The 57671-nt window shown below is 56.7% G+C and carries 54 protein-coding genes and 3 tRNA genes (2 of these 57 cut by a window edge); 17 read left to right on the forward strand and 40 right to left on the reverse strand.

All coding sequences use genetic code 11. From position 1 onward, the window contains the following. A protein-coding gene (locus tag D5067_RS20755; RefSeq protein ID WP_119935826.1) for a methyl-accepting chemotaxis protein crosses the window boundary here: on the forward strand, positions 1-1530 show its 3' portion. 402 nt of this gene lie to the left of the window's left edge; 1530 of the gene's 1932 nt are visible here — the last part of the coding sequence; its start codon lies off the left edge, out of view; it ends in the stop codon at positions 1528-1530. Here D5067_RS20755 and D5067_RS20760 read toward each other — a convergent pair. Beyond that, positions 1527-3149, reverse strand: a complete 1623-nt coding sequence (locus D5067_RS20760) for an isovaleryl-CoA dehydrogenase (RefSeq protein WP_119935827.1) — start codon at positions 3147-3149, stop codon at positions 1527-1529. The two genes, D5067_RS20755 and D5067_RS20760, sit on opposite strands and share 4 nt — an antisense overlap. A 195-nt stretch (positions 3150-3344) precedes the next feature. On the opposite strand from D5067_RS20760, the gene D5067_RS20765 reads away from it, so the two are divergent. Next, a complete protein-coding gene (locus D5067_RS20765) occupies positions 3345-4619 on the forward strand; it encodes an MFS transporter (protein WP_119935828.1) in 1275 nt (424 codons plus the stop codon). A 90-nt stretch (positions 4620-4709) separates the two neighbouring features. Here D5067_RS20765 and rlmB read toward each other — a convergent pair whose 3' ends face one another. From rlmB to nnr, 25 genes are all read right to left on the reverse strand, one after another. Beyond that, complete coding sequence (rlmB, locus tag D5067_RS20770) at positions 4710-5444, reverse strand: 23S rRNA (guanosine(2251)-2'-O)-methyltransferase RlmB (protein WP_119935829.1); 735 nt, start codon at positions 5442-5444, stop codon at positions 4710-4712. A 107-nt stretch (positions 5445-5551) separates the two neighbouring features. Then, entirely contained in the window at positions 5552-6352 is an 801-nt protein-coding gene (locus D5067_RS20775) for an ABC transporter ATP-binding protein (protein WP_119935830.1), read from the reverse strand. Then, the gene (locus tag D5067_RS20780) at positions 6349-7338 is read right to left on the reverse strand and encodes an ABC transporter ATP-binding protein (RefSeq protein ID WP_162844782.1); all 990 of its coding nucleotides are present in this window, start codon (positions 7336-7338) and stop codon (positions 6349-6351) included. The genes D5067_RS20775 and D5067_RS20780 overlap by 4 nt, the downstream gene beginning before the upstream one ends. Beyond that, positions 7331-8191, reverse strand: coding sequence for an ABC transporter permease (locus D5067_RS20785; protein WP_119935831.1), 861 nt, complete (start codon positions 8189-8191; stop codon positions 7331-7333). The genes D5067_RS20780 and D5067_RS20785 overlap by 8 nt, the downstream gene beginning before the upstream one ends. Further along, a complete protein-coding gene (locus tag D5067_RS20790; RefSeq protein WP_119935832.1) occupies positions 8188-9144 on the reverse strand; it encodes an ABC transporter permease in 957 nt (318 codons plus the stop codon). The genes D5067_RS20785 and D5067_RS20790 overlap by 4 nt, the downstream gene beginning before the upstream one ends. 12 nt (positions 9145-9156) lie before the next feature. Continuing rightward, positions 9157-10719 (reverse strand): ABC transporter substrate-binding protein, encoded by a 1563-nt coding sequence (locus D5067_RS20795; protein WP_119935833.1) that lies wholly within the window; start codon positions 10717-10719, stop codon positions 9157-9159. 22 nt (positions 10720-10741) lie between these two features. After that, positions 10742-11959, reverse strand: coding sequence for a M20 family metallopeptidase (locus tag D5067_RS20800; RefSeq protein ID WP_119935834.1), 1218 nt, complete (start codon positions 11957-11959; stop codon positions 10742-10744). 53 nt (positions 11960-12012) lie between these two features. After that, on the reverse strand, positions 12013-12789 hold the full coding sequence (locus tag D5067_RS20805) for an ABC transporter ATP-binding protein (RefSeq protein ID WP_119935835.1): 777 nt from the start codon (positions 12787-12789) through the stop codon (positions 12013-12015). Continuing rightward, complete coding sequence (locus D5067_RS20810; RefSeq protein WP_119935836.1) at positions 12789-13559, reverse strand: ABC transporter permease; 771 nt, start codon at positions 13557-13559, stop codon at positions 12789-12791. Before D5067_RS20810 ends, D5067_RS20805 begins: the two co-directional genes overlap by 1 nt. Continuing rightward, on the reverse strand, positions 13556-14563 hold the full coding sequence (locus D5067_RS20815) for a taurine ABC transporter substrate-binding protein (RefSeq protein ID WP_119935837.1): 1008 nt from the start codon (positions 14561-14563) through the stop codon (positions 13556-13558). Before D5067_RS20815 ends, D5067_RS20810 begins: the two co-directional genes overlap by 4 nt. A 57-nt stretch (positions 14564-14620) precedes the next feature. Continuing rightward, positions 14621-15340 (reverse strand): cysteate racemase, encoded by a 720-nt coding sequence (gene cuyB / locus D5067_RS20820; RefSeq protein ID WP_119935838.1) that lies wholly within the window; start codon positions 15338-15340, stop codon positions 14621-14623. After that, entirely contained in the window at positions 15333-16337 is a 1005-nt protein-coding gene (gene cuyA, locus D5067_RS20825; RefSeq protein ID WP_119935839.1) for a D-cysteate sulfo-lyase, read from the reverse strand. The genes cuyB and cuyA overlap by 8 nt, the downstream gene beginning before the upstream one ends. Positions 16338-16549: 212 nt before the next feature. Further along, on the reverse strand, positions 16550-18994 hold the full coding sequence (rnr, locus tag D5067_RS20830) for a ribonuclease R (RefSeq protein ID WP_119935840.1): 2445 nt from the start codon (positions 18992-18994) through the stop codon (positions 16550-16552). 38 nt (positions 18995-19032) lie between these two features. Next, entirely contained in the window at positions 19033-19458 is a 426-nt protein-coding gene (gene nsrR, locus D5067_RS20835) for a nitric oxide-sensing transcriptional repressor NsrR (RefSeq protein ID WP_119935841.1), read from the reverse strand. 199 nt (positions 19459-19657) lie between these two features. Next, positions 19658-20956, reverse strand: coding sequence for an adenylosuccinate synthase (locus D5067_RS20840; protein ID WP_040077496.1), 1299 nt, complete (start codon positions 20954-20956; stop codon positions 19658-19660). Positions 20957-21058: 102 nt separating this feature from the next. Then, the gene (locus D5067_RS20845; RefSeq protein ID WP_119935842.1) at positions 21059-21256 is read right to left on the reverse strand and encodes a DUF2065 domain-containing protein; all 198 of its coding nucleotides are present in this window, start codon (positions 21254-21256) and stop codon (positions 21059-21061) included. A 71-nt stretch (positions 21257-21327) separates the two neighbouring features. Further along, complete coding sequence (gene hflC, locus D5067_RS20850; RefSeq protein WP_119935843.1) at positions 21328-22332, reverse strand: protease modulator HflC; 1005 nt, start codon at positions 22330-22332, stop codon at positions 21328-21330. 2 nt (positions 22333-22334) lie between these two features. Beyond that, a complete protein-coding gene (gene hflK / locus D5067_RS20855; protein WP_119935844.1) occupies positions 22335-23594 on the reverse strand; it encodes an FtsH protease activity modulator HflK in 1260 nt (419 codons plus the stop codon). Between the two features lie 56 nt (positions 23595-23650). Next, positions 23651-24931, reverse strand: a complete 1281-nt coding sequence (gene hflX, locus D5067_RS20860) for a ribosome rescue GTPase HflX (protein ID WP_119935845.1) — start codon at positions 24929-24931, stop codon at positions 23651-23653. A 74-nt stretch (positions 24932-25005) separates the two neighbouring features. Continuing rightward, positions 25006-25317, reverse strand: a complete 312-nt coding sequence (gene hfq / locus D5067_RS20865) for an RNA chaperone Hfq (RefSeq protein ID WP_119935846.1) — start codon at positions 25315-25317, stop codon at positions 25006-25008. 85 nt (positions 25318-25402) lie between these two features. Further along, positions 25403-26353, reverse strand: a complete 951-nt coding sequence (gene miaA / locus D5067_RS20870) for a tRNA (adenosine(37)-N6)-dimethylallyltransferase MiaA (protein ID WP_119935847.1) — start codon at positions 26351-26353, stop codon at positions 25403-25405. Next, the gene (mutL, locus tag D5067_RS20875; RefSeq protein ID WP_119935848.1) at positions 26346-28190 is read right to left on the reverse strand and encodes a DNA mismatch repair endonuclease MutL; all 1845 of its coding nucleotides are present in this window, start codon (positions 28188-28190) and stop codon (positions 26346-26348) included. Before mutL ends, miaA begins: the two co-directional genes overlap by 8 nt. Before the next feature lie 9 nt (positions 28191-28199). Beyond that, positions 28200-29546: an N-acetylmuramoyl-L-alanine amidase AmiB gene (gene amiB / locus D5067_RS20880; protein ID WP_119935849.1), complete on the reverse strand. Its 1347-nt coding sequence runs from the start codon at positions 29544-29546 to the stop codon at positions 28200-28202. 16 nt (positions 29547-29562) lie between these two features. Beyond that, complete coding sequence (tsaE, locus tag D5067_RS20885; protein WP_119935850.1) at positions 29563-30024, reverse strand: tRNA (adenosine(37)-N6)-threonylcarbamoyltransferase complex ATPase subunit type 1 TsaE; 462 nt, start codon at positions 30022-30024, stop codon at positions 29563-29565. Beyond that, positions 30017-31540 (reverse strand): bifunctional ADP-dependent NAD(P)H-hydrate dehydratase/NAD(P)H-hydrate epimerase, encoded by a 1524-nt coding sequence (gene nnr / locus D5067_RS20890; protein WP_119935851.1) that lies wholly within the window; start codon positions 31538-31540, stop codon positions 30017-30019. The genes tsaE and nnr overlap by 8 nt, the downstream gene beginning before the upstream one ends. Here nnr and queG point away from each other — a divergent pair. Continuing rightward, positions 31539-32678, forward strand: a complete 1140-nt coding sequence (gene queG, locus D5067_RS20895; protein ID WP_119935852.1) for a tRNA epoxyqueuosine(34) reductase QueG — start codon at positions 31539-31541, stop codon at positions 32676-32678. The genes nnr and queG overlap by 2 nt on opposite strands. Positions 32679-32948: 270 nt before the next feature. Here queG and D5067_RS20900 read toward each other — a convergent pair. The 4 genes from D5067_RS20900 to orn all read right to left on the reverse strand — a co-directional run bounded on the left by D5067_RS20900 (position 32949) and on the right by orn (position 34012). Next, positions 32949-33024: transfer RNA gene (locus D5067_RS20900), tRNA-Gly, on the reverse strand. Positions 33025-33061: 37 nt separating this feature from the next. Continuing rightward, positions 33062-33137, reverse strand: a tRNA-Gly gene (locus D5067_RS20905). Between the two features lie 36 nt (positions 33138-33173). Further along, positions 33174-33249 (reverse strand) — tRNA-Gly (locus D5067_RS20910). Positions 33250-33466: 217 nt separating this feature from the next. After that, a complete protein-coding gene (gene orn / locus D5067_RS20915; protein WP_119935853.1) occupies positions 33467-34012 on the reverse strand; it encodes an oligoribonuclease in 546 nt (181 codons plus the stop codon). 107 nt (positions 34013-34119) lie between these two features. Here orn and rsgA point away from each other — a divergent pair, with 107 nt between their 5' ends. The 3 genes from rsgA to mscM all read left to right on the forward strand — a co-directional run bounded on the left by rsgA (position 34120) and on the right by mscM (position 39581). Further along, positions 34120-35172, forward strand: a complete 1053-nt coding sequence (gene rsgA, locus D5067_RS20920; RefSeq protein WP_168192642.1) for a small ribosomal subunit biogenesis GTPase RsgA — start codon at positions 34120-34122, stop codon at positions 35170-35172. Between the two features lie 97 nt (positions 35173-35269). Further along, the gene (gene asd, locus D5067_RS20925) at positions 35270-36238 is read left to right on the forward strand and encodes an archaetidylserine decarboxylase (protein WP_119935855.1); all 969 of its coding nucleotides are present in this window, start codon (positions 35270-35272) and stop codon (positions 36236-36238) included. A 19-nt stretch (positions 36239-36257) separates the two neighbouring features. After that, positions 36258-39581: a miniconductance mechanosensitive channel MscM gene (mscM, locus tag D5067_RS20930; RefSeq protein WP_119935856.1), complete on the forward strand. Its 3324-nt coding sequence runs from the start codon at positions 36258-36260 to the stop codon at positions 39579-39581. Positions 39582-39803: 222 nt separating this feature from the next. Here mscM and epmA read toward each other — a convergent pair whose 3' ends face one another. Continuing rightward, entirely contained in the window at positions 39804-40781 is a 978-nt protein-coding gene (gene epmA / locus D5067_RS20935) for an elongation factor P--(R)-beta-lysine ligase (protein WP_119935857.1), read from the reverse strand. A gap of 310 nt (positions 40782-41091) precedes the next feature. Between epmA and frdA the strand changes: the two genes are divergently transcribed. From frdA to frdD, 4 genes are read left to right on the forward strand one after another with little or no spacing between them, the layout of a single operon-like run. Beyond that, positions 41092-42882, forward strand: a complete 1791-nt coding sequence (gene frdA / locus D5067_RS20940) for a fumarate reductase (quinol) flavoprotein subunit (RefSeq protein ID WP_119935858.1) — start codon at positions 41092-41094, stop codon at positions 42880-42882. After that, on the forward strand, positions 42875-43609 hold the full coding sequence (locus tag D5067_RS20945; RefSeq protein WP_014068601.1) for a succinate dehydrogenase/fumarate reductase iron-sulfur subunit: 735 nt from the start codon (positions 42875-42877) through the stop codon (positions 43607-43609). The genes frdA and D5067_RS20945 overlap by 8 nt, the downstream gene beginning before the upstream one ends. 10 nt (positions 43610-43619) lie before the next feature. After that, entirely contained in the window at positions 43620-44015 is a 396-nt protein-coding gene (gene frdC / locus D5067_RS20950) for a fumarate reductase subunit FrdC (RefSeq protein ID WP_119935859.1), read from the forward strand. 10 nt (positions 44016-44025) lie between these two features. Continuing rightward, positions 44026-44385 (forward strand): fumarate reductase subunit FrdD, encoded by a 360-nt coding sequence (gene frdD / locus D5067_RS20955; RefSeq protein WP_119935860.1) that lies wholly within the window; start codon positions 44026-44028, stop codon positions 44383-44385. 29 nt (positions 44386-44414) lie between these two features. On the opposite strand, the gene ampR is transcribed toward frdD, so the two are convergent. Then, a complete protein-coding gene (gene ampR / locus D5067_RS20960) occupies positions 44415-45290 on the reverse strand; it encodes a LysR family transcriptional regulator AmpR (RefSeq protein WP_119935861.1) in 876 nt (291 codons plus the stop codon). A gap of 132 nt (positions 45291-45422) precedes the next feature. Between ampR and blaACT the strand changes: the two genes are divergently transcribed. Together blaACT and D5067_RS20970 are read left to right on the forward strand one after the other, a co-directional pair. Beyond that, positions 45423-46568 carry an ACT family cephalosporin-hydrolyzing class C beta-lactamase gene (gene blaACT, locus D5067_RS20965; protein WP_119935862.1) on the forward strand — a complete coding sequence of 382 codons (1146 nt, stop codon included), beginning with the start codon at positions 45423-45425 and terminating at the stop codon, positions 46566-46568. 159 nt (positions 46569-46727) lie between these two features. Continuing rightward, a complete protein-coding gene (locus tag D5067_RS20970) occupies positions 46728-47258 on the forward strand; it encodes a lipocalin family protein (RefSeq protein WP_119935863.1) in 531 nt (176 codons plus the stop codon). Here D5067_RS20970 and sugE read toward each other — a convergent pair. Further along, positions 47255-47572 (reverse strand): quaternary ammonium compound efflux SMR transporter SugE, encoded by a 318-nt coding sequence (gene sugE / locus D5067_RS20975; protein ID WP_112011979.1) that lies wholly within the window; start codon positions 47570-47572, stop codon positions 47255-47257. The genes D5067_RS20970 and sugE overlap by 4 nt on opposite strands. 262 nt (positions 47573-47834) lie before the next feature. Here sugE and D5067_RS20980 point away from each other — a divergent pair, with 262 nt between their 5' ends. Continuing rightward, a complete protein-coding gene (locus tag D5067_RS20980; RefSeq protein WP_119935864.1) occupies positions 47835-48434 on the forward strand; it encodes a helix-turn-helix transcriptional regulator in 600 nt (199 codons plus the stop codon). A gap of 39 nt (positions 48435-48473) precedes the next feature. On the opposite strand, the gene ecnB is transcribed toward D5067_RS20980, so the two are convergent. The 3 genes from ecnB to efp all read right to left on the reverse strand — a co-directional run bounded on the left by ecnB (position 48474) and on the right by efp (position 49485). Further along, positions 48474-48620 carry a lipoprotein toxin entericidin B gene (gene ecnB / locus D5067_RS20985; protein ID WP_006178941.1) on the reverse strand — a complete coding sequence of 49 codons (147 nt, stop codon included), beginning with the start codon at positions 48618-48620 and terminating at the stop codon, positions 48474-48476. A gap of 108 nt (positions 48621-48728) precedes the next feature. Beyond that, positions 48729-48860: an entericidin A/B family lipoprotein gene (locus D5067_RS20990; RefSeq protein WP_003855941.1), complete on the reverse strand. Its 132-nt coding sequence runs from the start codon at positions 48858-48860 to the stop codon at positions 48729-48731. A gap of 58 nt (positions 48861-48918) precedes the next feature. Continuing rightward, the gene (gene efp / locus D5067_RS20995; protein ID WP_010427766.1) at positions 48919-49485 is read right to left on the reverse strand and encodes an elongation factor P; all 567 of its coding nucleotides are present in this window, start codon (positions 49483-49485) and stop codon (positions 48919-48921) included. Between the two features lie 40 nt (positions 49486-49525). Between efp and epmB the strand changes: the two genes are divergently transcribed. Further along, positions 49526-50554: an EF-P beta-lysylation protein EpmB gene (gene epmB, locus D5067_RS21000; protein ID WP_119935865.1), complete on the forward strand. Its 1029-nt coding sequence runs from the start codon at positions 49526-49528 to the stop codon at positions 50552-50554. Between the two features lie 46 nt (positions 50555-50600). On the opposite strand, the gene D5067_RS21005 is transcribed toward epmB, so the two are convergent. From D5067_RS21005 to D5067_RS21015, 3 genes are all read right to left on the reverse strand, one after another. Continuing rightward, positions 50601-50954: a DUF4156 domain-containing protein gene (locus tag D5067_RS21005; protein WP_047346101.1), complete on the reverse strand. Its 354-nt coding sequence runs from the start codon at positions 50952-50954 to the stop codon at positions 50601-50603. Between the two features lie 134 nt (positions 50955-51088). Beyond that, a complete protein-coding gene (gene groL / locus D5067_RS21010) occupies positions 51089-52732 on the reverse strand; it encodes a chaperonin GroEL (protein WP_119935866.1) in 1644 nt (547 codons plus the stop codon). Between the two features lie 31 nt (positions 52733-52763). Continuing rightward, entirely contained in the window at positions 52764-53057 is a 294-nt protein-coding gene (locus D5067_RS21015) for a co-chaperone GroES (protein ID WP_003855929.1), read from the reverse strand. A 177-nt stretch (positions 53058-53234) separates the two neighbouring features. Between D5067_RS21015 and yjeH the strand changes: the two genes are divergently transcribed. After that, positions 53235-54482: an L-methionine/branched-chain amino acid transporter gene (gene yjeH, locus D5067_RS21020; protein WP_119935867.1), complete on the forward strand. Its 1248-nt coding sequence runs from the start codon at positions 53235-53237 to the stop codon at positions 54480-54482. Positions 54483-54505: 23 nt separating this feature from the next. On the opposite strand, the gene D5067_RS21025 is transcribed toward yjeH, so the two are convergent. Beyond that, positions 54506-54970, reverse strand: coding sequence for an FxsA family protein (locus D5067_RS21025; protein WP_168192643.1), 465 nt, complete (start codon positions 54968-54970; stop codon positions 54506-54508). Positions 54971-55305: 335 nt separating this feature from the next. On the opposite strand from D5067_RS21025, the gene aspA reads away from it, so the two are divergent. Both aspA and D5067_RS21035 read left to right on the forward strand, forming a co-directional pair. After that, entirely contained in the window at positions 55306-56742 is a 1437-nt protein-coding gene (gene aspA / locus D5067_RS21030; RefSeq protein ID WP_119935869.1) for an aspartate ammonia-lyase, read from the forward strand. A 117-nt stretch (positions 56743-56859) separates the two neighbouring features. After that, on the forward strand, positions 56860-57671 hold the 5' portion of the coding sequence (locus tag D5067_RS21035) for an anaerobic C4-dicarboxylate transporter (RefSeq protein WP_119935870.1). It continues 490 nt past the right edge of the window; 812 of the gene's 1302 nt are visible here — the first part of the coding sequence; the start codon lies at positions 56860-56862; the stop codon falls past the right edge of the window.

The raw sequence follows: 57671 nt of genomic DNA on the forward strand, positions 1-57671 counted from the left end.
AGCGGAAACGACTTTGTCCGCGTAGCAACCTCCCTGCGCAAAGAGAACGGCGACCGCGCGATGGGTACCGTTCTGGATACCACCAGCGCCGCCTTTGCGGCTGTGACCAAAGGTGAAGTGTACCGTGGCCTGGCGCTGCTGTTCGGCAAGCGCTACATCACCCAGTATCAGCCGGTAAAAAACAGCGAAGGTCAGGTCATCGGGATCATCTTCGTCGGGGTGGATATCACTCACTCCTGGAACGTCATGCGCGAGAAAATCCTTAACCGCCGCCTGGGCGAGAGCGGGCACTTCTTTGTCCTGGATCGCAGCAAGGGTAAAACGCGCGGACAGTACCTGTTCCATACCGGCGAAGAAGGACAGTTGCCGAAGTGGGATGCCGCAACGCAGCAGCAGCTTCTGAGCGATAAAGCCGGCACGCTGGAGCGCGTAAGCGATGATGGGCGGACGTTGAAAATGGCCTATACGCCGCTTCCGGGGTGGAACTGGACCATCGTGGGTGAAGTGGATAAATCGGTGCTGCTCTCAAGCGTTAACACGATGCGCGACCGTTTCCTGCTGGCCGGCGTGGCGCTGTCCGCACTCTTTGCGGGCCTGTTTGTGATTATCATTCGCCGGATGCTCACCCGCCCGTTGCGGAACGTGATCGCGCTGGCCCGCCAGTATGCGGCAGGCGACCTGCGCTCCAGCCTGCCCGTCACCCGTCAGGATGAGGTCGGCCAGCTGATCGACGCCATCAACGGCATCGGCGGCGGGCTGCAAAAGATTGTCCTCCAGGTGCGCGAGGCCGCAGGCGAGATCCACATGGGCACTAACGCCCTGGCTTCCGATGCCGGAGAAATCTCCGAGCAGATCAACAAGCAGGCCAGCAGCGTTGAAGAGACGTCCGCCAGCATGGAACAGCTGGCCGCTACCGTGCAGCAAAACGCGGCCAACATGGAGCAGACGCAGCAGCTGGTAGGCGAAACGTCGCGCGCGGTGCATCAGGGCGGCGAGACGGTGACCAACGCTGTCACCACCATGGATGATATTCGCGACGCATCGAAACGTATCGAGGATATCACCCGCGTGATTGAGTCCATTGCCTTCCAGACCAATATTCTGGCGCTTAACGCGGCGGTCGAAGCGGCCCGCGCGGGCGAGCACGGCAAAGGCTTTGCCGTGGTGGCACAGGAAGTTCGCGCCCTGGCGGCGCGCAGCGCCAACGCGGTGAAGGAAATTGAGCAGCTGATTGGCGACACGCTCAACAAGGTGAGCGAAGGCCACGCGCTGTCAGAGCAGACGCGTCTGGCGATGGATTCAATCATTGTTCATATCGATAACATCAGCCAGCTGGTCACCGAGATCAACCACGCCTCCCGCGAGCAATCCGCTGGGATCGGTCAGGTGAATCTCGCCATGACGCACATCGGCGAAGCGTCGCACATCAACGCCGACCGCGTTTCACGCAGCGAGCAGACCGCACAAACGCTGCGCGAGAAAGGTTCACACCTCACCCATCTGGTAAGCCTGTTCCAGCTAAAAGGCTAGCCGACTCTGCCCGTGGCGCGCAGCAGCAGGTCGTTCTGCACCTGCGCGCTCATCAGCGTTCCGCCACGCCCGTCCAGCATCATTTGGCACCATGCCTGCGCTACGGGCGGCGATGCGTGCCGCAGCATCTGGCTGCCGGCCCCCAGTAAGAAGAGCTGCTGGGTTATCTCCCTTCCCTGTGCCTCCTGCGGTTTACGCAGTTTTTGCTGGAGCTGTCGCCAGCTGCGATCGAAGTGTCTGTCCTGCCCTTTTACCTGAGCAAAATCATCGGCAAGCAGGTCGAGCATACCGGGCTGCTTCGCCAGCACGCGCAGCACGTCCAGGCACATGATGTTGCCTGACCCCTCCCAGATACTGTTGACCGGCATCTCACGGTAAAGCCGCGGAAGCTCGCTCTCCTCGCAGTAGCCAATCCCGCCCAGCGCTTCCATCGCCTCTGCGACAAAGGGGATACCTGCTTTGCACACGCTAAATTTTGCCGCAGGGGTGAACAGCCGCGCCCATGCCGCCTCTTGCGGATCGGCGCGCTTGTCCCACGCGCGGGCCAGGCGGAACAGCATCGCCGTTTGCCCTTCCAGCACCAGGGCCATTCGGCTTAAGACTTCGCGCATTAACGGCTGTTCGATAAGGTTTTTGCCAAACGTCTGTCGCTGATGCGCATGGTACAGCGCCACGGACAGCGCACGACGCATCAGCCCGTGGCTCCCCAGCGCGCAGTCAAAGCGCGTCAGGCCGCCCATTTTGAGGATCTGCCGCACCCCTTCGCCCTCTTCCCCCAGCAGCCAGCCGGAGGCATCGAGAAACTCCGCTTCGCTGCTGGCGTTGGAGCGGTTGCCCATCTTGTCTTTCAGACGCTCCAGCCGCACGGCGTTGCGTTGCCCGTCGGGTAAAAATCGCGGGACAAAAAAGCAGGATAAACCGCCTTTTGCCTGTGCCAGCACCAGATGCGCATCGCTTTGGGGGACGGAGAAAAACCATTTATGCCCCACCAGCCGGTAGCTGCCGTCACTGCATTTTTCCGCTTTAGTAGTATTGCTGAGCACGTCCGAGCCGCCCTGCTTTTCCGTCATTCCCATGCCAATCAGCAGGCCGCGCTTTTGCGCGCCCGGTGCGAGATGAGGATCGTAGCGATCGCTCAACAACGGTGTAAGCCAGTCATGGAAAGCGTTGGGGAGCGCCTGCAGCAGCAGAGGCGTGGCGGCAAAGGTCATGGTGACGGGGCAAAGCGTGCCCGCTTCCACCTGCGCATGCAGCACAAAGCGAGCAGCCCTGGCGACAAACGCGCCTTTCCGCGCCTCCTCTTCCCAGGCCAGGTTATGAACGCGGTTGGCGCAAAGCCCCTGCATCAGCAGGTGCCACGCGGGGTGAAAACGAACGTCGTCCAGCCGTTCGCCCATGGCGTCGTAGCGCAACAATTCCGGCGGGTTCACGTTTGCCAGCCTGCCCAGCTCCAGCGATTCCGCCGTGCCCAGCTGCTGGCCAATGCTGGCAAGAAGTTCGATATCCCATCCGGCGCCTTCACGGCTTACGGCGTCACGAAGCGCACAGTCCGAGAGGAAAAGGTTGCTGTTAGAAAGTGGAGCGGGTTGGTTGAAAACGGTATGCGTCTGCCAGTGCATGCTGTGTCCCTCCTTCAGTGGCAATTGAAGGTAAGTATGGACAGACCGCGCGCCCGCCGCATGGGAGGGGGGTCACAACGTGGCGATCCCGCTGATATCGTTCGTGAAACAGCTCACAGAACATAAGAATAAAGTATTTTCAGGCTTCGATTTTGTTGAATAATTTATTCTTACCCCCTTTCAGTGAGGATTGTCATGCAACAGGACGCGCACAAGCGTGCATTAATTGCAGGCTCCATTGGTAATTTCATCGAGTGGTACGAGTTCGCGGTTTACGGTTTTCTGGCAACCGTCATTGCGAAAAACTTCTTCCAGCTTGAAGGGGAAACGGGGCTCACCAGCCTGATCCTCACCTACGCCTCGTTTGCCATCGCCTTTTTCTTCCGCCCGCTGGGAGCCGTAGTCTTTGGCCACATTGGCGACAGGATTGGCCGTAAGCCCACGCTCATTATCGTACTGGTGCTGATGACGCTGGCGACCGCCGCCATCGGTCTTGTGCCGGTCTACGCCAGCATTGGCATTGCAGCCCCCCTGATCGTCACGCTGCTTCGCATCCTGCAGGGGCTATTTGCGGGTGGCGAATACGGCGGCGCAGTCTCGCTGATGACGGAGTTCGCCCCGCGCGGCAAGCGTGGGCTCTATGGCGCGTGGCAGTCTTTTACCGTGGCACTGGGGTTACTGGCGGGTGCAGGCATCGTGGCGCTGCTCTCCGCGATCCTCACGCCAGAAGCACTGCACGACTGGGGCTGGCGCATTCCCTTCTTCCTGGCGCTGCCCATGGGGGTGGTTGCCCTGTGGCTGCGGGTGAGCATGGAAGAGACGCCAAGCTTTGTGCAGCAGCAGGAGAAACCGGTCGCGGCACGGGCGGATACCGTCGCCACGTTCAAGGCTATCGTGATGGGGATAGGCCGCGTGATGGTCTGGTCTGCGGCGGGGTATACCTATCTGGTGATTATGCCGACCTATCTGCAGTCGGCGCTGCATACCGGGTTTAACCAGGCGCTGCTGATTGCAGTAATTTCCAATATCGGGTTTGCGCTCACCATCATTCCGTCGGGGATCCTGAGCGACAGGATCGGGCGCCGCACGGTGATGATTATCGCCACCGCGCTATTGCTGATCCTTGCCCTGCCGCTGCTGAAAATTCTGCAGGCGGAGTCCAGCACGCTGGCGGTAAAAGCCGTTGTGGTATTGATTGCGGGTGGGCTGGTAGGGATGCTGGCCGGACCGGGTCCGGCAATGCTCTCGGAGATGTTCCCGACGCGCGTACGCTATACCGGGCTTGGGCTGGCGTATTCCCTGTCGAACGCGATTTTCTCGGGATGTGCGGGATTAATCATTACCGGGCTGATTAAGCAGACGGGCAACCTGGATATTCCGGCCTATTACGTGATGGCGACGGCGGTGGTAAGTATCTTTGCGCTGATGACGCTGAGAAAGGATGACCATTTGCGGTCGCTGGAGGAGTGAGGTTGTCACCGTCTGGTGCCCTCACCCCGGCCCTCTCCCACCGGGAGAGGGAGAAAACATAAAAGGCCGCCCTGCGGACGGCCTTGCTGTTTATTCTCCCCGCTGACGCACCGCTTCAAACAGGCAGATGCCCGTCGCAACGGAAACGTTCAGGGACGACACGCTGCCCGCCATCGGGATGCCGATCAGCTCATCGCAGTGCTCGCGGGTCAGGCGACGCATACCTTCGCCTTCCGCACCCATCACCAGCGCCAGGCGGCCGGTCATTTTGCTCTGATAAAGAGTATGGTCCGCTTCACCGGCGGTACCGACAATCCAGACGTTCTCTTCCTGCAGCAGGCGCATGGTGCGCGCCAGATTGGTCACGCGGATCAGCGGGACGTTTTCCGCCGCGCCGCAGGCCACTTTCTTCGCCGTTGCGTTCAGCTGAGCGGAGCGATCTTTCGGCACAATCACCGCGTGCACGCCCGCCGCATCCGCGCTGCGCAGACACGCGCCGAGGTTATGCGGATCGGTAACCCCATCGAGGATCAGGAAGAACGGGTTTTCCAGCTCGGCAATCAGATCCGGCAGATCGTTCTCCTGATACTGACGGCCCGGCTTCACGCGCGCAATAATGCCCTGGTGAACCGCGCCTTCGCTTTTCTCATCCAGGAACTGGCGGTTCGCCAGCTGGATCACCACGCCCTGCGCCTCCAGCGCGTGGATCAGCGGCATCAGACGCTTATCTTCACGCCCTTTCAGAATAAAGACTTCCTGAAAACGCTCCGGTGCGCGCTCGAGAAGGGCCTGCACCGCGTGGATGCCGTAAATCATTTCACTCATTGAACTTACTCGTTTTAGGCGGTGTGCGCCGGGTTAAATTGGGTCGTGACAGAGATCGCTTGCGCCTATTATAACCGACCCGGCGTTCAAATCGACCCTGACAGTTTTTACCCGTTGGCAACCACGCGCGTTTCCGCCTCCTTTACGGGATGGGCGGGCAAAATGGCATCCAGCAGATAGCGCGTATACGCATGCTGAGGTGCATTAAAGAGTTGCGCCGTCTCGCCCTGTTCAACCAGCGATCCCCGGTACATCACCCCGACCCTGTCCGCTATATGCCTGACAACGTTGAGATCGTGGGAAATAAAGAGATAGGCCAGCCCATGCTCCTTCTGTAGCCGCATAAGAAGATTCAGGATCTGCGACTGAATGGAGACATCAAGCGCTGAAACCGGCTCATCGCAAACAATCAGTTTCGGCTTGAGTATCAGCGCCCGGGCAATACCGATCCGTTGGCGCTGGCCGCCAGAAAACTCATGCGGATAACGGGCGGCATCCTGGGGGCGCAGGCCAACCTGCTCGAGTATATGAGCAACCTGCGCTTTTCGATTGCCTATGCCGTGAATCGTCAGCGGCTCTTCAAGGCTATAGCCCACGGTGCGTTTAGGGTCGAGCGACGAGAGGGGATCCTGAAAAATCATCTGCATGTCGCGGCGCACGCTGCGCCATCCTGCGCTATTCAGTCCTGTCAGCGAGCGGCCTTCAAACGCGACGTCGCCGGCATTGGCCGAGGTTAGCCCCAGCACAAGACGGCCGATAGTGCTCTTACCGCTGCCAGACTCACCGACCAGCGCCCAGGTTTCACCCGCGTTCAGGGTAAAACTGACGTTATCCACCGCATGCACCGATTGCCCACGGCGATGGAATATTTTCGACAAATTATTCACGCTTAATAGTGGTATCGTCATCCCGCCACTCCTGTCTCCTCGGCCCGCCAGCAGCGAACCTGCTGTGCCATGTATCCCACCGTCTGCAGCTCGGGGGCCTGCGCGCGGCAGCGGGGTTGCGCCAGCGGGCAGCGATCGGCGTAGGTACATCCTGAAGGAAATGCATGCAACGACGGTACCTGACCGCTGATTTCGGCCAGCGGTGTTTTGGGAGGATGGTCCGCCGAAGGACGAGCACCCAGCAGCGCGCGGGTATAAGGATGGCGCGGTTGTGCAAAGAGCGTATGAACATCAGTCTCTTCAACAACCTGTCCGGCATACAGTACGACTACGCGCTGGCAAAGCCGCGCCACGACGCTTAAATCGTGGGTGATGATGACAATCCCCATGCCCGTCTGCTGCTTAAGTTCGTCGAGTAAATCGAGGATCTGCGCCTGAATGGTGGCATCCAGCGCGGTAGTCGGTTCGTCAGCAATCAGCAGCGAAGGAGAGGTCGCAATCGCCATGGCGATCATTACGCGCTGGCGCATTCCGCCTGAAAGCTCATGCGGCCAGGCATTAGCGCAGCGGGCAGGATCGGCAATACCGACCTGGGTCAACAGGCCGATCGTTTTCTGCTGACGCAGAGAGCGGTTCAGAGATGTATGCAGCCGCAGGCTTTCATCAATTTGAGCACCGATGGTCATCACCGGATTAAGGCTGGCGAGCGGATCCTGGAAAATCATCGCCATCTCTCGCCCACTCCGTTGACGGCGTACTTTTGCCGACAGCGAGTGCTGCGCCGTTCCCCCCAGAATGACCTCTCCCTCAACCCGGCTGGTGCGGGATGAAAGCAGCCCCATTAACGCCTGAGCAGTCACGCTCTTGCCGCAGCCTGATTCCCCGATGATGCCGAGAGTTTCATGGGTATTTACGCGGAAAGAAACGCCGCGCACCGGAGAGACAACGCCCATTCTCGTCGCGAATGTGACCTCAAGGTTCTTCACCTCAAGTAAGGCTTCAGCCATGGCGTCCTCCCTGTTTAAGCAGACGCAACACGCGGCGAGGCAAAGGGTTAAGGCCCGGGTCAGCGCTGTCTCGCAGGTCGTCGCCAATAATATTTAAACCGAGGATCAGCAGCACAATGGCGATCCCCGGAAAGAAGGTCATCCACCAGGCGGTGAAGATCACGGCCTTTCCTTCGAGTAATAAGTTGCCCAGGCTTGGCATCGGGGCTGGCACGCCGGAACCGAGAAAGCTCAAGGCTGCTTCGGTAAGAATGGCCACCGAAAACACCCAGCTGACCTGCACGATAAACGGCGAGATGACGTTAGGCAAAAGGTGCAGCCAGATAATGCGCGAGGCACCTGCCCCCTGCGCGCGCAGGGCTTCAATAAAGTTCTTCTCTTTGATCACCATGGCCGCCCCTCGGATCACCCGCGCAACCGACGGCACGTATACTAACGATAGCGCCAGCACCACGTTGGCGATATTTGGTCCGAGCACGCCGACAATGGCGATCGCCAGCAGCAAAGACGGAAAGGCAAAAAGACCATCACAGACGCGCATCAGGATCCTGTCTACCGGGCGATACCAGGCGCAGAGTAGCCCGACGATCGTCCCCGTCACGCCTGCTATCACCGCTACCGCTGCGCCCACCGAGAGCGACACGCGCACCGCCAGCGCCACACGGACAAAAAGATCCCGCCCGAAGTTATCGGTGCCGAACCAGTGTTCCGCAGAGGGAGGGGTCAACCGGCTTAACGGATCGAGGCTGTAGGGATCGTAAGGGCTTACCAGGCTTGCAAAAAATGACAGCAGCACAATGGCGGCCAGCACGGCGGGCCAAATTAAAAGCCCCGGATTTCTGAAGGTAATCATTTTTCTCCTCCGTCGACGGACAGGCGCGGATCGGCAAGATAGTTCAGAAGATCCACCGCCAGGTTGATCAACACGTAGCAAACGGTGATCAGCAGTACCACGCCCTGGATCACCGTCACGTCGCGCCGCTCGATCGAATCGACAATGAGCGATCCCACGCCGGGAATACCGAATACGCTTTCGATCACGATCGTGCCGGTTATCAGCGACGCGAAGGATTCACCGCAGATGGTCAGTATGGGGATCAGGCTGTTTTTGAGCGTGTGCCGTAAAAGCACAAGCCACTCCGGGACCCCCTTTGCCCGTGCCGTGTTGATAAAAGGCTCTTGCAATACATCCAGCATCACGGCACGGGTCATGCGGGCAATCAGTGCGGCGATGCGGAGTCCCAGCGCGATAGCAGGTAAGGTCAGGTACCAGACGTTAAGCCAGAAATCATCGTTGGTAGAGCGATACCCCACCACCGGAAACCAGCGCAGCTGAACGGCAAAGAAGAAGATGAGGACAAGGCCAAGCAAAAAACCCGGAACCGACATGCCAAACGTCGCCAGCATACGAATAATGCGATCCGTGATGCCGCCATGTTGCCAGGCGCTTATCACGCCCCCCGCCAGCCCCAGAATGAGCGCAATGAGTTGAGCATACAATGCCAGCGCCAGCGTCGGCGTCAGGTGCTGTAAAAAGAGCGACATAACGCTGGTATTTAAAAACAGGGAATGGCCCAAATCCCCGGTCAGGATCTCGCCAAACCAGCTGAAGAACTGCACCAGCAGGGGCCGATCCAGCCCCATCTGCTGGCGCAGCGCGGCAATATCCTGAGGACTGGCATCATTCCCCAGGATCACCAGCGCCGGATCGCCCGGCGCGAGATGAATCAAGCAAAACACCACTACCGACACCACCAGCAGCACCGGCAGGAGTGCCAGCAGGCGGTGAAAAAGGTATCTTCTCATCGCCTTCTCCCGTCAGGGTTTCGTCACGCTCACGTTCCATAAAATAGGGCCAATCAGGTCCTGATAGCCTTTCACATTGGCTTTTAGCGCCACCGCATCCGGCGTAGTGCGGCCCAGCACAATGACCGGCAGATATTGCCAGCTCAGGGTATTCAGCCGATCCACCAGCGGTTTCGCCTCTTTCAGTGACGGTGCCTGCTTAATTTCATCCAGCACGTTATCGATCTCCGGGTTGTTGCTCAGCCCGGGAAACTTCGCGCGCGAATCGAGGAAGGGATATTGATGCAGCACCTGACGCATGGAGAACTCCAGCGCACAGAGGTCGAAGTTTTTCGGATCCTGGCGGCGCTGCAGAACGGTCGGCCAGTCGTAGACGTCGAGGCGTGACTTCACGCCAATCTGCTTCAACACCTGCTGAGCCACTATCGCCAGGTTATACAACTCGGCATATTCTTTCGTGGCGATGATCACCACTTCTTCGCCATTGTAGCCCGAGTCTTTCACCAGCGCGCGCGCCTCGTCGAGCCGATGTTGGTTCCAGAAAGGCTTACCGGCCTCGCTGTACCAGTCCACCTGTTCCGGGAAGCCCAGGGACGGATCTTCCTTAAAGAAACGCGGATCGCTGTAGCCCGCCAGCAGCGTTTGATGGACATTAAGCGCGAGGTTGAATGCCTGGCGCAGCTTCACATTGGCAAACGGCCCCTGGTTTTTATTGAACAGGTAGGTAATGAGCGAGCCGCCGCTTTTGGGCTGGAAGAGCGACAGATCCGGCACGCTGCTGAGCGTGTCGATATTGTCCTTCGGCAGCTGGAATACCAGATCGTATTCCCCGGTCATCGCCCCGGCCAGGCGAGTGGATTCATCGGTAATGTAGCGGAACCAGATCTCCTTCACATCCGCTTTCTTCTCACCTGATAGACCGCTTGCAGGCTCCTTGCGGGACTGATACTGGTCATAACGGGTTAAGTGCAGAAAATCACCGGGTTTGAACTCGGCCAGTTTGTAAGGGCCGGTGCCAATTAGCTCGGTCACGGGCTTCTTGCTGCTGTTGGCCTCATCAATAATGCGTTTCGGCATAATAGCGGCGATGTTCTTCACGTCTGCCAGCACGTTGAGCGTAATCAGTGACGGGGAAGGAAGCGTAAAGGTGACGGTTTTATCATCCACCTTACTGAACTGCACGCCGGGCAAATTCGCTTTCCCCTGTGTGGAAACTGCCAGCCAGCGATTCATTGAAGCCACAACGTCATCCGCAGTCAGCGGTTGTCCGTCATGAAAATGGATCCCGTCACGCAATACAAAGGTGTAGGTTTTGCGATCGTCACTCAGGGTGTAGCTTTCCACCAGCTCTGGTACAGGCTCAAATTTGGCGTTGATGGTGAACAACGTTTCGAAAATATGCCTGTCCACGTCTGAGGTGGCGTTATTGGTCGTCAGATAAGGATCCAGCGTTCCAGGCCGGTTTCCGTAGGCAATATTCAGCACGGCGTTACGATCGATACTCTCGGCCTGTGCGCTTCCCAGGGGTAAAGCCACCGCCAGCATGAGTGCGGCGGCAGAAAACAGCATTTTCATTGTTATGGTGCTCCGGTTAAGGTCATGCAGCTTGCGTGGCGGCGGTTTGCCCGACAAATTCGTCTTTCACTTCCTGCAGCAGCGCTGCATCGGTTAACAGTCGCAGACCGGTTCGGGCCAGCACCTGCGCGCCTGTCACCAGCGCGTCATAGCCCTGAACCGAGTTAGCCGCCTCGCGGAACGCCACGGTGTGACCAATCAGTTCATCGGGGCCAATCTTGATGTAAGGGTGCGCTGTTGGTACCGCATGGCTGATATCGCCGGCATCGGTTGAACCCAGCCCCTCTTTTTCCTTCAGCTCGACCGTCTCCCCTGCGGCGGTGAATTCTTCCAGCAGTACAGCGTTCAGCGTGTGGTTGATGTTGAAATCACGCGGCCCAACCTGATGCTCAATCTTGACCGTGGTACCGGTTGCCAGCGCAACGCCATCCGCAATGGCACGAATGCGTGGCTCAAGCGCGACCACCTCTTCACGGGTATGGGCACGAATGTAATAGTGCGCCGACGCATACTCAGGGATCACATTCGGAGCCTGACCGCCGTTGGTGATAATGCCGTGAACGCGGATGCCATCCGGCAGCTGCTGGCGCAGAACGCTGATGCCGTTATAGAGCAACACCAGCGCATCCAGCGCGTTCACCCCTTTATGCGGTGAGCTACCCGCGTGGGAAGGTTTGCCATAGAAATGGAAGTAGAGGTGGTTATTCGCCAGCGACGGGCCGGACAATCGCGTTTTCCCCGCGGGGTGGACCATCAGTGCCACATCGACATCGTTAAGGAAGCCATGCTCCACGAAGCGGGCTTTCACGTTACCGTTTGGACCGCCTTTACCACGCAGCCCGCCCTCTTCTGCAGGCGTACCGAGTACCACGACCTTGCCCCCCGTTGCGTCCAGCGTTTCGCTAAGCGCAATCGCGGCAGCAATACTGGTAACCCCAATGATGTTGTGACCACAGGCGTGCCCGATATCAATAAGCGCATCGTATTCCGCCAGGAACGCGATAGTCGGGCCGGGCCTGCCGCTCTCCTTCACCGCATAAAAAGCCGTTTCATGACCGGCGACGTTAAGCGTGACGGCAAAACCCTGTTTTTCCAGCAGCTTTGTCAGCTGGCCGCTGGCGTAATACTCGTTATTGCCGGTTTCAGGGTGGGCGTGAATATCTTTGGCTATCGCCACATACTCGTCCCGGTGCTGTTGAATACTTGTTTCAAGACGGTCTCGTAACTCGCTATTGCTCATTGCTTCCACCTTAGTCATGACGGTTGATTCATTCCCGACACCGGGAACTGTGGTTAACGTAAGTGCCGCTTCGCCTCCTGGCGTACCCGATGCAGGACGTGATGCTTGATCTCGCTATAGGAAGGGTGTTCCGCCAGCGTTTCGATATCTCGCTCCCGCCCAAAGGGCAGAACGATCTCATCAACGATTTTTCCCGGTTTTGCCGACATGATCAGAATGCGGTCAGCCAAAAAAAGCGCCTCTTCCACATCGTGCGTGACGAAGAGCAGCGTGGTGCCGGTGGAGAGCCACGCCTCGCGCAGCAACTCCTGCATCATCAGTCGGGTTTGCGCATCCAGCGCACCGAACGGTTCATCCAGCAGCAGCACTTCCGGGCCGGGGAGCCAGGCGCGAGCGAGCGCCACGCGCTGCTTCATACCGCCAGAAAGCTGCCACGGCGCATGATGTTCAAAGCCTTTCAGACCCACGCGCTCAAGCCACGTCTGCGCCAGGGCATTGGTTTCGTCCTTACGGTGTTTGCCCAGACGCGGGCCAAACGTGACGTTTTCCAGCACCGAGAGCCACGGAAACAGGTTGGGCTGCTGGAATATCATTCCGCGGTCGGGACCAGGCCTGCCGATCTCTTTCCCGCCAGCAGCCACCCGCCCCCGGTCTGGCTTATTAAACCCGGCGACAAGGTTCAGAATGGTGGATTTGCCACAGCCAGACGGCCCAAGCAGGACCACAAACTCACCGCTGCTCAGGCTCAGATTGATATCCTCCAGCACCGTAAACGGCTGAGGTTTTGCCGCGAAAGAGAGCGATACGTTTTCAAGGGTGATTGCACTCATTATTCTTTCCCCGCCCAGGGCACCGTCAGGCGCTGTAGCCCCAGCAGTAATAAATCCAGCAGATAGCCAATGCCGCCCAGCAGCAAAATGCCGAGCATGACGATATCAGTACGCAAATAAGAGCTGGCGTTGATGACCATCCAGCCCAGGCCGGAACTGGCTGCGACCATCTCCGCGGCAATCAACGACGTCCAGCCAATGCCAATGGAGAGCCTGACGGTGGTGAAAAGGTCCGGCAGCGCGTCCGGGAGGACCACACGCATGAAGATTTGTCTGCGCGAAGCGCCCAGCGTCTGCGCCACGCGAATACGTGAACGGCCAATGCGCTCAACTGCAGCCGACGCCCCCACGACCACGCTTAAAAACGTGGCAATGAAGATCAGGAAGAATTTGGAGGCCTCGCCAATCCCAAGCCACACGACGGCCAGAGGTATCAGCGCAATTTTGGGTAAAGGACGCAGAAACTGAACGAAAGGATTAAGTACCGCCGCCAGGCCTTCAGACAGCCCCATCAGTAACCCCAGCGGAATACCAATGATAATCGCCACGGTAAATGCGCTCAGCGCTCGCGCGAGGCTCACCGCAATGTGTTCCCAGAGCGGTACCTGACGATAGCCATCGGCAAGCAGCTCTTCGGTCGTCAAACCAATGTCCGTTAGCGACGGTAACAGCAGCGGATCGACCCACTGCTGCGTTGCCGCCACCTGCCAGACGATAAAGAAAACCGCCACCGACACGACGCTGATGGCGATATGCTGACTCAATCTCATTGCGCCGCCACCGCCGCATCACGGATATAGCGAGAATCAATGGCGGTATCCCAATTTGCAGGGATATCGCGCTTGCGAATTTCGCCGATACCGGCGAGGAAGCTGGAGGTTTTGGTTAAGGCCTTGCCGATACCGCTGTCGGTGGTCTGCGTGCCATTACCCAGCCAGTCCGCAGTACCCTGCTGGGCAAGCGTTGGGTACTCCAGCCCGCCCAGCGTATTTGCCGCCGTGGTAACCGGAGCTCCCACTTCTTTTGCAACGATGCCTGCTGCACGCTCCGGGTCTTTCTTAAACTCATTGACCTTCTGCTGATGCACGCGAAGGAACGCAGTGACCGCTTCTGGATACTTCTCAGCAAAGGCTTTGCGCACCACATAGTTGTTGTAGATCAGATAGCCATCTTTCTGCAGGTCCTTGGTGGCAAAGACCTGGTGCCCACCCGACGCCTCCAGCTCCTGCGCAAACGGTGCCCAGACGTAGCCAGCATCAATGTCACCACGCTTCCATGCCGCGACCATTTCTGCAGGACGCAGCGGCAGTAACGTGATTTTGCTGCGGTCCAGTTTGTTCACGCTGATCGCGGCTTCGAGAGCATACTGAGCCGTAGAGTTCGGCGGGTAGGCGACACGCTTACCTTCAATGTCATTAATTTTCACAATGCCATCTTTACCGATCAGACGTTCATAGCTGGCTATCACGCCCGATACGCCAATAATTTCGACCGGCAATTTGCGGACAATACCTGCCGTCGCTGGACTGGATCCAAAATTGGCAATATCAATCGCGTTGCTGGCAAAATAATTAAGCGCATCGGCACCCGATGCAAATTGCACCCACTTCACTTTACTGTTTAACGCTTTATCAAGAGAGCCATCGGCTTTTGCCAGCATTAATACCTGAGAACCGCCGCTATATGCCACGCGAACTTCAGCAGGTGAATCGGCAAAACTCATATTTGCCCATAGCCCGCCCGCTGCAATTAATAAGCAGAGACTTTTTTTCATTTTATTTATCCTGTGATTGATCTGAATATAATGTCCGCGATCGTAACGGACGGTGTTCTAATTAAAGGGCGTGCTGGTTTGCCATAGCTGCGAACATCGTTCTGCCAGCGCCTGAGCCGGATCCCAGGTGAGATGACGAAACGGTGCCCTGGCCGCCTCCAGCGCAACAGGCACTTCGGTACAGGCCAGCACCAGCTTTTGCGCGCCGCGGGCAAACAATGCGTTGGCCTGCAGCGCCAGCAGCTCACCGCCCTCAACCAGCGCGCCACGCTTTACCGCGTAGCAGCCCGGTACAAACCATTGGGCCAGCTCCTCAGGTGTCGGCACGACGACCTCAATAGACTGCGCGGCCAGTCGTTCTTGATACCAGCCCGCGTCCAGCGTGCCTTTAGTAGCAATGACGCCAACCCGCTGAGGTTTTTCCTCAGCCTGCGACAGCGCATCCAGCGTCGCATCAACGATATGCAGAACAGGAGCGCTGCTGGCTTCACTCAGCGCGTCGTACCAGTGGTGAGCCGTATTACAGGGGATTGCGATATGGCTTGCCCCCGCCTGGTTAAGTTTCTCGACTGCGTGAAGAAGCTGCGGCAAGGGAGACGGGCCCGTACCTGCCAGCGCCTTCTGGCGATCGGCAATTTGCGGTACATTCCACACGACCGTTGGGATCTGCTGTTGATCGCTCTGCGCAGGCGTAGCCTCCAGCAGGCGGCGCAGAAAATCCAGCGTCGCAAGGGGGCCCATACCGCCCAGTACGCCAAGCAGGAAGGGCTTAGCCATGCTCCAGCACCTGACGATAGCCAAACAGCCCTGCTGACCCACCCGTGTGGATAAAGACAATATTTTCATCCTGGCGGAAGTGACCTTTGCGGATCAGATCGATAAGTCCCGCCATCCCTTTTGCGGAGTAAACCGGATCGAGCAGAATACCTTCATGGCGGGCCAGCAGCCTCAATGCTTCAAGCGTGCCCTCCGTCGGCAGGCCGTACCCGTCACCGACATAATCACTGTTAGCGACGACCGCATGCCGCGACAATTCCCCCGGCACGCCCAGCAGATCCAGCGTTCTGGATGCCAGATTCCAGACGTTCTCTTCCTGTTTATCCTTGGGTGCCCGCACGCTGATGCCGAGCACCGGGATATGGCTGTTGGTGGCGGTGAACCCCGCGACCAGCCCCGCCTGCGTGCCGGTACTGCCGGTCGCATGGACAACGTGATCGATGCGCAAGCGACGCTCTGATGATTGGTACAGCAGCTCCTCCGCACAGGCGACGTAGCCCAGCGCCCCGATGGGGTTCGAACCTCCGCCAGGAATAACGTACGGGCGGTGGCCCTTTTCGCGAAGCGTTGCGGCGTACTCTTCCATCGCCTTTTGCATATCGGTACCGCCCGGCAGATGGGCGACAATCTCGCCGCCCAGAAGGGTATCCAGCAGCACGTTACCCGAGCGCTGATAATCCTCACCAAAATCAGTCACACGTTTTTCCAGCAGCGCTTTTGCCTGCAGGCCAAGGCGTGCGGCACCGGCAATCGTTTGACGTACGTGGTTAGACTGGGTCGCGCCCTGCGTCACGATGACATCGGCCTTTTGCTGCAGCGCATCCGCCAACAGAAATTCCAGCTTGCGGGTTTTATTCCCGCCGCTTGCAAGGCCCGTTGCATCGTCGCGTTTAATCCATATTTTAGGCCCGCCTAATAATTGGGTTAAATTATTTAACGGTTCCAGCGGCGTAGGGAAATGACCGAGTGAAATTCGGGGGAAACGGGCCAGATGCATAAACGCTCCTTGCTAAAAAGGGGGCTTTGTAAAAGTGAAATTCACTATACACATCTGACTAACACGGCTAATCAAAAATAATAAATAACGATTACCGGAAAATGAATAAGCAGGGAAAACGGGTTGATAAGGCCGCTATCTATTCTGTTCTGGAATGACTTACGGCAAAAAAGAATAACCCCCTTCAGCGGAAAGGGGTTATGGGGAGGAAATTACTGCGCGGTATTTTTTTTCGCTGCGCGCTTCGCTTTGGTCGCAGCAGCTATTTTTTGCGTTTTAGCGGAAGGCTTTTTCTCTGAGCGAGCCTCTTTCTTGGCCGCCTTCGGCTTCTGTTTCTTCTCGCCGCGGAAGGCGCTGTCCGGCTCGAAGTTTACCTTCTTGCCCGCCTGACGACGTTTACCGCCGCCCGGCTTGCCGTTACCGGTTTTTTTCGCCCTTTCACGCTCGGTTTTGCCGACGTTACGCGGGGCGCGCTCGCTGGAGATCAGGCTGAAGTCGATTTTACGGTCGTCCATATTTACGGCTTCAACCTTCACTTCCACGCGATCGCCCAGGCGATAGGTCTGGCCGCCCGATTCGCCAATCAGACGCTGGCCAACCTGATCGAAACGGTAGTAGTCGTTATCCAGGCTGGAGACGTGCACCAGGCCGTCGATAAACAGCTCGTCCAGACGAACGAAGAAGCCAAAGCCGGTCACGCTGGCAATCACGCCTTTAAAGACGTTACCCACCTGATCCAGCATAAAGTCACACTTCAGCCAGTCCGCCACGTCGCGCGTTGCTTCATCAGCACGGCGCTCGGCCATGGAGCAATGCTGGCCCAGCTGGAGAACTTCATCCATGGAGTAATGGTAACCGCCGGTTTCGGTGGTGTTCCCTTTGTGGCCCTGCTCCTGCGCCAGAAGATACTTGATCGCACGGTGCAGAGAAAGGTCAGGGTAACGACGGATCGGCGACGTAAAGTGCGCGTAGGACTGCAGTGCCAGGCCGAAGTGGCCGCGGTTTTCCGGATCGTAAATCGCCTGCTTCATGGAGCGCAGCAGCATGGTCTGCAGCATTTCTGCATCAGGACGATCGCCAATGGATTCCAGCAGCTCGGCATAATCGCGCGGCTCTGGCTTGTTGCCGCCGGGCAGCTCGAGACCGAGTTCAGCCAGCACGGAGCGGAACGACGTAATGGCTTCCGTGGTCGGCTTATCGTGAATACGGAACAGCGCAGGCTCTTTGGCTTTCTCAACGAAGCGTGCCGCCGAGATGTTTGCCAGGATCATACACTCTTCAATCAGCTTGTGCGCATCGTTACGCTGGGTCTGCTCGATACGCTCGATACGACGTTCGGCGTTGAAGATGAACTTCGCCTCTTCGCTCTCAAACGAGATCCCGCCGCGCTCTTCGCGCGCCTTTTCCAGCGTTTTATAGAGGTTATGCAGCTCTTCAATATGTTTAACCAGCGGCGCGTACTGCTCGCGCAGATCCTGGTCGCCCTGCAGCATATGCCAGACCTTGGTATAGGTCAGACGCGCGTGCGAGCTCATCACCGCTTCGTAGAATTTGTACCCGGTTAAGCGCCCTTTGGTGGAGATGGTCATCTCGCAGACCATACAGAGGCGGTCAACCTGAGGGTTCAGCGAGCACAGGCCGTTGGAAAGCACTTCCGGCAGCATCGGCACAACCTGAGACGGGAAGTAGACCGACGTACCGCGGCTGCGCGCTTCGTTATCCAGCGGGGTTTGCGGACGAACGTAGTAGCTCACGTCCGCAATGGCGACCCACAGGCGCCAGCCGCCGCCGCGTTTTTTCTCGCAGAACACGGCGTCATCGAAGTCGCGGGCGTCTTCGCCATCGATAGTCACCAGCGGCAGATCGCGCAGATCCACGCGGCCCACTTTAGACTCTTCCGGCACCTGCTCCTTCAGATCTTTGATCTGATCTTCAACGGCTTTCGGCCAGACGTAGGGGATCTCGTGGGTGCGCAGAGCCATATCTACAGCCATGCTGGTACCCATGTTATCGCCCAGCACTTCAACGATTTTACCGACGGCTTTGGTACGACGGGTTGGACGCTGGGTGAGTTCCACCACCACTACAAAGCCCATGCGTGCGCCCATCACCTCTTCAGGTGGGATCAGAATGTCGAAGCTCAGACGGCTGTCGTCCGGCACCACAAAGCCCACGCCCGCATCGGTAAAGTAGCGGCCAACGATCTGGCTGGTTTTCGGCACCAGAACGCGTACGACGCGCGCTTCACGGCGGCCTTTACGGTCAGCGCCCAGCGGCTGCGCCAGGATCTGATCGCCGTGGATACACATCTTCATCTGCTCAGATGAGAGGTACAGGTCGTCTTTGCGGCCTTCCACACGCAGGAAGCCAAAGCCGTCCCGGTGGCCGATAACGATGCCCTTCAGCAGGTCGAGACGTTCCGGCAGCGCGTAGCACTGGCGGCGGGTAAAGACCAGCTGCCCGTCGCGCTCCATCGCGCGCAGGCGGCGGCGAAGGGCTTCAATTTGCTCTTCACCTTCAATGTTTAATTCAACGGCAAGTTCTTCACGATTGGCGGGCTTTTCGCGTTTTGTTAAGTGTTCAATGATGAACTCGCGGCTGGGGATAGGATTCGCGTATTTTTCGGCTTCGCGTTCCTGGAAAGGATCATGTGACATGTCGGTTCCTCCGTTGTCAGCTCCGGTGGAAATTTTCTTCATTCCACCAGCAATAATTTATAAAGCGGTTGATTCTCTTCAACCAAATCGGCCAGCGTGTAGTTATCCAGTTCCTTGAGAAAACTTTGCACGGCCTGAGAAAGCGCCTGTTTCAGGCGACAAGCGGGCGTAATGTGGCAGAACTCGCTGCTGCAGTTCACCAGAGACAGCGGCTCCAGTTCACGTACCACATCCCCAACACGAATACTCTGTGCCGGTTTGCCAAGGCGGATCCCACCATTCTTCCCTCGGACGGCAGTAACGTATCCGGCACGGCTAAGTTGATTGATTATTTTGACCATATGATTACGGGACACACCGTAGACCTCTGTGACTTCAGAGATACTGGTCATCTTCCCATCGGGTAACGACGCCATGTAAATCAGCGCACGTAAGCCGTAATCGGTGAAACTTGTTAACTGCACATCAACCTCAGGAAAAGGGAAAACGCGGTCAAACCGCAGAGATATTCATTAATGATGATAAACCAGCCAGATAGTTGGCGGCTAATTTATTTGAACTGAAAGGAGGAAGGAGGACGTAAAAGCCGGATGCGCATGGCATTCCGGCCTGTGATGGGTTTAGTAGGCCCGGCAAGCGCAGCGCCGCCGGGCGAAACCATCATTATGCGTCAAACGGGTCGCGCAGGATCATCGTTTCAGAACGATCCGGGCCGGTAGAAATGATATCGATCGGCACTTCGGTCAGTTCTTCAATACGCTTGATGTAATCCAGCGCCGCCTGCGGCAGACCGCTACGCTCTTTCACACCGAAGGTGGTCTCAGACCAGCCCGGCATGGTTTCGTAGATTGGCTCAATGCCTTCCCAGTCGTCAGCTGCCAGCGGAGTGGTCGTCACTTCGCGGCCATCTGGCATACGATAGCCTACGCAGATTTTCACTTCTTTCAGGCCGTCCAGCACGTCCAGCTTGGTCAGGCAGAAACCAGACAGGGAGTTGATCTGCACTGCACGACGCACTGCAACCGCATCCAGCCAGCCGGTACGACGACGACGACCGGTGGTCGCACCAAACTCGTTACCCTGCTTGCACAGGAACTCGCCGGTTTCATCAAACAGCTCGGTCGGGAATGGACCTGCACCCACGCGAGTGGAGTAAGCTTTGATGATACCCAGAACGTAATCGACATAACGTGGGCCCAGGCCAGAGCCGGTCGCCACGCCACCTGCGGTGGTGTTAGAAGAGGTTACGTACGGATAGGTACCGTGGTCGATGTCCAGCAGCGTACCCTGCGCACCTTCAAACATGACGAAATCGCCACGCTTGCGCGCCTGGTCCAGCAGATCGGAGACATCAACAACCATACCGGTCAGGATGTCTGCAATCGCCATGACGTCATCCAGCACTTTCTGGTAGTCAACAGCGTCAGCTTTGTAGAAGTTCACCAGCTGGAAGTTGTGATATTCCATCACTTCTTTCAGTTTTTCAGCGAAGGTTGCTTTGTCGAAGAGATCGCCCACGCGCAGACCGCGACGTGCAACTTTGTCTTCATAAGCCGGGCCGATGCCACGACCGGTGGTACCGATCGCTTTCGCGCCACGCGCTTTTTCACGCGCCACATCCAGCGCCACGTGGTAGTCAAGAATAAGCGGACAAGCTTCGGAGAGCAGCAGACGCTCGCGAACCGGGATACCACGGTCTTCCAGGCCTTTCATCTCTTTCATCAGCGCAGCAGGAGACAGCACAACGCCATTACCGATGATGCTGGTAACGTTATCGCGAAGAATACCTGATGGAATAAGATGGAGGACGGTTTTTTCACCGTTGATTACGAGAGTATGGCCTGCGTTATGACCACCCTGATAGCGTACAACATATTTAGCACGTTCAGTCAGAAGATCGACAATCTTCCCTTTACCTTCGTCACCCCATTGGGTGCCCAGTACGACAACGTTGTTACCCATTTTTCAAAATCACCGATTGCTTAAAAATGGATTCTACCATCGCTTTTTCAGATATACAGCACTTTTTGACCTCAAAATACGCCAGTTACGGCTACTTTTTGATCAGCCAATCGTTTTCCTCAACATGTAGTAGACAACGATACCGGCAACCACAAGACCACCGCCAAAACGACGTAAAATATTATCCGGCAGCTGGCTCATCGTCGCGATCATTCGACGCCAGGCTTTCGGATAGAGCATCGGCCCAAGACCTTCCAGCACCAAAACCAGCGCCAGTGCGAGCCAGATCGTTGAATTCATTTTTAATCCTTATAAAAGAAAACCACCGCTCCGTTAAGAGCGGTGGTTTGAATACTCAAACGAGCCTGAGTTTATCGCGTTGCGTTAGACGGCGTCTTCATATAACGGAAGAAATCGCTGTCCGGGCTGAGCACCATCACATCCTGATTGCTCTGGAAGCTGTTCTCGTACGCGCGCAGGCTACGGATAAAGGCGTAGAAGTCCGGATCCTGGCTGAAAGCATCAGCGAACAGTTTCGCCGCTTCGGCATCCCCTTCACCGCGCAGGATACGACCCTGACGCTCTGACTCTGCCAGAGTCTTGGTCACTTCGTAGTCCGCAGCTGCACGCAGCTTCTCGGCCTCTTCCTGACCCTGTGAACGGTGACGACGGGCTACCGCTTCACGCTCGGCGCGCATACGGTTGTAGATCGCTTCCGACACTTCTGCCGGCAGGTTGATCTGCTTGATACGCACGTCGACCACTTCGATACCCAGTGCAGCCATACTGTTCGGGTTGATCACCGGTACTTTACCGTTGGTTTCAGCCTGAACACGTTCGGCCGCTTTGGCAATCGCGTCATCCGCTGCCGGGGTTTCCACTTCGTCTTCGGTGCCTGCAGAACCGGAGTTCAGGGCATCACGCACTTCCAGGGTCAAACGACCACGGGAGTCGGTGACGATGTCTTTCACATCCAGACGGCCAATCTCAGAACGCAGACGGTCAGAGAACTTACGTTTCAGCAGAACTTCCGCCTGAGAAACGTCGCCGCCGCCCGTTGCAAGGAAGTAGCGGCTGAAATCGCTGATACGCCATTTGATGTAGGAATCAACGATCAGGTCTTTCTTCTCTTTGGTCACGAAACGGTCGGCCTGGTTATCCATGGTCTGGATACGCGCGTCGAGCGTTTTCACTGACTGAATGAACGGCACCTTGAAGTGCAGGCCTGGCTCGTAGATAACCGGACGCTTGTCGCCATCACGCACGACGCTGCTGAACTGGAATTTGATCCCACGCTCGCCCTCTTTCACCACGAAGATCGAGGTGTAAAGTACGACCAGTACGATGATGATGATCGCAATAACTGACTTACGCATCCTTATTCCCCCTGACGCTGGTAGTCGTTACGCTGCGCGTTAGCACGGCGTTGGTCCATAATGTCACCATCGTTCGAAGAAGGCGTTGTGTTCGCGCTGGAGCTGCCTGATGACGCTGGCGGCAGACGCAGCAGGCTGCTGGCGCCGCTGTTATCAGCTTTCGCCGGCGCTGAGCTGCCTTTAAGCATTTGGTCCAGAGGCAGTACCATCAGGTTTCCGCCTTTGCTGTCGTTCACCAACACTTTACGCGTATGGCTCAGCACTTTTTCCATGGTCTCGATATAGAGACGCTCGCGGGTAATTTCCGGAGCCGCTTTATATTCCGGCAGGATTTTCGCGAAGCGAGCCACTTCACCCTGTGCTTCCAGGATAGTACGGGTTCTGTATGCGCGCGCTTCTTCCAGAATACGCTGCGCCTGACCGTTAGCACGTGGCTGAACTTCGTTGGTGTAAGCTTCTGCTTCACGGATGTACTGCTGTTCGTTTTCACGGGCGGCAATCGCGTCGTCAAATGCGGCTTTCACCTCTTCCGGCGGACGAGCGGCCTGGAAGTTGACGTCCAGCAGGGTAATACCCATGTTGTATGGACGAATGGTCTCTTCCAGCTCGCGCTGGGTATCGCTACGAATAACGGTACGACCTTCGGTCAGAATACGGTCCATGGTGTACTTACCGATTACGCCACGCAGGGCGCTGTCGGTCGCCTGACGCAGGCTGTCATCAGCACTGGCCACGCTAAACAGATAACGCTCAGGATCGGTTACGCGGTACTGTACGTTCATCTCAACGCGGACGACGTTCTCGTCAGACGTCAGCATCACGCCGGACGCCGCCAGTTCACGTACAGACTCCACGTTGACTGCGGTTACGTTGTCAATGAAGGTCGGTTTCCAGTTCAGGCCCGGCTCAACCAGGTGGCTGAACTTACCAAAACGGGTCACGACGCCACGTTCCGCTTCTTTAATGGTGTAGAACCCGCTGGCTGCCCAGATGATGACCACGGCAGCGGCCACAATACCCACGATACGGCCACCCATTTGCGGGCGCGGCCCCTGAGTAGAATTTCCACCCGAGCCAGAACCTTTACCTCCGCCAAGGCCGCCAAGCTTTTTGCTCAGCTTGCGGAAGATATCATCCAGATCCGGCGGCCCCTGCTCGCGACCACCTTTGTTGCCATTTCCCCCAGAGTTGCCGCCTTGATTATTGCTGCTTCCCCACGGGTCGCGGTCTTGTCCGTTATTACCGGGCTGATTCCACGCCATGTATATGCTCCATATTTGTTATGCAAGGGCGAATTATTCAGGCATCCCCTTTCTGGTCAGACGATATAGTCCGCCAGCGCAGGTTCTTGTTTACAGAGGCGACGCCAGTCAACGATCGGCATACGCACCTGCATCCCCACGCTGCCGTCATCCTCCATCCACTCTTTTTCTATCGCCTGAAGCTGATAAAACCGGCTGCGCAGCCTGCCTTCCTGTGGCGGCAAGCGCAGCGTGTGCTGGGCAACCTCACCGGATAGACGTTCTGTCAAAGCCTGGAAAAGCAGTGGCACGCCGATACCGGTCTGGGCAGAAAGCCAGACCCGAATCGGTTTGTTCTCTTCATCACGGTCGATACGCGGTTCGAAATCGTCCAGCATATCGATCTTGTTCATCACCAACAGCGTTGGTATTTCGTGTGCGTCAATCTCTTCGAGCACTACGTTTACCGCGTCGATGTTCTCCTGCACGCGAACGTCTGCTGCATCAATGACGTGCAGCAGCAGGGTCGCCTGACGCGTCTCCTGCAGCGTCGCTTTAAACGCGGCTACCAGGTCATGCGGCAGGTGGCGGATAAACCCTACGGTATCCGCCAGCACCGTCTCACCGACGTCAGCAACGTCAATACGACGCAGCGTAGGGTCCAGGGTCGCAAACAGCTGGTCTGCGGCATAAACCTGGGCCTCTGTAATCTGGTTAAACAGGGTGGATTTACCGGCGTTGGTATACCCCACCAGCGACACCGTCGGGATGTCGGCTTTCGTTCGCGCCCGACGTCCCTGCTCACGCTGTTTCTCAACGCGTTCCAGACGCGAGAGGATCTGGGTAATACGGCCACGCAGCAAACGGCGGTCGGTTTCGAGCTGGGTTTCACCCGGACCGCGCAAACCAATCCCGCCTTTTTGTCTTTCAAGGTGGGTCCAGCCACGCACCAGGCGCGTCGCCAGATGGCGCAGCTGCGCCAGTTCAACCTGCAGCTTACCTTCGTGGGTTCGCGCACGCTGAGCAAAAATATCTAAAATTAACCCCGTGCGATCGATAACACGGCATTCGCATAGAGCTTCCAGGTTACGTTCCTGGGCCGGAGATAGCGCATGGTCAAACAGCACGACGGACGCGCCGGTTGCTTTTACGGCATCCGCAATTTCAACTGCTTTACCTTCACCAACAAAATACTTTGGGTGCGGCGCTTTACGGCTACCGGTAATCACCTGCATTGCTTCGACACCGGCGGAAGAGACCAGAGCTTCAAACTCCTGGAGGTCTTCCATATCTTTGTCTTGCGAAAAATAGATGTGTACCAGCACCGCCTGCTCACCGGCGTCATAACGGTCAAACAAGCGTTAACCTCTCTAAAAAGATCAGCGGGGAACGCAGGATCGCTGGCTCCCCGTGTGGATAACAGCCCGAAACCTTACTCGGTATCGTCGCTGTCCTGCGCAGGCGTTGAAGAACCCTGCGCGTTGCTGCCGTGATGGTAGTTACTGCCAGTGCCGCCGCCAGCGTTATTGCTGTGATGAGATACCGGACGGGACGGAACAACAGTAGAAATAGCGTGCTTGTAGACCATCTGGCTGACCGTGTTTTTCAACAGGATCACGAACTGATCGAAAGACTCAATCTGACCTTGCAGCTTAATACCATTCACCAAATAAATAGAAACTGGAACACGTTCCCGACGCAATGCGTTCAAGAACGGATCTTGTAAAGATTGCCCCTTAGCCATTCTATCTTTTCCTTATATGCTTGTTTTGTACTTAGAACCTTGCGATTCTGAAAAATTGCGCACGATACGTCTCAATTGTACACATTCAGTGAGCGATATCACCAATAACCTCAATCACTTCGTTTAGCGCCTGTTGCGGTTTCTCACTGTCTAACCAGTGAACCCCCTCCCAACCGCGCAACCAGGTGATCTGGCGCTTCGCTAACTGTCTCGTGGCGCAAACACCTCGATAAACCATTTCATCGTATGAAATCTCACCTTCAAGATACGACCACATCTGGCGGTATCCCACGCAACGAATGGAAGGCATATCCGTATGCAAATCTCCACGGGCAAAAAGCGCCCGCACTTCTGCTTCAAAATCTGAAGCTAACATCTGATGAAAACGCTGCTCAATTCGTTGATGGAGCAGTTCACGGCTCGCCGGGGCGATGGCGAACTGATGCACCTGATACGGCAGAGCGTCTCCTGACGTTTGCGTCAGTTCCGTTAAAGTTTTACCCGAAATGAAAAAAACTTCCAGTGCTCGGGAAAGCCTTTGCGGATCATTTGGATGAATCCGTGCTGCGGCAACCGGGTCAACCTCCGCCAGTTGCTTGTGCAAAACGTCCCATCCCTGCTCTGCCGCCTGCTGCTCAATCTTGGCTCTTACTTCCGGATCCGCGGATGGCAGAGGTGATAACCCCTCCAGCAGCGCCTTGAAGTAGAGCATGGTTCCGCCAACCAACAGCGGTATTCGTCCCGCCGCCGTAATCTCGGCCATTTCGGCTAAGGCATCGCGGCGGAAGTCCGCTGCGGAATAAGCCTGGGCCGGATCGAGAATATCCAGCAAACGATGCGGTGCCGCGCGCAGTTCTTCCGCGTCTGGCTTCGCCGTGCCGATGTCCATTCCTCGGTAAATGAGGGCGGAATCGACGCTAATCAACTCTACAGGCAAAACTTTACGTAACTCAATGGCTAACGCCGTTTTGCCCGAGGCCGTTGGGCCCATTAAAAAAATTGCCTTAGGCAGGCTCGCCTTGCTTGCGTCAATCATGTTTCAGGGCGGTCATCGCCGTTTGTAAATCAACAGGTTGTAATAATCCACCCGGCGGCATTCTCACCAGATGCGGGCAAAGGCGTTCAACCTCTGCCAGCACGGTTATCGCCTGTGCCATACTCCACGGCGCGTGTTCGCTTGCCAGATGGCGGGCGATCCACTGCGCGGCGTTGGCGGCATCATACGACGTTTGCTGCGCCAGGTAGCCTATCAGTTCAGGAATCAAGTTTTGTAAATTTTGTTGGCGTAAGGGTAAAGGCACTGCGCGAATTGTCACATGCTGCGCTTCCAGCACGATTTCGATCCCCATTTCGGCCAGAAGCGCCTGCGCACGCTGCAAAACCCCTGTTTCCTCGGGGGTTATTTTCAACCGCACTGGGATCAGCAGCGGCTGCGCGCAGGCTGCGTTTTCCCCGGGCGTAAGCTGCGCCTGCTTGAGCCAGCGTTCTGCTACCGGCAGCGCCAGCAGCATCAGTTTACCCTCACGTTCGAGCAAGGCCATATCCGGCGCGACGATGGTCAACACTCGACCAAAGCTCTGGCTGTGTCCGTCCAGCGAAGGCGGTGATACCTCAATGTGTTCTTTACGCTCAACCGCAGGGGTATCCAGCAGCTTACGGTACAGCGCCCCCTGCTGCTTTTGATATCCCGGCTGGGCGTTCGGATAGTTCGCGCCAGTAAGGCGCGGAGCGCTTCCCGCCGATGCAAAACGGGGGGCCGCAGGTTCACGCACAGCGGCAGGTTCAGCAAAGTGGTTACGCCCCGCCGCCACGCGGTTTTCCGGTAGCGGACGCGGAGCGGGATCTGCGCTTTCAAGCGGTAGGGTCGGTTCAGCCTGCTGCTGCAGTACGCTGACCACCCCCTGATAAATAAAATCATGCACCAGACGCGACTGGTGGAAACGCACCTCATGCTTTGCAGGGTGGACGTTCACGTCAACCTGATGCGGGTCGATCTCAAGATAAAGCACAAACGCGGGCTGCTGATCCGCGCCGAGCTTGTCTTCACAGGCCTGGCGGATAGCGTGGTTAATCAGGCGGTCGCGCATCATGCGGCCATTCACATAGCAATACTGGATCTCTGCAAATGCCGCACTGCTGGCGTTCGGATCGGCAACCCAACCGCGCATGGCCAGGTCGCCGTGCTGCCACTCTATGGCCAGCGCCCGTTCAAGGAACGGCGTCCCGCAGATAGCGCCTAAGCGACGCTCCTTCTGCCCGCCTTCCGCCACCGCGCGATACTGACGCATCACCTTGCCGTTATGGCTGAGGTTAATGGTGACATCAAATCGCGCCAGCGCGATGCGGCGAATGATCTCGTCGATATGGCCGAATTCGGTCTTCTCGGTACGCATAAATTTGCGTCGGGCGGGGGTGTTGTAGAACAGATCCAGCACTTCCAGCGTGGTGCCAACAGGATGGGCCGCAGGCTTGACCGTGACATCCATATCGCGCCCTTCGGCGTAGGCCTGCCAGGCTTCCTGCTGTTCCGCCGTACGGGACGTCAGGGTTAGACGCGAAACGGAGCTGATACTGGCCAGCGCTTCGCCGCGAAACCCGAGGCTGACGATCGCTTCCAGGTCGTCCAGCGAGGCAATTTTACTGGTAGCGTGACGGGCCAGCGCCAGCGCCAGCTCGTCTTTTTTAATGCCACAGCCGTTGTCACGAATGCGAATAAGCTTCGCGCCCCCGCGTTCGATATCAATATCAATGCGGGTTGCCCCCGCATCGAGGCTGTTTTCCACCAGCTCCTTCACCACCGACGCAGGGCGTTCCACCACCTCACCGGCGGCGATTTGGTTCGCGAGCTGCGGCGGTAGAACCTGAATCGGCATGAACTCTCCTTAATTTGTGGCGGTCATCTCACCCGGCTGGGCTGCGCTGGCCGTCTGGCCAGCCCCGCCCTGCGGCGCGGACTGCAGCGGATGAGCATCAAAGTATTTACGCAGACCGTTATAAATCGCCTCGGCAATTTGCTGCTGATAGCTGTCGCTTCCCAGCAGACGCTCTTCACCGTTGTTGCTGATAAAGCCCGTCTCAACGAGGATGGACGGGATATCCGGCGAGCGCAGAACGCCAAGGCTGGCATGTTCCGGGCGTCGTTTATGCAGCACGCCTATGCTTTGCAGCTGGTTCAATACGTTAGTGGCGACATCATACCCGACGCGCTGAGAATGACCGAATTGTAAATCCAGCACCGCCTGGCTGAGGTACGGATCTGACTGGCTGTTGGCCAGCACGTCGCCCGCCCCGCCCAGGAGTTCAGACTGCTTCTCGTGCTCTTCGAGCCAGTTGGCCATTTCGCTGTTAGCGCGACGGTTGGAAAGCACCCATACCGAGGCGCCTGTCGCGTTACGGTTCGGCGCGGCGTCCGCATGGATCGACACCAGGAAGTTCGCGTTCTGCTTGCGCGCCACGTCTGAACGCCCCATCACCGAAATGAAGTAGTCGCCGTCGCGGGTCAGCACGCCTTTGAACATTGGGTCGTCGTTTAAGAGCGTACGCAGCTTACGGGCAATCGCAATGGTGACATTTTTCTCACGCGTGCCGCCCGGGCCGATGGCGCCCGGATCTTGCCCGCCGTGCCCCGCATCAATGGCGATAATCACCTTATCGCCGCTGACCGCTGCGCGACGCGCGCTGGCGGCCGGACGCGTCACCGTGTTGCTGCTGGTTGCCGCCGTAATGCGATCGTTCTGCGCTTTAAACGGATTGCGGGCAGGCTCAGACGGACGTGGAGTATAAACCGGCTCTTCAACACGCTTCGCCACGACAGGCGCCGGTGGAGGCGGCGGTGGCGGAGGTGCATCGGCATTGATGGTAAAGACCACGGTGAAGGTCCCACCGTTCTGCTGCTTCACCGCCTTCGTTTTGCCCTTTTCGGTCAAATCGACCACCAGACGCAGCGACTGCGCATCTTTTGGCGTACCGGAACGGATGCTTTTCACCAGATTATTACCGCTGAACTGCAGCGGCAGCCCCTGGATCACGCCCGTTTGCTTGATATCCAGCGCCACGCTGCGGCTGTCTGGCTGTGAAAATGCATACTCAGGATCGCCCATAAAGCTGAACGTGATCCGCGCCTGGCTGTCGCCATTCGAGACCTGAATATCCGAGAGAGTTGCGGCACCGGCCTGCGCGCACAGCAGCACCGTTGCAGCCAACAACCAACCTTTAACGCGATGTCTCATCCCGTCATCCCTACGCTTAACCGGCCAGTCTGGCCAGTAAGGAACTGCCTGATGAGGAAACCGCACTGATGCGCGCCTCACGCCCTTGAGCCTGGTAATCTAAGTGAATTTCGACATCCGGGTCAGGCAGCACACCCGCACCTTGTTGCGGCCATTCCACCAGGCAGATGGCGTCGTTGGCAAAATAATCGCGGATCCCCATAAACTCGAGCTCCTCAGGATCCGCAAGACGGTATAAATCGAAGTGGTACACCATGAGATGTTCAAGCGTGTACGGCTCTACCAGCGTATAGGTCGGGCTTTTTACGTTCCCGTTATGGCCTAACGCCTGTAAAAAACCCCGGCTGAAGGTGGTTTTCCCCGCGCCTAAATCACCGTACAGATAAATGACGGTAGCCCCCTGACAGGCCTGCGCCACGCGCTTGCCAAGTTCTAATGTGGCTTGTTCATCAGGTAAAGAAATCGCTCGGTTAGTCATTTTCTACGTCAATCATATCCGGGTTAACAACACGCCGTAGCGTGCCAAAAAGATCGGTGGCCAGCATGCCGCGCGTACCATAGCGAGCAGCAAGCCTGTCGGCGGCCGCACCGTGAGCCACGCAGCCCGCACAGGCTGCATCATAAAGGGGAAGTTTCTGTCCAAGCAATGCGCCGATGATGCCAGAGAGCACATCACCCATGCCGCCGCTCGCCATGCCCGCATTTCCGGCATCAATAATGCCGAGTGCATTTTCGCTGGCGATTACGGTTCCCGCCCCTTTCAACACAACAACACCTCCGTAACGTTTTACCAGACGCTGGGCAGAAAGTAAGCGATCGCTTTCAATTTCTGCCACGCTGCAGTTGAGCAGGCGCGCGGCCTCGCCGGGGTGTGGCGTCAGAATGCGATTGTGACGCGTATCCGGGTTGATTGCCAGAAGGTTCAGCGCGTCGGCATCCCACAGCATCGGTTTACGGAAATTCTCAACCTTTTGCAGGGCCTGTTTGCCCCAGGACTGCTGTCCAAGCCCGGGACCAATGACCACCACGTCCGCCCATTCCAGGCTCTCTTCAAGCGTCTGTAGCGTAAGCTCATGGACCATCAATTCCGGACGGGCGGTGATAATCGGCGCGATGTTTTCAGGCCGCGTCAGCACGCGCACCAGACCCGCCCCGCAGCGCAGCGCGGCCTCTCCGGTCATGCGGATAGCGCCCGCCGTGCCGTGGTCTCCACCTACAATCACCAGCCTACCGTGATCGCCCTTATGGGACGTCGGGCGGCGCGGAGGCAGCCAGCCCGACAACTGCGAGGCGTCCCATCGTGAGACCGGCGTCTCCTGCCCAGCCAGCCAGCTCTCCAGCCCCAGCGCGTTGTGGTGCAGTACTCCCACCACATCCCGCGCTTTGCCGGTCAGTAATCCGGGCTTCAGTGCGATAAAGGTCACGGTATGCGAGGCATGAATGACGGCTCCCGGCGTCGTTCCCGTTTGCGCGACCAGGCCAGAGGGAATATCCAGTGCGACCACCGGCGCGATATGCGCATTGGCGCGCTCAATCAACGCGGCAATGTTCTCACGCGGCGCGCTGCGTAAACCCGTACCCAGCAGACCATCCACAATCACATCGATATCATCCGGCCAGACGATATCCGACGCATGAATCACACCGCCCGCGTTCAGCCAGGCATCTCGCGCGGCAGCGGCTTCTTCAGGCAGCGGCTTATCGCTCTCCAGGGCCAGCAACGTCACGCGGATACCTGCCGCAACCGCGAGACGGGCAACCACATAGCCGTCGCCCCCGTTATTGCCGTGCCCGCACAATATCAACCAATGTGAAGCATTCGGATATGCCGCACGGGCAACGTTGAACGCCGCTTCGCCCGCGCGCTGCATCAGCTCATAAAGGGTCACGCCGAGGCTGTCTGCGGCCTCTTTTTCGGCGCGCCGGAGGTCATCCGCATGCCAGATGGAATGTGGTATACTTGCGGGGTTTTTCTTCACAGTATGGTCCGTCATGTCACAGCCCCTCGATCTCAATCAGTTAGCGCAAAATATCAAACAGTGGGGTGCTGAGCTAGGCTTCCAGAAAGTGGGTATCACCGATACCGACCTCTCCGCCAGCGAGCCAAAGCTGCAGGCGTGGCTGGACAAACAATACCACGGCGAAATGGAGTGGATGGCGCGTCACGGCATGATGAGAGCCCGTCCACAGGAACTATTGCCGGGCACATTACGCGTCATCAGCGTGCGTATGAACTACCTGCCAGCCAACGCGGCCTTTGCGCGCACGCTAAAAAATCCCTCTCTGGGTTACGTTAGCCGGTACGCGCTGGGGCGTGATTATCATAAGCTCCTGCGTAACCGCTTAAAAAAACTTGGGGAAACTATTCAGCAGCACTGTGTTTCGCTGAATTTTAGACCCTTTGTTGATTCCGCGCCTATTCTTGAGCGCCCGATCGCTGAAAAAGCGGGGCTCGGCTGGACAGGTAAGCACTCACTTATCCTGAGCCGCGATGCCGGATCGTTCTTCTTCCTGGGCGAATTGCTGATCGATTTACCGCTGCCGATAGACGGCCCGGTCGAGGAAGGCTGCGGCCGCTGCGTGGCCTGCATGACCATCTGCCCGACGGGTGCCATCGTCGAGCCGTATACCGTCGACGCACGCCGCTGCATCTCCTACCTCACCATCGAACTGGAAGGAGCTATTCCCGAAGAGTTTCGACCGCTTATCGGCAACCGTATCTACGGCTGTGACGACTGCCAGCTGATCTGCCCGTGGAACCGCTACTCGCAGCTCACGGAGGAAGAGGACTTCAGCCCGCGTAAAGCACTGCACGCCCCGCAGCTCGTTGAGCTGTTCGCCTGGACCGAAGCCTGGTTTCTGAAAGTGACCGAAGGTTCGGCCATTCGCCGTATCGGCCACCTGCGCTGGCTGCGCAATGTCGCCGTTGCGCTGGGTAATGCTCCTTGGGATGAAGCCAATATTCAGGCGCTGGAAAGCCGTAGAGGTGAGCACCCACTTCTCGATGAACACATAGAATGGGCGATTGCGCAGCAGATTGAGAAACGAAATGCCTGTGTTGTTGAGGTGCAGCTACCGAAGAAACAGCGTCTGGTGAGGGTGATTGAAAAAGGGCTTACGCGGGATGCCTGAACTATTCACAGCCTGTGTATAAAAATAAAAACTCAGGCACCATCTGGGCTAGCGAAGAGGTCAAGTGATCTCAATAGCATTTTGAAATGAAATTTTCTTTTTGTAATTCAAATAATTAAATGAATACTATTCACCCTGCGAAGCGTTTGGCACTAACAGATCCGCGGCAGGTTCTGTGGATAACTCTGTTTACAAGAGTATTTCAGATGAAATAGAAAACGTCCCCAACGAAGCATTTCGCTGTGGATAATTTTAATATGAAGAAGAATTTGGAGCGGGAAACGAGACTCGAACTCGCGACCCCGACCTTGGCAAGGTCGTGCTCTACCAACTGAGCTATTCCCGCTTGGGTGGTCCGTGCTTTAGAAGCACTTTCAAATTTTTGGAGCGGGAAACGAGACTCGAACTCGCGACCCCGACCTTGGCAAGGTCGTGCTCTACCAACTGAGCTATTCCCGCTTGGGTGGTGCATGCTTTAGAAGCATTATCAAATTTTGGAGCGGGAAACGAGACTCGAACTCGCGACCCCGACCTTGGCAAGGTCGTGCTCTACCAACTGAGCTATTCCCGCAAATCTGTACTGCTTTTGTTGCTGTCGTAACGTGTAATTCTCTGTCGTTACGGGAGGCGCATTATACGAGAAATCCTTTTAGCTGCAACCCCCCTGAAAGCGATTTTTTCGAAATTCAGTTCAAGTGATGGAATATTCATCGCTTTGCGCGTTTTTACACCATTCTCACCGTGTTTAGGCCGGGTGCGGCACAACCGCCCCCCGGCAAGTCCCTGAATCAGAGCTTAATAAAGTTTTCCCGGTAGTAGGCAAGCTCCGCAACAGACTCACGAATATCGTCCATCGCCTGGTGTGTACCCTGCTTTTTGAAGCCGTCGAGAATTTCAGGCTTCCAGCGGCGCGCCAGCTCTTTCAGCGTGCTGACGTCCAGATAGCGATAGTGGAAGTAAGACTCCAGTTCGGGCATGTACTTAAACAGGAAGCGACGATCCTGCCCGATGCTGTTGCCGCAGATCGGCGATTTACCCGCAGGAACCCACTGCTTAAGAAACTCAAGAGTCGCCAGTTCAGCCTCGCGGTCGCCCTGGGTGCTGGCCTTTACGCGTTCAACCAGGCCGCTGCCGGTATGGGTGCGCACGTTCCAGTCATCCATCAGCGCAAGCTGGTCGTCAGACTGATGCACCGCAATCGTTGGCCCTTCCGCCAGGATATTCAGGTTGGCATCGGTCACCAGCGTAGCAATCTCTATAATGCGATCGCGCTCGGGATCCAGCCCGGTCATTTCAAGATCGATCCAAATCAGGTTGTTTTCATCCGCGCTCATGTTATTTTCCACCCTTCTCGCATAACCGGCAGTAGCAGGTTAACTAGTATTAATTAGAGTGTATCATAGAGGTTTTGCCCATTATGGGCGACCAGGAGCCAGCGCGATTGAGTAAAAATAAACTCTCCAAAGGGCAGCAGCGCCGCGTAAACGCCAACCACCAGCGCCGTCTTAAAACCACTGCGGAGAAGCCGGATTACGACGACAACCTGTTTGGCGAAACGACCGAAGGCGTCGTCATTAGCCGTTTTGGTATGCATGCCGATGTCGAATCCGCCGACGGGGATATTCACCGTTGCAACATCCGCCGCACCATCCGTTCACTGGTAACCGGTGACCGCGTGGTCTGGCGTCCCGGTAAAGAAGCCGCTGAAGGGGTAACGGTAAAAGGCATCGTTGAAGCCGTGCATGAACGCACGTCGGTGCTCACCCGTCCTGACTTTTACGACGGCGTTAAGCCCATTGCGGCCAACATTAACCAGATCATCATCGTTTCGGCGATTTTGCCCGAGCTTTCGCTCAATATTATCGACCGTTATCTTGTCGCCTGCGAAACGCTTCAGGTTGAACCGATCATCGTGTTGAACAAAATCGACCTGCTGGATGACGACGGCATGGCCTTCGTGAATGAGCAGATGGACATCTACCGCAAGATTGGTTATCGCGTACTGATGGTCTCCAGCCACACCAAAGATGGCCTGAAGCCGTTAGAAGAAGCGCTGACCGACCGTATCAGCATCTTTGCGGGTCAGTCCGGCGTGGGTAAATCGAGCCTGCTAAACAACCTTCTTGGCCTCCAGCAGGAGATCCTGACCAACGATGTGTCCAACGTCTCGGGCCTGGGTCAGCACACCACCACCGCCTCGCGTCTTTATCACTTCCCGCACGGCGGCGACGTGATTGACTCCCCGGGCGTGCGTGAGTTCGGCTTGTGGCACCTTGAGCCGGAACAAATCTTCAACGGATTTGTCGAATTCCATGATTATTTAGGCGCCTGTAAATATCGCGACTGTAAACACGATAACGACCCGGGCTGCGCTATCCGCGAAGCGGTTGAGAACGGTGAAATAGCAGAGACCCGCTTCGAAAACTATCACCGCATTCTTGAGAGCATGGAAGACGTAAAAACGCGTAAAAACTTTTCTGATTCGGATAACTGACAACTAAGCTAAGCATCGCTAAAATCGTCCCCTTTTTTCAGGTTCCGGCTGCGTTAAGCCGGATCAGGAACGACAAAACAATGGCCTGGAGGCTACCTTGTTAAACTCATTTAAACTTTCGCTTCAATACATTCTGCCAAAACTGTGGCTCACTCGCCTGGCGGGCTGGGGCGCGAGCAAACGAGCGGGCTGGCTGACCAAACTGGTCATCGACCTGTTCGTGAAATACTACAAGGTCGACATGAAAGAGGCGCAGAAGCCGGATACCGCCAGCTACCGCACCTTCAACGAATTCTTCGTTCGCCCGCTGCGCGATGAAGTGCGCCCGTTAAATACCGATCCTAACGTCCTTGTCATGCCTGCTGACGGCGTGATCAGCCAGCTCGGTAAAATCGAAGACGACAAGATTCTGCAGGCGAAAGGCCATAACTACAGCCTGGAAGCGCTGCTGGCCGGTAACTACCTGATGGCCGACCTGTTCCGTAACGGCTCCTTCGCGACAACTTACCTGTCGCCGCGAGACTACCACCGCGTCCACATGCCGTGTAACGGCATCCTGCGCGAGATGATTTACGTACCGGGCGATCTGTTCTCGGTAAACCACCTGACCGCACAGAACGTCCCGAACCTGTTTGCCCGTAACGAGCGCGTCATCTGTCTGTTTGATACTGAATTTGGCCCAATGGCGCAGATTCTGGTGGGTGCTACCATTGTAGGCAGCATCGAAACCGTCTGGGCGGGCACCATCACCCCGCCGCGTGAAGGCGTGATCAAACGCTGGACATGGCCTGCCGGTGAAGCAGAAGGTTCGGTTGCCCTGTTGAAGGGTCAGGAGATGGGCCGCTTTAAGCTGGGCTCTACCGTGATCAACCTGTTTGCTCCGGGTAAAGTTAACCTGGTCGAACAGCTGGAAAGCCTGTCGGTCACCAAGCTGGGCCAGCCGCTGGCGGTGTCTACCGAAGCCTTCGTGACGCCGGACGCAGCGCCTGCGCCGCTGCCGGAAGAAGAGATCAAAGCCGAACACGACGCCAGCCCGCTGGTTGACGACAAAAAAGACGAAGGCTAACAACAGAAGGATCGCTGACGTGCGCCCGATTATCGTTTTACTGATGGCCTGGTGCCTCAGCATGGGGGCGTACGCAGCGACAGCTCCCGACGCCAAACAGATAACCCAGGAACTGGAGCAGGCTAAAGCGGCAAAACCCGCCCAGCCAGAGACCGTCGAGTCGCTCCAGTCTGCCCTGAACGCGCTTGAGGAGCGAAAAGGTTCCCTTGAGCGCGCTCAGCAATATCAGCAGGTTATCGACAACTTCCCGAAACTCTCCCAAACGCTGCGCTCACAGCTGAATAACCTGCGTGATGAACCGCGCGAGGTTCCCGTGGGCTTAACGTCGGATGCGCTAAACCAGGAGATACTCCAGGTCAGCAGCCAGCTTCTGGAGAAGAGCCGCCTGGCGCAGCAGGAGCAGGAACGCGCGCGTGAAATCGCCGACTCGCTCAGCCAGCTTCCGCAACAGCAAACCGATGCCCGCCGCCAGCTAAATGAGGTGGAGCGACGCGTCGGCACACAGACAGGAAATACCCCGCAAAGCCAGGCGCAGAATCTTGGGCTGCAGGCCGAATCCGCCAGACTCAAAGCGCTGGTTGACGAGCTGGAGCTGGCGCAGCTTTCTGCCAACAACCGCCAGGAGCTGTCGCGCATGCGCGCCGAGCTGGCGCAGAAGCAGAGCGAACAGCTTGATGCCTACCTTCAGGCCCTGCGTAATCAGCTCAACAGCCAGCGCCAGCGCGAAGCCGAACGTGCGCTGGAGAGCACTGAGCTTCTTGCAGAAAACAGCGAAAACCTGCCTGCAGGAATTAACGAACAATTCCGGGTTAACCGCGAGCTGTCTGCCGCCCTGAACCAGCAGGCGCAGCGGATGGATCTGGTTGCATCGCAGCAGCGTCAGGCGACCAACCAAACGCTGCAGGTTCGCCAGGCGTTAAACACGCTGCGCGAGCAGTCCCAGTGGCTGGGGTCTTCAAACCTGCTGGGCGAAGCGTTACGCGCCCAGGTTGCCCGCCTCCCCGAGATGCCGAAGCCGCAGCAGCTTGATACCGAAATGGCTCAGCTGCGCGTTCAGCGCCTGCATTTTGAAGATCTTCTCAACAAACAGCCGCAAATCCGCCAGATCCGTCAGGCTGACGGTAAACCGCTGACCGCCGAGCAGACCCGTATTTTGGAAGCCCAGATGCGCACCCAGCGCGAGCTGCTCACTTCCCTGCTGCAGGGTGGCGATACGCTGATCCTTGAGCTCACCAAGCTGAAGGTATCGAATAGCCAGCTTGAAGACGCGCTCAAAGAGGTTAACGAGGCGACGCACCGTTACCTCTTCTGGACGTCGGACGTGCGTCCAATGACCTTCTCGTGGCCGATAGAGATTGTGCAGGATCTGCGTCGCCTGATTTCGCTGGATACCTTCAGCCAGCTGGGTCAGGCCAGCATGATGATGGTGACCAGCAAGGAGACCATCTTCCCGCTGCTGGGCGCGCTGATTCTGGTGGGGTTCAGCATCTACTCCCGCAGGCACTTTACGCGCTTCCTTGAACGCTCCAGCGCGCGCGTAGGCAAAGTGACTCAGGATCACTTCTGGCTGACGCTACGCACCGTGTTCTGGTCAATTCTCGTCGCCTCGCCGCTGCCGGTGCTGTGGATGACGCTGGGCTACGGCCTGAGAGAGGCCTGGCCCTATCCGCTGGCGGTGGCGATTGGCGATGGCGTCACCGCAACAGTACCGCTGCTGTGGGTCGTGATGATTTGCGCCACCTTCGCGAGACCAAATGGCCTGTTTGTCGCCCACTTTGGCTGGCCGCGCAGCCGCGTCGCGCGGGGCATGCGTTACTACTTGATGAGCATCGGCCTGATTGTGCCGCTGATTATGGCGCTGATCATGTTTGATAATCTCAACGATCGGGAGTTTTCCGGTTCGCTGGGCCGCCTCTGCTTTATGCTGATCTGCGGCGCGCTGGCGATGGTGAAGCTGAGCCTGAAGCGCGCGGGTATTCCGCTGTATCTCGATAAAACGGGCAGCGGCGAGAACATGTTCAACCGCCTGCTGTGGAACCTGATGCTCTCCGCGCCGCTGGTCGCCATCCTTGCTGCAGCCGTGGGTTATCTTGCGACGGCGCAGGCGCTGCTGGCGCGTCTGGAAACCTCGGTTGCCATCTGGTTCCTGCTGCTGGTGGTTTACCACATCATTCGCCGGTGGATGCTGATCCAGCGTCGCCGCCTGGCCTTTGACCGCGCCAAGCACCGTCGTGCAGAAATTCTCGCCCAGCGCGCGCGCGGCGAAGAGGAGCCTAACCACGTCAACAGCACCGAGGGGGCGACAGATGCCGATGAAGTCGAGCTGGATCTGGATGCCATCAGTACCCAGTCCCTGCGGCTGGTGCGTTCTATTCTGATGCTGGTTGCCCTGCTGTCGGTAATCTTCCTGTGGTCAGAAATCCACTCCGCGTTTGGCTTCCTCGAGAACATTTCGCTATGGGACGTGACGTCCACGGTACAGGGCGTCGAGAGCCTGGAGCCGATAACCCTGGGCGCCGTGCTGATTGCGATTCTGGTCCTCATCATCACCACGCAGCTGGTACGGAATTTCCCTGCCCTGCTGGAGCTGGCGCTGCTGCAGCACCTGGATTTAACCCCGGGGACTGGATACGCCATTACCACGATCACCAAGTATTTGATCATGCTGTTTGGTGGGCTGGTGGGCTTCTCAATGATTGGTATCGAGTGGTCAAAACTGCAGTGGCTGGTCGCCGCCCTGACCGTGGGCCTGGGCTTTGGTTTGCAGGAGATCTTCGCTAACTTCGTGTCCGGCCTGATCATCCTGTTTGAAAAGCCGATCCGTATTGGTGATACGGTGACCATCCGCGATCTGACCGGGAGCGTTACGAAGATCAACACCCGCGCCACGACCATCAGCGACTGGGACCGTAAGGAGATCATCGTCCCGAACAAGGCCTTCATCACCGAGCAGTTTATCAACTGGTCACTGTCAGACTCCGTCACGCGCGTGGTGCTGACCGTGCCGGCGCCATCGGATGCCAACAGCGAAGAGGTGACGCAGATCCTGTATACCGCAGCTGAGCGCTGCTCGCTGGTGATCGACAACCCGGCACCGGAAGTCTTCCTGGTCGACCTGCAGCAGGGGATCCAGATTTTCGAGCTGCGTATTTATGCTGCTGAGATGGGGCACCGTATGCCGCTGCGCCATGAGATCCACCAGCTGATTCTGGCTGGCTTCCGCGAGCACGGTATCGATATGCCGTTCCCACCGTTCCAGATGCGTCTGGAAAGCCTGGGCGGGAATAAAACGTCCAGAACGCTGTCGTCAGCGGGGCGCAAGCGTCCGGCGGGAAGTTTATAACCCTTTCCCCCTCCCGTTCGGGAGGGGGATAAAGAAGAACAGAGCAGAAACATGAGCCCGGTGAGGGTCATCTTTTTGAGTGACTGGGACATTGAGCCATTCGAAAAGGAATTCACTGCGCGGAGGGTAGTAGATGACCAGAAAGACACTGTGGCTATATGGGGAAAATTAAGAAAAAGATCCGAGTAGGCCGGGTAAGCGACAGCGCCACCCGGCGATTTTTTAAGCGCGATCGACCGTAAATGCAATCACATCGCCCAGCTGCTCAGCGCCCAGCGCCAGCATCACCAGACGATCCACCCCCAGCGCAACGCCGGAGCAGTCCGGCAGACCGGCTTTTAGTGCTTCAAGCAGGTTGGTATCAATCGGCTGCTGTGGCAGGCCGCGCGCATTACGCTTGCGGTTATCCTGCTCAAACCGCTGCTGCTGTTCGCGCGCGTCCGTCAGCTCGTGGAAACCGTTCGCCAGCTCGATGCCTTTGTAATAAACCTCAAAACGCTCCGCCACGCGGTGATCTTCCGTGCTGATCTGCGCCAGCGAGGCCTGGCTTGCCGGGAAGTGATAGACGAACGTTGGGCGATCTTTGCCAATCTGCGGCTCTACGCCAAAGGTGAACAGCAGCTGCAGCAGCGTATCGCGATCCTCTTCGGTATCCGCCACGTTGCTCAGATCCAGTTTTGCCGCCGCGTCGCGCAGCTGCGTTTTGTCCGCCGACAGCGGGTCAATCTCCAGATGGCGCTGAAACGCCTGCTGATAGGAGAGCGTTTCCGCTTCTGCACACTCCAGCACCTGCTGCAGCAGATCGTCTACCTCGTTCATCAGGCGGTACATATCGTAGTGCGGACGGTACCACTCCAGCATGGTGAATTCCGGGTTGTGGTGACGACCCATCTCTTCATTGCGGAAGCTGCGGCACAGCTGATACACCGGGCCACACCCTGCCGCCAGCAGGCGCTTCATGTGGTATTCCGGGCTGGTCATCATATACAGATTCATACCCTGAGAATGACCGGGGCCAACAAAACGGGTTTCAAACGGGACCAGATGAATATCCGTTACCGTTGCCTGACTCATGCACGGCGTTTCCACCTCCAGGACTCCGCGATCGGCAAAGAAGCGGCGAATTTCCGCCATCAGTGCTGCGCGTTTTAGCAGGTTTGGGATGGATGCGCTCGGCTGCCAGGTGGCCGTTTCGCTCATGAGTTTTTCTCCGATTTCAGACAAGGGCACGAAGTCTACTCGTAAGCCGGAGCTGAGACAAATTTTGCGCAGTAAAAGCCCCTTTTTCATTATGAAGAAAAATACCGTGACGGGATTCATCAATCACGATGATAAATCACCGCACAGAACAGCAAAAAAATCGAACACGTCAAATTTCCCTCATATACACGCGGTTATACTGTGCTACCCATAAAGGAGCAGTGGAAACGCTTTCGTAATCGTCCGTTCAGGCAGGTGAGCTACCTTTCGTTTAACGCGTTGCGAAATAACAAAAATCTGGAGGAATGTCGTGCAAACTTTTCAAGCCGATCTTGCCGTTATAGGCGCTGGCGGAGCTGGATTACGTGCTGCGATTGCTGCAGCACAGGCTAATCCGACCGCTAAAATCGCTCTGATTTCAAAAGTCTATCCGATGCGTAGCCACACGGTTGCCGCAGAAGGAGGATCCGCCGCCGTCGCGCAGGATCATGACAGCTTCGAATACCATTTCCACGACACGGTTGCAGGGGGCGACTGGCTTTGCGAACAGGATGTCGTTGACTACTTCGTACACCATTGCCCAACGGAAATGACCCAGCTGGAACAGTGGGGCTGCCCGTGGAGCCGCCGTCCTGACGGCAGCGTCAACGTTCGCCGTTTCGGCGGGATGAAGATAGAACGTACCTGGTTCGCCGCCGACAAAACCGGCTTCCACATGCTGCACACCCTGTTCCAGACCTCCCTCCAGTTCCCCCAAATTCAACGCTTTGATGAACATTTCGTCCTCGACATCCTGGTCGATGACGGCGAGGCGCGCGGCCTGGTCGCGATGAATATGATGGAAGGCACGCTTGTTCAGATCCGCGCGAAGGCCGTGGTCATGGCGACGGGCGGCGCGGGGCGTGTTTATCGCTACAACACCAACGGCGGCATCGTCACCGGCGACGGCATGGGCATGGCGCTCAGCCACGGCGTGCCGCTGCGCGATATGGAATTCGTGCAGTATCACCCAACCGGCCTGCCGGGCTCGGGCATTTTGATGACGGAAGGCTGCCGCGGTGAAGGCGGTATTCTGGTCAACAAAAACGGCTACCGCTATCTGCAGGATTACGGCATGGGCCCGGAAACCCCGCTCGGCGAGCCGAAGAACAAATACATGGAACTCGGCCCGCGCGACAAAGTCTCTCAGGCCTTCTGGCACGAGTGGCGCAAAGGCAACACCATCTCCACGCCGCGCGGCGATGTGGTCTATCTCGACCTGCGTCACCTCGGCGAGAAAAAACTGCTGGAACGTCTGCCGTTCATCTGCGAGCTGGCGAAAGCCTACGTGGGCGTCGATCCGGTGAAAGAGCCGATTCCGGTGCGCCCAACCGCGCACTACACCATGGGCGGCATTGAAACCGACCAGCAGTGCGAGACCCGCATCAAAGGGCTGTTTGCCGTGGGCGAGTGTTCCTCCGTGGGCCTACACGGTGCCAACCGTCTGGGGTCGAACTCGCTGGCAGAGCTGGTCGTCTTTGGCCGCATGGCGGGCGAGCGCGCGATGGAGCGTGCCGCAACCGCGGGCGAAGCAAACGGCGCCGCGCTGGATGCGCAGGTCGCTGACGTCGAAAAACGACTGAAAGACCTGGTGAATCAGCAAGGCAACGAAAACTGGTCGAAGATCCGCGACGAGATGGGCCTGTCGATGGAAGAGGGCTGCGGTATTTACCGTACGCCGGAGCTGATGCAGAAAACCGTCGACAAGCTGGCAGAGCTGCAGGAGCGCTTCAAGCGCGTACGTATCACCGATACCTCCAGCGTATTCAACACCGACCTGCTGTACACCATCGAGCTGGGCCACGGCCTGAACGTGGCGGAATGCATGGCGCACTCTGCCCTGGCGCGTAAAGAGTCACGCGGCGCCCACCAGCGCCTGGACGAAGGCTGTACCGAACGTGATGACGTCAATTTCCTGAAACACACCCTCGCCTGGCGCGATGCGGATGGCACAACCCGTCTGGACTACAGCGACGTGAAGATCACCACGCTGCCACCGGCGAAACGCGTGTACGGTGCAGAAGCAGAAGACGCCGAGAAGAAGGAGAAGGCGAATGGCTGAGATGCAAAAACTGAAAGTTGAAGTGGTGCGCTACAACCCGGAAGTGGACGCCGCACCGCACAGCGCTTTCTATGAAGTGCCTTATGACGAGCAAACCTCCCTGCTGGATGCGCTCGGCTATATCAAAGACAACCTGGCGCCGGATCTGAGCTACCGCTGGTCCTGCCGCATGGCGATCTGCGGCTCCTGCGGCATGATGGTCAACAAGGTGCCGAAGCTGGCCTGTAAAACCTTCCTGCGCGAATACACTAAAGGCATCAAGGTTGAAGCGCTGGGGAACTTCCCGATTGAGCGCGATCTGGTGGTCGATATGACCCACTTTATCGAAAGCCTTGAGGCCATCAAGCCGTACATCATCGGCAACCCGCGCACGCCGGATCAGGGGCCAAATACCCAGACGCCGGCGCAGATGGCGAAATACCATCAGTTTTCTGGCTGCATCAACTGCGGTCTGTGCTACGCCGCCTGTCCGCAGTTTGGCCTGAACAAGGAGTTCATCGGCCCGGCCGCCATTACCCTGGCGCACCGCTATAACGAAGACAGCCGGGACCACGGTAAAAAAGAACGTATGGCGCAGCTTAACAGCCAGAACGGCGTCTGGAGCTGCACATTCGTGGGCTACTGCTCCGAAGTGTGTCCGAAGCACGTCGACCCGGCCGCCGCTATTCAGCAGGGGAAAGTGGAAAGCTCGAAAGACTTTCTTATCGCTACCCTGAAACCACGCTAAGGAGTGCATGATGACGACTAAACGCAAAGCCTACGTGCGGCCAATGCCGTCCACCTGGTGGAAAAAACTGCCGTTTTATCGCTTCTATATGCTGCGTGAAGGCACGGCGGTTCCCGCGGTCTGGTTCAGCCTTGAGCTGATGTACGGGGTGTTTGCCCTCAAACACGGCCCGGAAGCCTGGGCCAGCTTTGTCGGTTTCCTGCAAAACCCGATCATCGTGATCCTGAACCTGATTGTGCTCGCAGCAGCCCTGCTTCATACCAAAACCTGGTTTGAACTGGCGCCAAAAGCGGCGAACATTATCGTTAAAGGCGAGAAAATGGGACCGGAGCCGGTGATTAAAGGGCTCTGGGCAGTGACGGCCGTTGTCACTGTGGTCATTCTGTTTGTCGCACTGTTCTGGTAAGGAGACTACCGTGATCAATCCAAATCCAAAACGTTCTGACGAGCCGGTCTTCTGGGGCCTGTTTGGCGCAGGCGGCATGTGGAGCGCCATTATCGCACCGGTTATCATTCTGCTGGTCGGCATTATGCTGCCGCTGGGGCTGTTTCCGGGCGATGCCCTGAGCTACGAGCGCGTGATGGCGTTTGCGAGCAGCTTTATCGGCCGCGCGTTCATCTTCCTGATGATCGTCCTGCCGCTGTGGTGTGGTCTGCACCGTATTCACCATGCGATGCATGACCTGAAAATCCACGTTCCGAGCGGTAAATGGGTGTTCTACGGTCTGGCAACCATCCTGACCGTGGTGACGCTGATTGCCGTGGTCACCCTTTGACGCTTCAGGCCCGCCGTCCGGCGGGCCTTTTATTTCTGCATTTCCGCCACCAGCCACTGTGAGAATTCACGCATGGCGGCAGTTTCTGCCCGTGACTGCAGCCTGGTCAGCCAGTAGCTCCCTAAATCAATCTGCGTGGTGAACGGCTTTACAACGCGCTCGCTGTTCAGCAGGTGGGTAAACATATCGACGGGTGCGATAGCTATTCCCACGCCCGCCTGCGCCGCTTCAAGCATGGTCACCGACGAATCAAACACCATGACGCGGTGCGTCGGCGAGGGTGGGTGCTCCCCCGCAGCCAGCATCCATGCCGCCCATTCGTCGCGTCGATAGGATCGCAGTAGAGTAAACTTCAGGATATCTGCCGGAGAACGTAACTCACCCGCGATGGCGGGCGTACAAAGCGGGGCCAGCGGCGCCGGGCAAAGAAGCTCCGCGTCGGTGCCGTGCCACGCGCCTCCGCCGTAGCGGATGGTGTAATCCAGCCCTTCGGCAGCGGGATCGACGCGGTTGTTATGGGTAGAAAGCTGGAGGTCAATATGCGGATAGCGGCGGCGAAAATCATCCAGCCGGGAGAATAAAACGCCGGTGGCAAAAGTCCCCACCACGCCGATTTTTAGCTTCTCCCGGGCGCGATGGTGAGCAAAGCGATCCAGCATATCGGCAATGCGGTCGAACGAGTCGTTAAGCACCGGCAGCAGATTCTCGCCCTCGGTGGTCAGCGTCAGCCCGCGCGAGACCCGAACAAACAGCTGGCAGTTCAGGTGCTGTTCCAGCGCCTTTACGTGCTGGCTAATGGCAGAGTGGGTCACATTCAGCTCTATCGCCGCATGCGTAAAACTGAGATGCCTTGCGGCAGCTTCGAAAGCACGAAGCGAATTGAGGGGGATATAGCTGCGCGTCATAGCCTCATCCGTTAGAAAAATTAACAGCTACTGCTAAATTTAACCGTTTGTCAGGCACAGTCAAATCCAACAGACTACGCTCGTCTTATGGGCCCGGACACTCCCCTGAACCGCTATTACGGAAGATAACTGATGATCAAAAAATCCCTTTGCTGCGCCCTGCTGCTCGGCATGTCATATTCCGGCTTTACCGCTCCGCTGTCAGAAAAACAGTTAGCTGAGGCGGTTGAACGTACCGTTACTCCGCTGATGAAGGCACACGCTATTCCGGGCATGGCGGTTGCCGTGATTTACCAGGGCCAGCCGCACTATTTCACCTTCGGCAAAGCCGATGTCGCCGCGAATAAAGCCGTCACGCCGCAAACCCTGTTCGAACTGGGCTCCATCAGTAAAACGTTCACCGGCGTGCTGGGCGGTGATGCCATTGCCCGCGGCGAGATTTCGCTGGGCGATCCGGCAACGAAATACTGGCCTGAACTGACGGGCAAGCAGTGGCAGGGCATTCGCATGCTGGATCTGGCGACCTACACTGCGGGAGGTCTGCCGCTGCAGGTACCTGATGACGTGACGGACACCGCGTCGCTTCTGCGCTTTTACCAGACCTGGCAGCCGCAGTGGAAACCGGGCACCACGCGACTGTATGCCAACGCCAGCATCGGCCTGTTTGGCGCGCTGGCGGTTAAGCCTTCCGGCATGAGCTTTGAGCAGGCCATGACAGTACGCGTCTTTAAACCATTGAAGCTGAATCATACCTGGATTAACGTCCCGAAAAGCGAAGCGCAGCACTACGCATGGGGCTACCGGGAGGGGAAACCGGTCCACGTCTCACCAGGAATGCTGGACGCCGAAGCCTACGGCGTGAAAACCAACGTGCAGGATATGGCAGCCTGGGTGATGGCCAACATGGCACCGGAGAACGTTGCTGAAGCGTCACTTAAGCAAGGTATTGCGCTGGCGCAGTCGCGCTACTGGCGCGTGGGTGCCATGTATCAAGGGTTAGGCTGGGAAATGCTTAACTGGCCGGTCGATGCCAAAACGCTGGTCGATGGCAGTGATAATAACGTTGCGCTGGCGCCGCTGCCTGCGAGAGAAGTGAGCCCTCCGGCTCCACCGGTCAAAGCATCATGGGTACACAAAACGGGTTCAACCGGCGGGTTTGGCAGCTACGTGGCCTTCATCCCGGAGAAAGAGCTTGGCATCGTGATGCTGGCGAACAAGAGCTATCCGAACCCGGCGCGGGTTGAGGCGGCATACCGTATCCTCGACGCGCTGCAGTAAAACATTGCCGGGTGGCGCTAACGCTTACCCGGCCTACATAACGTGTGGGTGCTGTAGGCCGGGTAAGGCGAAGCCGCCCCCTGGCGAAACACACCGCACGTCCCCCCACACTTTCCTTGCCGTCATCTACACTTAACAAAAAACAGTAAGGAAACTCCTATGCGCATTCTGCCTGTTATCGCCGCGGTGACAGCCGCGTTTTTAGTGGTTGCCTGCAGTTCCCCTACCCCACCTCCCGGCGTCACCGTCGTCACCCCTTTTGATTCGCAACGCTTCCTTGGAACATGGTATGAAATCGCCCGTATGGACCACCGGTTCGAGCAGGGTTTAGAGAAAGTCACCGCACATTACAGCGCAATGGATGACGGGGGTATTCAGGTTATTAACCGTGGATACAATCCGGATCGGGAGATGTGGCAGCAGTCGGTTGGCAAGGCTTACTTCACCGGCGATCCGAACCGGGCCGCGCTGAAAGTCTCGTTTATTGGGCCATTCTACGGCGGGTATAACGTTATCGCCCTGGACAGAGAGTACCGCCACGCGCTGGTCTGCGGGCCGGATCGCGACTATCTGTGGATACTCTCCCGCACCCCCACCATTTCACCCGAAATGAAGCAGCAGATGCTGGACGTCGCGACCCGGCAGGGGTTTGATGTGACGAAATTAATCTGGGTAGAACAACCGCATTAATGCGTGCTGAGCTTCAGACCAATAATTCCGGCCACAATCAACGCGAGGCTGGCAATACGTGCCAGACTCGCTGACTCACCTAATAACAGAATGCCGGTGATGGCCGCGCCAACCGCGCCAATGCCCGTCCAGACGGCATACGCCGTTCCCACGGGCAACGTACGCATTGCCCAGGACAGCATGACGATACTCACAATCATCGCGGTAACGGTTATGACGCTGGGCGTCAGGCGGGTAAAACCGTGGGTGTATTTCAGGCCAATCGCCCATACCACTTCGAGCAGGCCGGCAATAAAAAGAACGATCCAGGACATATCAGGCTCCTTAACTTAAAGGCAAGTTGGGGCCGTCCCCGATGAAGGAAGCGCTTACGGGTCGTCCCGCAAGGCTGAGATTACGCGTTATATTTTGGTTAGCGTACGATTTTTTTTCAATCCTTTTCTACCGAACGGGTTAAGCCCGGAAATAGCCGCAGTATGGCGCGTAGTTCAGCCATTTATCACTCATCGGACTTCTCTATGATGATATGCTTTCTGATGGCAGGAAGCCAAACCACTAGCCGACTGCGAATACTACATGTTCAAAATTCTCTTGATTGACCGTTGTCACTTCACCCGCACGGGTTTTGAAGCGTGGCTCAATCATTCAGGCCTGTTTCCGGGCCATTTCGTCGTAACCGGGTTAAACAATCTTTTCCTTGCCAGAGAGCATATCCTGCAATGGAAGCCGACGCTGGTCATCGCTGACCTACACGGTTTCAAACAGGAATTTCATCCTTACCAGCAATTGTCTTCCCTGCTGATAGCCAGCGAAACGCTGCCCTTTATTTTACTGGAGTCAGGTGAAGAACAGGGCATGACAGACTTCGTGGGACATTTCCCGGTATGGGCCTCATTGTCCAAAAATGCCGATCTGGAGGCGCTAGCAACGGTCATTAATGATGCGCTGACCTCGTGCGCAAGCGTAGAGATCCCACAGGTGGCCGCCCCGCTGCTGACGCGGCAGGAGGAAAAAGTGCTGACGCTGTGGATGGACGGTGCGAGCAACCAAAAGATTGCCAGCCATCTGAGCATTAACGGTAAAACGGTTTATACCTACAAACGAAATATCCGCATGAAGCTCCATATGGATACACGCTATTCCCCGTTTTTAACGCCACAGGAAGTGGATAATTGACGGTACGGTGAAATAGTTGCGCCGTACCGCCATGCTTCATTAGTTCTGCGCTTTCGTCGCTGCACCCGAAATAGCACTACCACCGTCGGAGATATCTTCCCCTACGCCGCGAGTGGTGTTACATGCAGTCAGTACTGAAGAAAGCACCAGGACAGAAAAGATCGCTGCAATTGTTTTCTTAACCATAATATATTCCTTTTATAGCCAAAGTTGTTTTGTGTATAGCAACTTAAGGATAGACAAGATCCCGCCATTTGACGGAGAAGGAAGTATTTTTAGGAAAATTAGACGTTTTTAGCTGGCTGCGTGAGAAATGATATGGCCGAGATCCTGGATATCCTCACCCATACCCCGCGCGGTATTGCACCCGGAAAGGATTGCGCTGGAGAGCGCTAACAGAAGCAGAATTTTAACGGTGCGTTTCATCATCCCTGCCTGAAAAAATAAGGCGCAGCGGGCGCTGCGCCTTCAATCATGACGTAAATTACTTCACGCGGGATACGTATTCGCCGGAGCGGGTATCCACTTTGATCACTTCACCAGTCTGTACGAACAGTGGAACTTTAACCACTGCACCGGTAGACAGTTTGGCTGGCTTACCGCCAGTACCTGCGGTGTCACCTTTCAGGCCTGGATCGGTTTCAACGATTTCCAGCTCTACAAAGTTTGGTGGGGTTACAGCGATAGGCTGACCGTTCCACAGGGTCACGATGCATTCAGCCTGATCCAGCAGCCATTTAGCGCTGTCGCCTACCGCTTTCTCATCAGCAGACAGCTGTTCGAAAGTAGAGTTGTTCATGAAATGATAGAACTCACCGTCGTTGTACAGGTAAGTCAGGTTCATATCGACAACATCAGCGCCTTCAGCGGAGTCAGTAGACTTGAAGGTTTTCTCTACACGGGTGCCGGTCAGCAGGCGGCGCAGCTTAACGCGTGCGAATGCCTGGCCTTTACCTGGTTTAACGAATTCGCTGGCTTCAACCGCATACGGTTCGCCGTCCATCATGATTTTAAGACCAGCACGAAAATCGTTGCTATAGTACGTTGCCATAAGGCCCTCTAAATTTGTTAACTGGTAGCTAAGCCACAAAATGGCGCATATTGTAACCCTAAACACCCCGTCCAGAGAAGATTGGTTATCGCAACTTGCCGATGTAATCACCAGTCCTGATGAATTGCTGCGTCTTTTAGACCTCGATCAGCATAAAGAGTTGCTTGAAGGCCGTGAGGCAAAGCGGCTTTTTGCCCTGCGCGTGCCCCGCGCGTTTGTTGCGCGTATGGAGAAGGGAAACCCTGACGATCCGCTACTAAAACAGACGCTTACCTCGCAGGATGAGTTTGTCACTGCCCCCGGCTACAGCACCGATCCGCTGGAAGAACAGCACAGCGTCGTGCCCGGTTTGCTGCACAAATACCTCAACCGTGCCCTGCTGTTGGTGAAAGGCGGCTGCGCGGTAAATTGCCGTTATTGCTTCCGCCGACACTTCCCGTATGCCGAAAACCAGGGCAATAAGCGCAACTGGCAGGTTGCGCTGGACTACATCGCAGCGCATCCCGAGCTGGACGAGATTATTTTTTCCGGCGGCGACCCGCTGATGGCGAAAGACAACGAGCTGGACTGGCTGCTGACGCAGCTGGAAGCCATCCCGCACATTAAGCGCCTGCGCATCCACAGCCGTTTACCGATTGTTATTCCCGCGCGTATCACTGACGGGCTGGTATCACGCATTGAGCAGTCTCGATTGCAGGTGCTGCTGGTGAACCACATTAACCACGCGAACGAAATTGACGATGAATTTCGGGCGGCAATGGCGCATCTGCGTAAGACGGGCGTGACGCTGCTGAACCAGAGCGTGCTGCTGCGCGGCGTGAATGACAGCGCTCGGGTGCTGGCGGATCTGAGCAATGCGTTATTTGATGCGGGCGTGCTGCCCTATTACCTGCACGTGCTGGATCGCGTTCAGGGCGCGGCGCATTTCATGGTGACGGATGAAGAAGCCCGGCAGATTATGCGCGAACTGTTGACGCTGGTTTCTGGCTATATGGTGCCGAAGCTGGCACGCGAGATTGGCGGTGAGCCGAGCAAGACGCCGCTGGACTTGCAGCTGCGGCAAAGCTAGTTTCCCCTCACCCTAACCCTCTCCCGGTGGGAGAGGGAAAAGGTAATCAGTTCGGGCACTTATAGACCTGGCCATTCATCTGGCTGGCGGTCGGTACGAAGCTGGACAGCATCCCCTGCGTTGGGCTGCTCACGCCGTAAATCACGTTGCCGCCCATTGCCGCAGCCTGATTACGCAGGGCGTTTGCCGCACCGCGCATAGAGCCGCCCTCTTCGCCATGCTGGCCTGACATCCAGTTGCTTTGCTCGCCAGAGGCCGTACCTAACAGCTGGCATTCACTGCCCGGCTTATCTTCAACAAAGCGAACGCCCTGGCCCGCTGCCGACAGCTCATTGCTGGAGCTACAACCCGCCAGCAGCAACGCTGCTCCTACGATCCCTGCACAGACTTTTACGCGCATGTTATTCCTCGGTTTCAATAAGCTGGACAGTAGTTGTCCGTGTGTAGACCTTATACCTAAAAGATGACCAAAAGAAAAACCCCCGAGCATTTCTGCCCAGGGGTTTTTCACATTCTACGCAGTAGAGCGCACGATTACATCATGCCGCCCATACCGCCCATGCCGCCCATACCTGCAGCACCTAAGTCAGGCGCGTCGCCTTTAGGCAGGTCGGTCACCATGCACTCGGTAGTGATCATCAGGCCAGCGACAGAGGCCGCGTACTGCAGAGCAGAACGGGTTACTTTCGTTGGGTCCAGAATACCGAAGTCGATCATGTTGCCGTATTCTTCAGTTGCCGCGTTGTAACCGTAGTTACCTTCGCCCGCTTTCACGTTGTTGGTCACAACTGACGGCTCTTCACCGGCGTTGGACACGATCTGACGCAGAGGAGCTTCCATCGCGCGCAGCGCAACTTTGATACCCACGTTCTGATCTTCGTTCTGAGCGGTCAGGCCTGCCAGTTTAGCGGCAACGCGCACCAGCGCAACGCCACCACCAGCAACTACGCCTTCTTCTACCGCAGCACGGGTCGCGTGCAGGGCATCGTCAACGCGTGCTTTTTTCTCTTTCATTTCAACTTCGGTCGCCGCACCAACTTTGATTACCGCAACGCCGCCAGCCAGTTTCGCTACGCGTTCCTGCAGTTTTTCACGGTCGTAATCGGAAGTTGCTTCTTCGATCTGCTTACGGATCTGACCAACACGGCCCTGAATAGCGCCTTCTTCACCCACGCCATCGATGATGGTGGTGGTGTCTTTGTTGATCACAACGCGTTTAGCCTGGCCCAGGTCTTCCAGGGTCGCTTTTTCCAGCTCCATACCGATCTCTTCAGAGATAACGGTACCGCCGGTCAGAGTCGCGATATCCTGCAGCATTGCTTTACGGCGATCGCCGAAGCCAGGTGCTTTAACCGCAGCCACTTTCACGATGCCGCGCATGGTGTTAACCACCAGCGTCGCCAGCGCTTCGCCTTCAACGTCTTCAGCGATGATAACCAGCGGCTTGCCTGCTTTCGCAACGGCTTCCAGCACTGGCAGCATTTCGCGGATGTTGGAGATTTTTTTGTCAGCCAGCAGGATGAACGGGCTTTCCAGCTCAACAGCGCCAGTCTCTGGCTTGTTGATGAAGTATGGGGACAGGTAGCCACGGTCGAACTGCATACCTTCAACCACGTCCAGTTCGTCTTCCAGACCGGTACCGTCTTCAACGGTGATCACGCCTTCTTTACCGACTTTATCCATCGCTTCTGCGATCAGTTTACCTACGGTTTCGTCGGAGTTAGCGGAGATAGTACCAACCTGAGCAATGGCTTTAGAGTCAGAGCACGGTACGGACAGCGCTTTCAGCTCTTCAACAGCAGCGACAACCGCTTTGTCGATACCACGTTTCAGATCCATCGGGTTCATGCCCGCCGCAACGGCTTTCAGACCTTCGGTGATGATAGCCTGCGCCAGTACGGTCGCGGTGGTGGTACCGTCGCCTGCAGCGTCGTTCGCTTTAGAGGCAACTTCTTTCACCATCTGCGCGCCCATGTTTTCGAACTTGTCTTCCAGCTCGATTTCACGTGCTACAGAAACACCATCTTTGGTGATGGTTGGCGCGCCGAAGGATTTATCCAGCACTACGTTACGGCCTTTCGGGCCCAGGGTCACTTTAACTGCGTCTGCCAGTACGTTTACGCCGCGGAGCATTTTCACACGAGCGTCGTTACCGAATTTTACGTCTTTAGCTGCCATGTTCTTATTTCCTCAAATTCTCGTGCGTAAATTACGCTTCAACAATTGCCAGAATGTCGCTCTCGGACATGATCAACACTTCTTCATTGTCGATCTTCTCGGATTTCACGCCGTAGCCATCGTTGAAAATTACGATGTCACCAACTTTAACGTCCAGCGGCTGCACAGTTCCGTTTTCCAGGATGCGGCCCTTACCGACAGCGATGATTTCGCCACGCGTTGATTTGGCTGCTGCAGAACCGGTCAGAACAATGCCGCCAGCAGACTTGGTTTCAACTTCTTTACGTTTGACGATCACACGATCATGTAACGGACGAATACTCATTGATAGCTCTCCTTTGAGAAAGTCATTATCAGTTATGGATGACGCCGGTCCGCACGCGGTTTTCCGACTAGTGCCCTGAGAGATGGGGGTCGGATTTTACCCCTTCAAGGGGTAGTCGAAAAAAAATTTGCGAAAGTGTTACCATCGCCTTCTTTTGATGGGGGCGGGACGACGTAAATGAGTGGACTCAAACAGGAGCTGGGGCTGGCGCAGGGCGTGGGTTTACTCTCAACCTCCCTGTTAGGGACAGGGGTTTTTGCCGTTCCGGCACTGGCGGCGCTGGTGGCCGGAGATAACAGCCTGTGGGCGTGGCCGGTCCTGATCGTGCTGGTTTTTCCGGTAGCGATAGTCTTTGCCATACTGGGGCGGCATTTTCCCAGCGCTGGCGGCGTGGCGCACTTTGTCGGCATGGCCTTTGGGCCACGCCTGGAGCGCGTCACCGGCTGGCTGTTTCTCTCCGTGATCCCGGTTGGCCTGCCTGCTGCGCTGCATATTGCGACCGGCTTTGGGCAGGCGCTGTTTGGCTGGCATAACGAACAGCTGCTGCTGGCAGAGCTGGGCACGCTGGCGATTATCTGGTGGGTGGGGTCACGCGGGGCGAGCTCCAGCGCCAACCTGCAGACGCTGGTTGCGATAATGATTGTCGCGCTGATTGCCGCCATCTGGTGGGCGGGCGATATCTCCGTGGCGGAGATCCCGTTTCCGGCGGTGACGGAGGTTGACCATTCGCAGCTGTTCGCCGCGCTTTCGGTGATGTTCTGGTGCTTTGTCGGGCTTGAAGCGTTTGCCCATCTGGCGTCGGAGTTTAAACAACCCGAGCGTGATTTCCCACGCGCGCTGATGATTGGCCTGCTGCTGGCGGGCACGGTTTACTGGGCCTGTACCGTGCTGGTGCTGCACTTCAACGCGTTTGGCGCAGATAAAGCAGCTGCCGCATCGCTGCCGGGCATCGTGGTGGAGCTGTTTGGCGTGAAGGCGCTGTGGGTAGCCTGCGTCATTGGCTATCTTGCCTGCTTTGCCAGCCTGAATATCTATATTCAGAGCTTTGCCCGCCTGGTGTGGTCTCAGGCGCTGTATAAGCCCGAAAGCCGCCTGGCCCGCCTGTCTAAACGTCAGCTTCCGCTGAACGCGCTGAATGCCGTACTGGGCTGCTGTGTGCTGAGCACGCTGTGCATTTACGGGCTGAATATCAATCTGGATGCGCTGATTGTCTACGCTAACGGCATTTTCATCATGATTTATCTGCTGTGCATGCTGGCAGGCTGTCGCCTGCTGAAAGGCCGCTTCAAAGCGCTGGCAGCCGTCGGAGGCATCCTTTGCCTGGCGCTGCTGGCGATGGTGGGATGGAGGAGCGTATACGCCATGGTCATGCTGGCGGGGCTGTGGGTATTTTTACCAAAGCGGCAAAAACAGCAGGCCCGGTAGCGAAGCGCCACCGGGCAAAAAAATTACCGATCGTCTTTATGATCTAAACGGTCGCGCTGGTCGTCCTTACGCTGATATTCACCGTCAAACGTCTCGCCCGGCCCGGTGCTGAACCCACCGCCCGGCATACGGCTGAAGCGCAGATGCGGCAGCAGCTTCATGGTCAGATGCTTTTGCACCGGCGGCAACAGCAGCAGCAGGCCGAGGAAATCCGTGAAGAACCCCGGCAGGATCAGCAGCAGGCCGGCAATAATCAGCGACACGCTTTTGATCATCTCGGCTGCCGGACTTTCGCCTGCGGCCATCTTCTGCTGCATTAACAGGAAATTTTTGAAACCTTGATTACGCACCAGCGACATGCCGATGACGGAGGTGAAGATCACCAGAATCAGCGTCAGCAGGACGCCCAGCACGTGGGCAACCTGGATGAAAATCGAAATCTCTACGTAAACATAGAGAAAGAAAGCAATAAACGGTATCCAGCGCACTGGCATCTCCTGTAGGGCAGGTGCCGTCTGGCCCCTGTCTGAATGTGTTCGCATCACGCGTCTGTAAGAGATGGTGACGGTTAGCCAAAATTCAATCGGTTTGCACGGATATTTTTTTGGGAAATATTAAAGCGGTGACCCATTTCACAGATTAATAATTATCATGAAATCGGGTCGATAATAAGTGATCCAGCTTACGGCAATTCGCTATCATCAGCATATGATCTCGAACATCTGGCCGATTGAGGGAATAATCGTCGGTCAGAAAATATTCAAAACCACATATATACTGTGTGTTTAGTACAATCCATCGGCAGCTTGAAAAGAAGGTTCACATGTTAAACAACATTCGTATCGAAGAAGATTTGTTGGGTACCAGGGAAGTTCCAGCGGATGCCTACTACGGTATTCACACTCTGAGAGCGATTGAAAACTTCTACATCAGCAACAGCAAAATCAGCGATATCCCTGAATTTGTGCGCGGCATGGTGATGGTGAAGAAAGCCGCAGCGCTGGCGAACAAAGAGCTGCAAACCATCCCAAAAAGCGCTGCAAATGCGATTATCGCCGCCTGCGATGAAGTGCTGAACAACGGCAAGTGCATGGATCAGTTCCCGGTTGACGTCTATCAGGGCGGCGCGGGTACCTCCGTCAACATGAATACCAACGAAGTATTGGCAAACATCGGCCTGGAGCTGATGGGTCATCAGAAAGGTGAATACCAGTACCTCAATCCGAACGACCACGTGAACAAATGCCAGTCCACCAACGACGCCTACCCTACCGGCTTCCGCATCGCGGTCTATGCCTCCGTGGTGAAACTGGTCGACGCAATTAACCAGCTGGGCGACGGCTTCCAGCGCAAAGCGGTTGAATTCCAGGACATCCTGAAGATGGGCCGCACCCAGCTGCAGGACGCGGTACCCATGACCCTCGGTCAGGAATTCCACGCGTTTAACGTGCTGCTGAATGAAGAAACCAAAAACATGCTGCGCACGTCCGAGCTGCTGCTGGAAGTGAACCTGGGCGCCACCGCCATCGGTACACGTCTGAACACGCCGGACGGCTATCAGCAGCTGGCCGTGCAGAAGCTGGCTGAAGTTTCTAACCTGCCGGTAGTGGCTGCAGAAGACCTGATTGAAGCCACCTCCGACTGCGGCGCCTACGTGATGGTGCACAGCGCCCTGAAACGCCTTGCGGTGAAACTGTCCAAAATCTGTAACGACCTGCGCCTGCTCTCTTCCGGCCCGCGCGCTGGCCTGAACGAAATCAACCTGCCAGAGCTGCAGGCGGGTTCTTCTATCATGCCAGCCAAGGTCAACCCGGTGGTGCCAGAAGTGGTGAACCAGGTCTGCTTTAAAGTCATCGGCAACGACTCCACCGTGACCATGGCCTCCGAGGCCGGTCAGCTGCAGCTGAACGTGATGGAGCCGGTCATTGGCCAGGCGATGTTTGAATCCATCCACATCCTGACCAACGCCTGCTACAACCTGCTGGAGAAATGCATTAACGGGATCACTGCAAATAAAGAAGTGTGTGAAAGCTACGTGTATAACTCCATCGGGATCGTCACCTACCTCAACCCGTTCATCGGCCACCACAACGGCGACATCGTCGGAAAGATTTGTGCTGAAACCGGTAAGAGCGTGCGTGAAGTGGTTCTTGAGCGAGGATTGTTGACCGAAGCCGAGCTGGACGATATCTTCTCGGCCCAGAACCTGATGCATCCGGCGTATAAAGCGAAACGTTATACCGATGAAAGCGAACAGTAACAGTTCAGGCTAAGCTTCCGAAAGGCACGTCACTTGTGACGTGCCTTTTTTCTTTTTAAGCATTACCAATTACACAACAATTTAATATCAACTTGTTAATAAACAAGGAAGGCACTTATGTTTGGAGCAGAACTCGTCATCGTCCTGTTGGCGATTTATTTGGGAGCAAGACTCGGGGGTATCGGCATCGGTTTTGCCGGCGGTCTCGGGGTGCTCGTTCTTACCCTTATCTTTCAGATTAAGCCCGGCGCTATCCCTTTTGACGTTATCGAAATCATCATGGCAGTTATCGCTGCTATCGCGGCCATGCAGGTGGCGGGCGGTATGGACTACCTGGTGAGCCTGGCGGAGCGTATGTTGCGCCGCCATCCCAAATATATAACCTTCCTTGCTCCGCTGGTGACCTGGTTTATGACCATTCTCGCCGGCACAGGCCACACGGCGTTCTCCACCCTGCCGGTTATCACCGAAGTAGCGAAAGAGCAGGGCATTCGTCCATCCCGTCCGCTCTCTATCGCGGTTGTGGCGTCCCAGATTGCCATCACCGCCTCGCCGATTTCCGCCGCCGTGGTCTTTTTCGCCGGTATCCTTGAGCCAATGGGCGTAAGCTACCTCACGCTGCTGGCGATCTGTATTCCGGTGACGCTGATTGCCGTGATGATCACCGCCGTACTGTGTAACTTCCTCGGCGCCGAGCTGAAGGACGATCCGGTTTACCAGGAACGCCTGGCGAAAGGTGAAGTGAAGCTGCGCGGCAGCCAGGTCTTCGAGCTTAAGCCACACGCAAAACGCTCCGTGCTGCTGTTCCTGATCGGTATTATCGCGGTGATGTTCTACGCCACCGCCATTAGCGACACCGTGGGCCTGATTCAAAACCCGGTCCTGCCGCGTAACGAAGCGATCGTGGTCTTCATGTTGACCATCGCAAC

Source organism: Enterobacter huaxiensis, assembly GCF_003594935.2.
In the GTDB taxonomy this organism is placed as follows: Bacteria; Pseudomonadota; Gammaproteobacteria; order Enterobacterales; family Enterobacteriaceae; genus Enterobacter; species Enterobacter huaxiensis.

What these genes read in the sequence shown, in the direction of transcription:
- rnr (WP_119935840.1), bottom strand. Translation starts at nt 18,994, where the DNA reads ATGTCACATGATCCTTTCCAGGAACGCGAAGCCGAAAAATACGCGAAT.
- D5067_RS20810 (WP_119935836.1), bottom strand. Translation starts at nt 13,559, where the DNA reads ATGAGATTGAGTCAGCATATCGCCATCAGCGTCGTGTCGGTGGCGGTT.
- D5067_RS20785 (WP_119935831.1), bottom strand. Translation starts at nt 8,191, where the DNA reads ATGATTACCTTCAGAAATCCGGGGCTTTTAATTTGGCCCGCCGTGCTG.
- tsaE (WP_119935850.1), bottom strand. Translation starts at nt 30,024, where the DNA reads ATGACTAACCGAGCGATTTCTTTACCTGATGAACAAGCCACATTAGAA.
- orn (WP_119935853.1), bottom strand. Translation starts at nt 34,012, where the DNA reads ATGAGCGCGGATGAAAACAACCTGATTTGGATCGATCTTGAAATGACC.
- groL (WP_119935866.1), bottom strand. Translation starts at nt 52,732, where the DNA reads ATGGCAGCTAAAGACGTAAAATTCGGTAACGACGCTCGTGTGAAAATG.
- D5067_RS20790 (WP_119935832.1), bottom strand. Translation starts at nt 9,144, where the DNA reads ATGAGAAGATACCTTTTTCACCGCCTGCTGGCACTCCTGCCGGTGCTG.
- D5067_RS21015 (WP_003855929.1), bottom strand. Translation starts at nt 53,057, where the DNA reads ATGAGTATTCGTCCGTTACATGATCGTGTGATCGTCAAACGTAAAGAA.
- D5067_RS20845 (WP_119935842.1), bottom strand. Translation starts at nt 21,256, where the DNA reads ATGAATTCAACGATCTGGCTCGCACTGGCGCTGGTTTTGGTGCTGGAA.
- aspA (WP_119935869.1), top strand. Translation starts at nt 55,306, where the DNA reads ATGTTAAACAACATTCGTATCGAAGAAGATTTGTTGGGTACCAGGGAA.
- cuyB (WP_119935838.1), bottom strand. Translation starts at nt 15,340, where the DNA reads ATGGCTAAGCCCTTCCTGCTTGGCGTACTGGGCGGTATGGGCCCCCTT.
- sugE (WP_112011979.1), bottom strand. Translation starts at nt 47,572, where the DNA reads ATGTCCTGGATCGTTCTTTTTATTGCCGGCCTGCTCGAAGTGGTATGG.
- epmA (WP_119935857.1), bottom strand. Translation starts at nt 40,781, where the DNA reads ATGAGCGAAACGGCCACCTGGCAGCCGAGCGCATCCATCCCAAACCTG.
- queG (WP_119935852.1), top strand. Translation starts at nt 31,539, where the DNA reads ATGTCACAGCCCCTCGATCTCAATCAGTTAGCGCAAAATATCAAACAG.
- D5067_RS20980 (WP_119935864.1), top strand. Translation starts at nt 47,835, where the DNA reads ATGTTCAAAATTCTCTTGATTGACCGTTGTCACTTCACCCGCACGGGT.
- ampR (WP_119935861.1), bottom strand. Translation starts at nt 45,290, where the DNA reads ATGACGCGCAGCTATATCCCCCTCAATTCGCTTCGTGCTTTCGAAGCT.
- mutL (WP_119935848.1), bottom strand. Translation starts at nt 28,190, where the DNA reads ATGCCGATTCAGGTTCTACCGCCGCAGCTCGCGAACCAAATCGCCGCC.
- D5067_RS20760 (WP_119935827.1), bottom strand. Translation starts at nt 3,149, where the DNA reads ATGCACTGGCAGACGCATACCGTTTTCAACCAACCCGCTCCACTTTCT.
- hflK (WP_119935844.1), bottom strand. Translation starts at nt 23,594, where the DNA reads ATGGCGTGGAATCAGCCCGGTAATAACGGACAAGACCGCGACCCGTGG.
- D5067_RS20805 (WP_119935835.1), bottom strand. Translation starts at nt 12,789, where the DNA reads ATGAGTGCAATCACCCTTGAAAACGTATCGCTCTCTTTCGCGGCAAAA.
- cuyA (WP_119935839.1), bottom strand. Translation starts at nt 16,337, where the DNA reads ATGCATCTGGCCCGTTTCCCCCGAATTTCACTCGGTCATTTCCCTACG.
- D5067_RS20945 (WP_014068601.1), top strand. Translation starts at nt 42,875, where the DNA reads ATGGCTGAGATGCAAAAACTGAAAGTTGAAGTGGTGCGCTACAACCCG.
- hfq (WP_119935846.1), bottom strand. Translation starts at nt 25,317, where the DNA reads ATGGCTAAGGGGCAATCTTTACAAGATCCGTTCTTGAACGCATTGCGT.
- epmB (WP_119935865.1), top strand. Translation starts at nt 49,526, where the DNA reads ATGGCGCATATTGTAACCCTAAACACCCCGTCCAGAGAAGATTGGTTA.
- yjeH (WP_119935867.1), top strand. Translation starts at nt 53,235, where the DNA reads ATGAGTGGACTCAAACAGGAGCTGGGGCTGGCGCAGGGCGTGGGTTTA.
- D5067_RS20815 (WP_119935837.1), bottom strand. Translation starts at nt 14,563, where the DNA reads ATGAAAAAAAGTCTCTGCTTATTAATTGCAGCGGGCGGGCTATGGGCA.
- efp (WP_010427766.1), bottom strand. Translation starts at nt 49,485, where the DNA reads ATGGCAACGTACTATAGCAACGATTTTCGTGCTGGTCTTAAAATCATG.
- D5067_RS20840 (WP_040077496.1), bottom strand. Translation starts at nt 20,956, where the DNA reads ATGGGTAACAACGTTGTCGTACTGGGCACCCAATGGGGTGACGAAGGT.
- D5067_RS20775 (WP_119935830.1), bottom strand. Translation starts at nt 6,352, where the DNA reads ATGACGATACCACTATTAAGCGTGAATAATTTGTCGAAAATATTCCAT.
- miaA (WP_119935847.1), bottom strand. Translation starts at nt 26,353, where the DNA reads ATGATTGACGCAAGCAAGGCGAGCCTGCCTAAGGCAATTTTTTTAATG.
- D5067_RS20990 (WP_003855941.1), bottom strand. Translation starts at nt 48,860, where the DNA reads ATGAAACGCACCGTTAAAATTCTGCTTCTGTTAGCGCTCTCCAGCGCA.
- D5067_RS20765 (WP_119935828.1), top strand. Translation starts at nt 3,345, where the DNA reads ATGCAACAGGACGCGCACAAGCGTGCATTAATTGCAGGCTCCATTGGT.
- D5067_RS20780 (WP_162844782.1), bottom strand. Translation starts at nt 7,338, where the DNA reads ATGGCTGAAGCCTTACTTGAGGTGAAGAACCTTGAGGTCACATTCGCG.
- frdC (WP_119935859.1), top strand. Translation starts at nt 43,620, where the DNA reads ATGACGACTAAACGCAAAGCCTACGTGCGGCCAATGCCGTCCACCTGG.
- rlmB (WP_119935829.1), bottom strand. Translation starts at nt 5,444, where the DNA reads ATGAGTGAAATGATTTACGGCATCCACGCGGTGCAGGCCCTTCTCGAG.
- nnr (WP_119935851.1), bottom strand. Translation starts at nt 31,540, where the DNA reads ATGACGGACCATACTGTGAAGAAAAACCCCGCAAGTATACCACATTCC.
- ecnB (WP_006178941.1), bottom strand. Translation starts at nt 48,620, where the DNA reads ATGGTTAAGAAAACAATTGCAGCGATCTTTTCTGTCCTGGTGCTTTCT.
- D5067_RS20970 (WP_119935863.1), top strand. Translation starts at nt 46,728, where the DNA reads ATGCGCATTCTGCCTGTTATCGCCGCGGTGACAGCCGCGTTTTTAGTG.
- D5067_RS20795 (WP_119935833.1), bottom strand. Translation starts at nt 10,719, where the DNA reads ATGAAAATGCTGTTTTCTGCCGCCGCACTCATGCTGGCGGTGGCTTTA.
- amiB (WP_119935849.1), bottom strand. Translation starts at nt 29,546, where the DNA reads ATGAGACATCGCGTTAAAGGTTGGTTGTTGGCTGCAACGGTGCTGCTG.
- D5067_RS20800 (WP_119935834.1), bottom strand. Translation starts at nt 11,959, where the DNA reads ATGAGCAATAGCGAGTTACGAGACCGTCTTGAAACAAGTATTCAACAG.
- hflC (WP_119935843.1), bottom strand. Translation starts at nt 22,332, where the DNA reads ATGCGTAAGTCAGTTATTGCGATCATCATCATCGTACTGGTCGTACTT.
- D5067_RS21005 (WP_047346101.1), bottom strand. Translation starts at nt 50,954, where the DNA reads ATGCGCGTAAAAGTCTGTGCAGGGATCGTAGGAGCAGCGTTGCTGCTG.
- blaACT (WP_119935862.1), top strand. Translation starts at nt 45,423, where the DNA reads ATGATCAAAAAATCCCTTTGCTGCGCCCTGCTGCTCGGCATGTCATAT.